This window comes from Xenorhabdus hominickii, from assembly GCF_002632725.1.
Lineage (GTDB): Bacteria > Pseudomonadota > Gammaproteobacteria > Enterobacterales > Enterobacteriaceae > Xenorhabdus > Xenorhabdus hominickii.
On the sequence record NZ_NJAI01000001.1, the window covers coordinates 867077 to 924747 of the forward strand.

At 43.0% G+C, this 57671-nt stretch carries 41 protein-coding genes, 2 pseudogenes and 1 other annotated feature (1 of these 44 cut by a window edge); of the genes and pseudogenes, 14 read left to right on the forward strand and 29 right to left on the reverse strand.

Annotated features, from left to right (window positions below; genetic code table 11):
• Positions 1–87: a sequence feature (5S ribosomal RNA rRNA prediction is too short), on the forward strand.
• Between the two features lie 89 nt (positions 88–176).
• The 3 genes from actP to acs all read right to left on the reverse strand — a co-directional run bounded on the left by actP (position 177) and on the right by acs (position 4335).
• A complete protein-coding gene (actP, locus tag Xhom_RS03950; RefSeq protein ID WP_069317481.1) occupies positions 177–1838 on the reverse strand; it encodes a cation/acetate symporter ActP in 1662 nt (553 codons plus the stop codon).
• The gene (locus Xhom_RS03955) at positions 1835–2146 is read right to left on the reverse strand and encodes a DUF485 domain-containing protein (RefSeq protein ID WP_069317482.1); all 312 of its coding nucleotides are present in this window, start codon (positions 2144–2146) and stop codon (positions 1835–1837) included. Before Xhom_RS03955 ends, actP begins: the two co-directional genes overlap by 4 nt.
• A gap of 233 nt (positions 2147–2379) precedes the next feature.
• Positions 2380–4335 carry an acetate--CoA ligase gene (gene acs / locus Xhom_RS03960; RefSeq protein WP_069317483.1) on the reverse strand — a complete coding sequence of 652 codons (1956 nt, stop codon included), beginning with the start codon at positions 4333–4335 and terminating at the stop codon, positions 2380–2382.
• A gap of 371 nt (positions 4336–4706) precedes the next feature.
• On the opposite strand from acs, the gene sodA reads away from it, so the two are divergent.
• The 3 genes from sodA to Xhom_RS03980 all read left to right on the forward strand — a co-directional run bounded on the left by sodA (position 4707) and on the right by Xhom_RS03980 (position 7709).
• Complete coding sequence (sodA, locus tag Xhom_RS03965) at positions 4707–5333, forward strand: superoxide dismutase [Mn] (RefSeq protein WP_069317484.1); 627 nt, start codon at positions 4707–4709, stop codon at positions 5331–5333.
• A gap of 264 nt (positions 5334–5597) precedes the next feature.
• The gene (yiiM, locus tag Xhom_RS03975; protein ID WP_069317486.1) at positions 5598–6269 is read left to right on the forward strand and encodes a 6-hydroxyaminopurine reductase; all 672 of its coding nucleotides are present in this window, start codon (positions 5598–5600) and stop codon (positions 6267–6269) included.
• A 231-nt stretch (positions 6270–6500) separates the two neighbouring features.
• Positions 6501–7709 (forward strand): TcdA/TcdB catalytic glycosyltransferase domain-containing protein, encoded by a 1209-nt coding sequence (locus tag Xhom_RS03980; RefSeq protein WP_069317487.1) that lies wholly within the window; start codon positions 6501–6503, stop codon positions 7707–7709.
• A gap of 95 nt (positions 7710–7804) precedes the next feature.
• Here Xhom_RS03980 and trpS read toward each other — a convergent pair whose 3' ends face one another.
• The 11 genes from trpS to pilM all read right to left on the reverse strand — a co-directional run bounded on the left by trpS (position 7805) and on the right by pilM (position 17568).
• Positions 7805–8842 (reverse strand): tryptophan--tRNA ligase, encoded by a 1038-nt coding sequence (gene trpS / locus Xhom_RS03985; RefSeq protein ID WP_069317488.1) that lies wholly within the window; start codon positions 8840–8842, stop codon positions 7805–7807.
• 4 nt (positions 8843–8846) lie between these two features.
• A complete protein-coding gene (locus Xhom_RS03990) occupies positions 8847–9569 on the reverse strand; it encodes a phosphoglycolate phosphatase (RefSeq protein ID WP_069317489.1) in 723 nt (240 codons plus the stop codon).
• The gene (gene rpe, locus Xhom_RS03995; protein WP_069317490.1) at positions 9566–10243 is read right to left on the reverse strand and encodes a ribulose-phosphate 3-epimerase; all 678 of its coding nucleotides are present in this window, start codon (positions 10241–10243) and stop codon (positions 9566–9568) included. Before rpe ends, Xhom_RS03990 begins: the two co-directional genes overlap by 4 nt.
• A gap of 58 nt (positions 10244–10301) precedes the next feature.
• The gene (gene dam / locus Xhom_RS04000) at positions 10302–11120 is read right to left on the reverse strand and encodes an adenine-specific DNA-methyltransferase (protein ID WP_069317491.1); all 819 of its coding nucleotides are present in this window, start codon (positions 11118–11120) and stop codon (positions 10302–10304) included.
• Between the two features lie 85 nt (positions 11121–11205).
• Positions 11206–12132 carry an SPOR domain-containing protein gene (locus tag Xhom_RS04005; RefSeq protein ID WP_069317492.1) on the reverse strand — a complete coding sequence of 309 codons (927 nt, stop codon included), beginning with the start codon at positions 12130–12132 and terminating at the stop codon, positions 11206–11208.
• 267 nt (positions 12133–12399) lie between these two features.
• Positions 12400–13497 (reverse strand): 3-dehydroquinate synthase, encoded by a 1098-nt coding sequence (gene aroB, locus Xhom_RS04010; protein WP_069317493.1) that lies wholly within the window; start codon positions 13495–13497, stop codon positions 12400–12402.
• A 45-nt stretch (positions 13498–13542) separates the two neighbouring features.
• Positions 13543–14064 (reverse strand): shikimate kinase AroK, encoded by a 522-nt coding sequence (aroK, locus tag Xhom_RS04015; RefSeq protein WP_069317494.1) that lies wholly within the window; start codon positions 14062–14064, stop codon positions 13543–13545.
• 400 nt (positions 14065–14464) lie between these two features.
• Positions 14465–15565: a secretin N-terminal domain-containing protein gene (locus Xhom_RS04020; protein WP_084023195.1), complete on the reverse strand. Its 1101-nt coding sequence runs from the start codon at positions 15563–15565 to the stop codon at positions 14465–14467.
• Complete coding sequence (locus Xhom_RS04025) at positions 15562–16182, reverse strand: hypothetical protein (protein WP_069317495.1); 621 nt, start codon at positions 16180–16182, stop codon at positions 15562–15564. The genes Xhom_RS04020 and Xhom_RS04025 overlap by 4 nt, the downstream gene beginning before the upstream one ends.
• Complete coding sequence (locus Xhom_RS04030; RefSeq protein WP_084023197.1) at positions 16172–16720, reverse strand: PilN domain-containing protein; 549 nt, start codon at positions 16718–16720, stop codon at positions 16172–16174. The genes Xhom_RS04025 and Xhom_RS04030 overlap by 11 nt, the downstream gene beginning before the upstream one ends.
• Positions 16720–17568, reverse strand: coding sequence for a pilus assembly protein PilM (gene pilM / locus Xhom_RS04035; RefSeq protein WP_069317497.1), 849 nt, complete (start codon positions 17566–17568; stop codon positions 16720–16722). The genes Xhom_RS04030 and pilM overlap by 1 nt, the downstream gene beginning before the upstream one ends.
• Before the next feature lie 163 nt (positions 17569–17731).
• Between pilM and mrcA the strand changes: the two genes are divergently transcribed.
• Positions 17732–20260 carry a peptidoglycan glycosyltransferase/peptidoglycan DD-transpeptidase MrcA gene (gene mrcA / locus Xhom_RS04040; RefSeq protein WP_069317498.1) on the forward strand — a complete coding sequence of 843 codons (2529 nt, stop codon included), beginning with the start codon at positions 17732–17734 and terminating at the stop codon, positions 20258–20260.
• Between the two features lie 120 nt (positions 20261–20380).
• Here mrcA and Xhom_RS04045 read toward each other — a convergent pair whose 3' ends face one another.
• The gene (locus Xhom_RS04045) at positions 20381–27574 is read right to left on the reverse strand and encodes a Tc toxin subunit A-related protein (protein ID WP_069317499.1); all 7194 of its coding nucleotides are present in this window, start codon (positions 27572–27574) and stop codon (positions 20381–20383) included.
• Between the two features lie 470 nt (positions 27575–28044).
• Positions 28045–28605, reverse strand: a complete 561-nt coding sequence (gene nudE / locus Xhom_RS04050) for an ADP compounds hydrolase NudE (protein WP_069317500.1) — start codon at positions 28603–28605, stop codon at positions 28045–28047.
• A 356-nt stretch (positions 28606–28961) separates the two neighbouring features.
• Between nudE and Xhom_RS04055 the strand changes: the two genes are divergently transcribed.
• From Xhom_RS04055 to pckA, 4 genes are all read left to right on the forward strand, one after another.
• On the forward strand, positions 28962–31043 hold the full coding sequence (locus tag Xhom_RS04055; protein ID WP_069317501.1) for an IgaA/UmoB family intracellular growth attenuator: 2082 nt from the start codon (positions 28962–28964) through the stop codon (positions 31041–31043).
• 106 nt (positions 31044–31149) lie between these two features.
• Complete coding sequence (gene hslR, locus Xhom_RS04060) at positions 31150–31563, forward strand: ribosome-associated heat shock protein Hsp15 (protein ID WP_069317502.1); 414 nt, start codon at positions 31150–31152, stop codon at positions 31561–31563.
• A gap of 25 nt (positions 31564–31588) precedes the next feature.
• Complete coding sequence (hslO, locus tag Xhom_RS04065) at positions 31589–32461, forward strand: Hsp33 family molecular chaperone HslO (protein ID WP_069317503.1); 873 nt, start codon at positions 31589–31591, stop codon at positions 32459–32461.
• Between the two features lie 238 nt (positions 32462–32699).
• On the forward strand, positions 32700–34319 hold the full coding sequence (pckA, locus tag Xhom_RS04070) for a phosphoenolpyruvate carboxykinase (ATP) (protein WP_069317504.1): 1620 nt from the start codon (positions 32700–32702) through the stop codon (positions 34317–34319).
• Positions 34320–34670: 351 nt separating this feature from the next.
• Here pckA and Xhom_RS04075 read toward each other — a convergent pair whose 3' ends face one another.
• The 5 genes from Xhom_RS04075 to Xhom_RS04095 all read right to left on the reverse strand — a co-directional run bounded on the left by Xhom_RS04075 (position 34671) and on the right by Xhom_RS04095 (position 42302).
• Positions 34671–35642: a GNAT family N-acetyltransferase gene (locus Xhom_RS04075; RefSeq protein WP_069317505.1), complete on the reverse strand. Its 972-nt coding sequence runs from the start codon at positions 35640–35642 to the stop codon at positions 34671–34673.
• Positions 35643–35654: 12 nt separating this feature from the next.
• The gene (locus tag Xhom_RS04080; protein WP_069317506.1) at positions 35655–36899 is read right to left on the reverse strand and encodes a phenylacetate--CoA ligase family protein; all 1245 of its coding nucleotides are present in this window, start codon (positions 36897–36899) and stop codon (positions 35655–35657) included.
• Positions 36900–36914: 15 nt separating this feature from the next.
• Positions 36915–39329 (reverse strand): acyl-CoA reductase, encoded by a 2415-nt coding sequence (locus Xhom_RS04085; RefSeq protein ID WP_232326155.1) that lies wholly within the window; start codon positions 39327–39329, stop codon positions 36915–36917.
• A 10-nt stretch (positions 39330–39339) separates the two neighbouring features.
• The gene (locus tag Xhom_RS04090; protein ID WP_069317508.1) at positions 39340–40470 is read right to left on the reverse strand and encodes a LuxE/PaaK family acyltransferase; all 1131 of its coding nucleotides are present in this window, start codon (positions 40468–40470) and stop codon (positions 39340–39342) included.
• Positions 40471–41108: 638 nt separating this feature from the next.
• The gene (locus Xhom_RS04095) at positions 41109–42302 is read right to left on the reverse strand and encodes an MFS transporter (protein ID WP_069317509.1); all 1194 of its coding nucleotides are present in this window, start codon (positions 42300–42302) and stop codon (positions 41109–41111) included.
• Positions 42303–42597: 295 nt separating this feature from the next.
• On the opposite strand from Xhom_RS04095, the gene Xhom_RS04100 reads away from it, so the two are divergent.
• Positions 42598–43533, forward strand: coding sequence for a LysR family transcriptional regulator (locus Xhom_RS04100; protein ID WP_069317510.1), 936 nt, complete (start codon positions 42598–42600; stop codon positions 43531–43533).
• 396 nt (positions 43534–43929) lie between these two features.
• Here the strand turns inward: Xhom_RS04100 and Xhom_RS04105 are convergent, their stop codons facing one another.
• On the reverse strand, positions 43930–45147 hold the full coding sequence (locus Xhom_RS04105) for a BaiN/RdsA family NAD(P)/FAD-dependent oxidoreductase (RefSeq protein WP_069317511.1): 1218 nt from the start codon (positions 45145–45147) through the stop codon (positions 43930–43932).
• Between the two features lie 299 nt (positions 45148–45446).
• Here Xhom_RS04105 and pitA point away from each other — a divergent pair, with 299 nt between their 5' ends.
• Complete coding sequence (pitA, locus tag Xhom_RS04110; protein WP_069317512.1) at positions 45447–46937, forward strand: inorganic phosphate transporter PitA; 1491 nt, start codon at positions 45447–45449, stop codon at positions 46935–46937.
• 101 nt (positions 46938–47038) lie between these two features.
• Here pitA and uspB read toward each other — a convergent pair whose 3' ends face one another.
• The gene (gene uspB, locus Xhom_RS04115; protein WP_069317513.1) at positions 47039–47368 is read right to left on the reverse strand and encodes a universal stress protein UspB; all 330 of its coding nucleotides are present in this window, start codon (positions 47366–47368) and stop codon (positions 47039–47041) included.
• 423 nt (positions 47369–47791) lie between these two features.
• On the opposite strand from uspB, the gene uspA reads away from it, so the two are divergent.
• From uspA to Xhom_RS04130, 3 genes and pseudogenes are all read left to right on the forward strand, one after another.
• Positions 47792–48223, forward strand: a complete 432-nt coding sequence (gene uspA, locus Xhom_RS04120) for a universal stress protein UspA (protein WP_069317514.1) — start codon at positions 47792–47794, stop codon at positions 48221–48223.
• Between the two features lie 257 nt (positions 48224–48480).
• A complete protein-coding gene (gene gdhA / locus Xhom_RS04125; RefSeq protein WP_069317515.1) occupies positions 48481–49824 on the forward strand; it encodes an NADP-specific glutamate dehydrogenase in 1344 nt (447 codons plus the stop codon).
• A 112-nt stretch (positions 49825–49936) separates the two neighbouring features.
• Positions 49937–50236 (forward strand): annotated as a pseudogene (locus Xhom_RS04130) (helix-turn-helix domain-containing protein).
• Between the two features lie 81 nt (positions 50237–50317).
• Here Xhom_RS04130 and rsmJ read toward each other — a convergent pair.
• Together rsmJ and prlC are read right to left on the reverse strand one after the other, a co-directional pair.
• Complete coding sequence (gene rsmJ / locus Xhom_RS04135) at positions 50318–51061, reverse strand: 16S rRNA (guanine(1516)-N(2))-methyltransferase RsmJ (protein WP_069317516.1); 744 nt, start codon at positions 51059–51061, stop codon at positions 50318–50320.
• 6 nt (positions 51062–51067) lie between these two features.
• Entirely contained in the window at positions 51068–53110 is a 2043-nt protein-coding gene (prlC, locus tag Xhom_RS04140; protein ID WP_069317517.1) for an oligopeptidase A, read from the reverse strand.
• 346 nt (positions 53111–53456) lie between these two features.
• Here prlC and Xhom_RS04145 point away from each other — a divergent pair.
• A pseudogene (locus Xhom_RS04145) lies at positions 53457–53905 on the forward strand (GNAT family N-acetyltransferase).
• 81 nt (positions 53906–53986) lie between these two features.
• Here the strand turns inward: Xhom_RS04145 and Xhom_RS04150 are convergent.
• From Xhom_RS04150 to treC, 4 genes are all read right to left on the reverse strand, one after another.
• Complete coding sequence (locus tag Xhom_RS04150) at positions 53987–54313, reverse strand: lysozyme inhibitor LprI family protein (RefSeq protein WP_069317518.1); 327 nt, start codon at positions 54311–54313, stop codon at positions 53987–53989.
• Positions 54314–54793, reverse strand: a complete 480-nt coding sequence (locus tag Xhom_RS04155) for a hypothetical protein (protein WP_069317519.1) — start codon at positions 54791–54793, stop codon at positions 54314–54316.
• A 90-nt stretch (positions 54794–54883) separates the two neighbouring features.
• Complete coding sequence (locus Xhom_RS04160; protein WP_069317520.1) at positions 54884–56248, reverse strand: PI-PLC domain-containing protein; 1365 nt, start codon at positions 56246–56248, stop codon at positions 54884–54886.
• 225 nt (positions 56249–56473) lie between these two features.
• On the reverse strand, positions 56474–57671 hold the 3' portion of the coding sequence (gene treC, locus Xhom_RS04165) for an alpha,alpha-phosphotrehalase (protein ID WP_069317521.1). The gene runs 464 nt beyond the window's last position; 1198 of the gene's 1662 nt are visible here — the last part of the coding sequence; its start codon lies beyond the right edge, outside the window; its stop codon occupies positions 56474–56476.

Sequence of the window (57671 nt, forward strand, 5' to 3'; positions counted from 1 at the left end):
GTGGTCCCACCTGACCCCATGCCGAACTCAGCAGTGAAACGCCGTAGCGCCGATGGTAGTGTGGGGTCTCCCCATGTGAGAGTAGGGAACTGCCAGACAACACTTTTGCCCCAAAGCCATCCGGTTCCGGATGGCTTTTTGGCGTTTGGGGTTTTTAATGTTTACAACTTAAACAATTAATGTGCTTTTCCCTGTTCTATTCCAACCCCTGTCTGTGAACGAATAAATTGATTGCGGAACATTGCCCTTTCTTGTTGACCTTGTTGTGATTTATCGGTTATAGAGAATAACCAAGCTCCTATGAAGGCGATAAACATGGAAAACAGTGCAGGATACTCATAAGGATAGATTGGCTTTTCATGGCCAAGAATACTGACCCAAATCGTTGGACCTAAGATCATTAATACAACCGCTGTCAGCAATCCTGACCATCCACCAATCAGAGTGCCTCGTGTAGTCAGTTTTCTCCAGTACATCGACAGTAAAATAATCGGGAAATTACAGCTTGCTGCGATGGAGAAAGCTAAGCCGACCATAAAGGCAATATTTTGTTTTTCGAACAAAATGCCCAATCCAATAGCAACAACTCCCAGAATCACGACGGTAATTTTGGAGATTTTTAGCTCATCACGTTCATTAGCCTGACCCTGTTTAATCACATTGGCATAGAGATCATGGGAAACTGCTGAGGCTCCTGCTAATGTTAGTCCGGCAACAACCGCTAAAATGGTGGCAAACGCGACGGCAGAGATAAAGCCGAGGAAAAAATCACCGCCCACAGCACTTGCTAGATGGACTGCGGCCATATTCGTACCACCAATTAATGTCCCAGTAGTATCTTTGAACACAGGATTGCCACTGACTAATAAAATTGCACCGAACCCGATAATGAACGTTAGTATATAAAAGTAGCCTATAAAACCAGTGGCATAGAAAACACTTTTGCGGGCTTCTTTGGCATCATTGACAGTAAAGAATCGCATAATGATATGTGGCAATCCGGCAGTACCGAACATTAACGCCAATCCTAAAGAAAGCGCAGATATGGGGTCAGATACCAAACCACCAGGTTTCATGATCGCAGGGCCATTAGCATGAACGGCAATGGCTTCTTTAAACAAAGTATCAAAATTGAAATTTACAGATTTCATGACCATCAAAGCCATAAATGTCGCCCCAGCCAGTAACAGAACTGCTTTGATAATCTGAACCCAGGTTGTTGCTAGCATCCCGCCAAACAGTACATACAGCACCATTAAAATACCAACCAGAATAACTGCGATGTGGTAATTCAATCCGAATAGCAATTCGATAAGCTTTCCTGCTCCAACCATTTGGGCTATCAGATATAACGCAACAACAACCAGTGAGCCTATTGCGGACAAAGTACGAATGGGGCTCTGTTTCAATCGATAAGACGCAACATCAGCAAATGTGTAACGGCCGAGGTTTCTCAATCGTTCAGCGATCAGGAACAGAATAATTGGCCAGCCGACGAGGAAACCAATGGAATAGATCAGTCCGTCGTAGCCAGAGGTATAAACTAACGCTGAAATCCCCAAAAAAGAGGCGGCTGACATATAGTCACCGGCAATTGCCATACCATTTTGAAAACCAGTAATACGTCCGCCAGCGGTATAATAATCTGAGCGTGAAATAGTCCTTTTGGAAGCCCAATAAGTAATGCATAGCGTTAACCCGACGAATAATAAAAACATGACAATTGCTTGAATATTCAAAGGCTGCTTTTCTACATTACCGGAAATGGCATCTGCTTGAGCTAAGGTGGGAAAGAGAAAGGAAAATAAAGGTATTGCTGACAATACGATTTTTTTCATTTTCTCACCTCACTGATAATCGTTGCTTCCAGATGATCAAACTCACCATTTGCTCTGAATACGTAGATCCCCGTCAGGATGAAGGAAATTAAAATGATACCGACACCTACAGGAATACCTCGAGTTATACTTGTACCTTCATAGAGCTGCGTTCCAAGCCACTCAGGAGCAAAGGCAATCAGGAAAATGAAACCCACATAAAGTACTAACATCATGATGGATAACAACCTGGCAAAGCGCCCTCGCTTCTCAACCAATTCTTTGAAGCGAGGGTTATTTTCAATCTCTTGATAAATGTCGGCATTCATCAGAGTATCTCCTTGTTGATTTTAAACGACACACCTTGAGCCACATTATGGGGTGTCACTGATAAGGAATAGTCGTATATGGAGAGCTCATGGCCATTAGTCACCTCATGTATAGTTTGGTGATATGCCATTCAAGCCGCCTTTCGGCGGCGGTTACTATTTACTTTTCAAGGCTATACTCACTTTTTAAGTTGCTACTTTTGTTAGTTGGAACTTGAAATTTATTGGGCATATTACGACATACTTAAGGATTGCTTTTCTTCCAGCAATTTTTCGACCACCCCTGGATCGGCCAATGTGGAGGTATCACCTAAATTACTCGTATCTCCGGAAGCGATTTTACGCAAAATACGCCGCATAATTTTTCCGGAACGCGTTTTAGGCAGAGAGTCGGTCCAGTGCAGGATATCTGGTGTTGCGATTGGGCCTATTTCTTTGCGTACCCAATTTCTGACCTCGGTATAAAGATCTGGAGAGGGTTCTTCACCGTGATTGAGCGTGACATAAGCATAAATAGCTTGTCCTTTGATCTTGTGAGGAATGCCAACAACGGCAGCTTCTGCGATTTTGGGATGAGCAACCAGCGCAGATTCAATTTCTGCGGTTCCCAACCGATGACCTGAAATATTCAGGACATCATCGACGCGGCCAGTGATCCAGTAATAGCCATCCTCATCACGTCGAGCACCATCACCACTGAAATACATCCCTTTAAAAGTGGAGAAATAGGTTTGTTCAAAACGTTCATGGTCGCCATACAACGTTCGAGCTTGTGCTGGCCAGGAAGCAGTAATGACAAGATTGCCTTCACTCTCGCCTTCTAAGATTTCTCCTGAATTATCGATTAATGCCGGGCTGATACCGAAAAATGGTAAAGTCGCGGAACCTGCTTTAAGGTCGATCGCACCGGGTAGTGGCGTAATCATGAAGCCACCTGTTTCGGTTTGCCACCATGTATCCACAATAGGGCATTTACTGTTACCTATCTTTTTGTAATACCACTCCCATGCTTCTGGATTAATTGGCTCACCAACCGTCCCCATGATGCGCAATGAAGTGCGTTTAGTTCCTTTTATGGCGTTATCGCCTTCGGCCATTAATGCTCTGATGGCAGTTGGTGCCGTATAGAGAATATTAACCTGATGTTTATCAATAATCTGACTTAGGCGGTTGACATCAGGGTAGTTGGGAACTCCTTCAAACATTAAGGTCGTCGCACCGCAGGATAGTGGCCCATATAGCAAATAACTATGCCCGGTTACCCAGCCTACATCGGCCGTACACCAATAAACCTCCCCCACGTGATAATCAAATGTGTATTTGAAAGTCAAAGAGGCATAGACCAGATAACCACCCGTCGTATGCAGAACCCCTTTCGGTTTCCCTGTTGAGCCGGAGGTATACAGAATGAATAGAGGATCTTCGGCATTGACCTCTTCAGCAGGGCAATCTGGACTGACACTCTTGATTAATTCGTGCCACCACAAATCACGGCCATCATGCCAATGTTTAGTGTTCTCAGTACGTTTAAAGACAACTACATTAGTGACACTTGCCACCGCTGGGTTGCTTAGTGCCTCATCGACATTTTTTTTCAATGGAATTGTTCGGCCAGCGCGTAAACCCTCATTTGCGGTGACAATAAGCTTGGCATTCGAGTCGATAACTCTGCCAGCGATAGCATCAGGCGAGAAGCCACCAAAAATCACTGAATGGATTGCTCCGATACGGGCACAAGCTAGCATTGCAACGGCAGCTTCTGGCACCATTGGCATATAGATAGCAACGACATCCCCTTTTTTGATGCCCAATTTTCTCAACACATTGGAGAATTGGCAGACATCATGATGTAATTCGCGATACGTAACATGTCGTGATTCTGCGGGATTATCTCCTTCCCAGATAATAGCGGTTTGATCACCACGTTCTTGTAAATGGCGATCAAGGCAGTTAGCGCTTAAATTTAAGGTACCATCTTCAAACCAGCGGATGCTGATATGTCCAGGATCAAAAGACGTATTTTTGACCTTAGTATAGGGCCTTATCCAATCCACTATCTTACCTTTCTCACCCCAGAAGCCTTCGGGATCTTGTAGTGACCATTGATAGTCGTGTAGGTATTGTTGCTTGTTTATCAGGGCCGTTTCTGCGACGTCAGCAGGAATAGGGTGCTTGATTATTTGAGTCATATTTTTATCTCCTTGCAATTGTTAATATTATGTCAAAACAAAGTTAACTGAAGTGTAAGAAGAATTTTTGTTTCTTTTTTGCGCGGAAGATCACGCAATAAAGAGAATAAATTTTATGGAATGATCATTTAATACATCACATTTATATAAAACTAAATAATGATAATTTATTTATTGTTAGGTTAATCTTTTAAATTATTTTTGTTTTATAGATGGTTACTCCAGAATAAGCATGAAATGTGGACACATAATGGAAACCATAGTGACAATATGGAATTGATAATCATTTTCATTGTTGTTTTGATCACTATAATAATCCATGCTGTTCACAAGGTGTGAGTTTTATATATTCTAAACAACTGGAGATAAACATGAGCTATTCACTGCCTTCTCTGTCTTACTCTTATGATGAACTAGAGCCTCATTTTGATAAACAAACGATGGAAATTCATCATACTAAACATCACCAGACTTATGTGACTAACACAAATAACGCTCTGGAAGCTTTCCCTGAATTAATCAAACTGGATATTGATGATCTCATCCAACAGCTCGATAAAATTCCGGCTGATAAGCGTGCTTTCGTTCGTAACAATGCGGGTGGACACTCAAACCACAGCTTATTTTGGAAAGGCTTAAAAAAAGACACAGTTTTGGGTGGTATTTTGAAAACCGCTATTGAGCGTGACTTTGGGAGTATTGATAGTTTTAAGGAGAAATTCGAGCAGGCGGCTGCGACTCGTTTTGGTTCTGGTTGGGCATGGTTGGTGCTGAAAGAAGATGGCAAACTTGCTGTTGTTTCGACCGCCAATCAGGACAGCCCATTAATGGGTGAAGAAATCACAGGGGCTTCTGGCTATCCTATCTTAGGTTTAGATGTATGGGAACATGCTTACTACCTGAAATATCAAAATCGTCGCCCTGACTATATTAAGGCATTCTGGCATGTTGTGAATTGGGATGAGGCAACAAAGCGCTACGTAGAAAAAACGAAATAATTATTTATACCCACTGGATTTCAAGATGCAGCACTTATGTCTTGGGACCAGCTCTCCAGAAGCATAGCTAACTCTATGTTTATAACAACGTGACTGGGGTGAATGAGCGTAGTCAACAAAGTGTCGCCACTTGAAAGACGACGGGGATATTTCCTTATTGTGCCGGCCATGTCTGTGGCCGGCATTTTTATTGTTCGATAATCTTGGTTATTATGCCAAAGTAGTACTTCAGCCGTCATCAATAGTTCATTGAGAGGAAATAAAATGTATTACTCACAAGTTTATAGAGGCAAAATCGCCTCATCAGAGGAGTTAGGCGCCAGTGCAATTAACAAGTTAGTTGTGAATGGGCGCCTAAAGCTTACCTCTCTTGGCCTTGAAGGAGATGAACAGGCGGAAACTCGTTTTCATGGTGGTCCTGATCGTGCGCTTTGCCACTACCCAAGGGAACACTATCTAGTTTGGAAAAGGCAATTTACTGAATTAATGGAACTATTTGTATCTCCACTGTTTGGTGAGAACATATCAACGGAAGGTATGACGGAAGAAAACGTATATATTGGAGATATTTTCCAATGGGGAGAAACCTTGATTCAGGTGACACAGCCACGCTCACCTTGTTACAAGCTTAACCGCATTACAGGAATTGATAACTTTTCTGTCATGATGCAAGAGAGTGGATATTGTGGTTGGTTATATAGGGTTATTTCTTCAGGTTTTGTCAGTGCTGGCGAGCCGATAAAGTTATTAAGCCGTAATAGTGATATTTCTGTTAAAGAAGCCATATCCATCGCTTTTCATAACCCATTTGATGAGGAAGAATACCGTCGTTTAATGGGAGCTGCGGGGTTATCTGCCAGTTGGAACCAGACGATGCAAAAGCGGAGATTACATGGGAAAATTGAGAACTTTAATCGTCGTTTATTTGGGAAATAAAATATCTTTTATAAAGAAATACATTATTAAATCATAGCAAACGATAACAGAATTTATGTTATAGTCATTTTTATCGCCTAGTTAAGGAAATAATATTTTAATTTTCAGCGTCGTTTCCTGAAAACATGAATCCATTTTGTTGAAATAGAAAAGTAAACTTATTTTAATCTTGCTGAGATAATATGTTAATTTAATTAAATTGTTAAATATTATATGATAATGAGAGGTTTTATGAATATACCGAATAAAATTCACTATTTCTGGGTCGGTAATAATGTACCAAAAAAACTCATGATGAATATTATTGTAATGAAAATGGAAAATCCTGGGTTTGAAATTAATTTATGGGTAATAAATAAATCATTAATAACTAAAGCATTTAATGAAATGATAGAAAAAATTTCATTTTCAGGAAAAGAAGTAAATGTGGGAGATCTGTTTGGATGTGAATTTGATAAATTAAGAAGAAATGTTGCTAAAGATTATGATAATAGTATAGGTAAAATTAGCCTTAATTCTTTTTTTATCAGAGAAATAGCAGAGGTTTCTGATGTTCTTAGGTCATCTAGTGAGCGTTTTCTTACTTTAGAATCTATGTTTTATCGCAATATAAATGGACATTTTCAAAATTATGCGTTGGCTAGTGATATTGCCCGCCTTGTTATTTTGTATGCTGAAGGAGGTATTTATTTAGATGCTGATGTGCAATTAGAAAAAACGGATCTTACTGTTATTTATAGAGAGGCTAAATTTAGATATATTGATGCTCCATTAGGAATTTCTTTCGGTAATGTGAGAGGAGATGAATGGAAAGATAATAACTTTGGTGGTAATGCTATTATTGCAGCTCCTGCTAAGTCGAAAGAGATCTTAACTATTCTAAGAATTGCTAATAATAAATTTGATTTAACAAAAATACCTATCTACAAAAGTGCAGATGAAACCAGATCATCATCTTCAAGACGAACGAATCATTCCACTAATCTACTTCACCCGACCAAGCAAATTAAGTTGTTAAATCTGGCTAACCCAAGTGAATCTGTTACTCTGAATCGAAATAATGAGATTAATTATGATCCAAGTAAAAAATATCCGAATGGAAGAAAAGATACATGGGTTGCATCAAGAGTAATTCCAGAATTTCGTTTTGAAGCTGCTTGTAGTAATACTGGGCCTGATATATATAAAGAACATTTAAATAATATTGATAAAAATAGAATACCTGGCGATCGGAGACCTTCTGTTAATTTTAGGTTTGAAAAAAATGGAAGTCGTTATTTTAAAAAGGTTGATGCTTGTGGAAATTGGAGAGAACCTAAAGTATTCAGAGAAAAAGATCGTGATATTTTTCATGTTGATACAGAATTTACTTTATCAACGAACATGAGTTTGACTAATCATGAGATGATTAAACTATTAAAAAAATTAAAATGGTCATGAAAAGAATAAAAAAATTAACACTAAAATGTGCCAAAGGGGACTTATTGGTTCCCTTTGGCATTCATAACAATATTTATATTTTTGTTGTGTTCAAATCATTGTGGATGAGCAATAAACCCGACCGCTTCATAAACTTTGTCTAAAGTTGCTTGGGCTCGAGCTTGTGCTTTGGCTGCCCCTTCTGCCATGATTTGGTTAAGTAATGCTTCATCATTACGGAAATGATGGAAACGTTCCTGCAAACCTGTCAGCATTTCACATACTGCATCAGCAACAGCACCTTTCAAATGACCGTACATTTTGCCTTCAAACTCAGTTTCCAATTCAGAGATAGTTTTTCCGGTCACACCAGCAAGAATATCCAGCAAGTTGGAAACTCCTGGCTTGTTTTCCAGATCATAACATACGCGAGGTGGCTCTTCTGAATCTGTCACTGCGCGTTTGATTTTCTTGGCAACGGATTTTGGATCTTCCAGCAGGGCGATGAGGTTATTACGGTTATCATCTGACTTCGACATTTTCTTGGTAGGATCTTGTAATGCCATCACTTTAGCACCACCTTTTGGAATAAATGGCTCTGGTATAGTGAAAATATCACCGTAAAGGGCATTAAAGCGCAGTGCCAAATCACGGGTCAGTTCAAGGTGTTGCTTTTGATCAACACCTACAGGGATCTGATTGGCTTGATAAAGCAGAATGTCTGCTGCCATCAGAACAGGGTAATCAAACAGGCCTGCGTTGATGTTTTCTGCATGGCGGGCAGATTTATCCTTGAACTGAGTCATGCGACCGAGTTCACCGAAATAGGCGTAACAGTTAAGCACCCAGCTCAATTGAGAATGCTGTGGAACATGGGACTGAACGAAGATAGTGCTTTTCTTTGGATCAACTCCACAGGCGAGGTAGAGTGCCAGCGTATCCAGTGTGCGTTTTTTCAGTTCGTTGGGATCTTGGCGCACAGTAATGGCATGCTGGTTAACAATGCAGTAGATGCAATCATATTCATCCTGCATTTTAACCCACTGACGTAATGCCCCCATATAATTACCGATGGTCAATTCACCGGAGGGTTGCGCGCCGCTGAAAACAATGGGTTTTTGGGAGTTTGGTTTCATTACAGTGGGTTCATTCATCTTATTACGCTTCCTGTCTTTTCAAAGAGGACGATAGTTTCAAAGTGGATAGTCCAATAGTCGGGAGTAAATCCGGAAAATTATCTAATATATAATTTGGTTGGCTTAATGTTATTGATTTCCCATAGTTATATCCATAGGTTAAGCCAACACAAGGGCAACCAGCCGCCTGTGCCGCCAAAATATCATTACGGGAATCGCCGACAAAAAGCAATTCTTCTTTATGTAAACCAAACATGCCCATTGTTAGGTATAGTGGACAGGGATGCGGTTTTTTCTCTTTAACATCATCCCCTCCCAATACTAATGAAAAGTATTCACTGATACCCAATGATTCCAGCAATGGAGCAATAAAAGGTGTTGGTTTATTAGTGACAATCGCCATGGGCAAATTGTGTTTTGCCAATGCTGCCAGTGTTTCTTTTACGTGGGGAAATAGTTTGCTGCCTGTGGTTACGCTAGTTTCATAAAACGCATCAAACAGTTTGCGCATTTCACGCTGCAATTCAGGAGAGGGTTCTGCACCAGCCCATTTCAATGCACGTTCAACCATGATATCAGCACCGTTACCCACCCAAACAGCAACATGCTCTTTGCCCGCTGCTGGGAAGCCTTTGGCTATCAGGGCCTGATCCAAGGCATCAGCCAGACCGCCAGCACTATCTACCAATGTGCCATCTAAATCAAACGCAATGGCACGGATCTCTTTCGCTGCATGACTTATCATTTTGCTACCTTTGCTAATTCACGGCGCATTTCATCAACAACCGCTTTATAATCTGGCTGGCTGAAAATGGCAGAGCCAGCAACAAACATATCAGCGCCCGCCTGAGCTGCTTCGGCAATATTATTGGGTTTGATGCCGCCATCAACTTCAAGAAAGATATCGTATCCGCTGTCATCAATGATCTTGCGAACCTGACGCAGTTTATTCAACGTTTCAGGTATGAAAGATTGACCGCCGAAACCAGGGTTAACGGACATCAGCAGGATCACATCCAGTTTATCTAGAACATGATCAAGATAGCTGAGAGGTGTAGCTGGGTTAAAAACCAAGCCCGCTTTACAACCATGTTCCTTGATAAGTTGCAGGGTGCGGTCGATATGCTCACTCGCTTCGGGATGGAAAGTGATATAGGTTGCACCAGCTTTGGCAAAATCGGGGATAATACGATCAACAGGTTTTACCATCAGATGGACATCAATGGGGGCCATGATGCCATAATCACGCAGTGCCTGACAGACCATTGGCCCAATGGTCAGATTGGGCACATAATGGTTATCCATAACATCAAAGTGTACAACATCAGCACCTGCTGCCAGTACCTTTGCGGTATCTTCACCTAAGCGGGCAAAATCTGCTGATAGAATGGATGGGGCAATCAGAAAATTTTTCTTCATTATTATCTTCTCCAATTCATTGTCTTATCCCCATTATTTCAGGGGCAGGAAACCTCAATCACTTCTGGCAGTATAACGCCAAAAGTTCATCAACTTTACTGCGTGCAAGAATATTTCGGCTTATTGTCCGGCGGACTTTAACGATGTGAAGAGACGCCTGATGATACCATTCCCGTGTCATCGGTGTGTCATGGTTGGATATGAGTACCGGAATACCTTCTTGAGACGCGAGATAATAAGCGATCCGAGCCAGATTTTCCTGATCGTTGAGGTTAAAACTATTTGTATGGTAGGCCGTAAAATTAGCTGTTGCCGAAAGCGGGGCATACGGGGGATCACAATAAACCACCGAGCCTTTTGGTGCATTATTGAGTGTGATTTCGTAATGTTGGCAGATGAACGTGGCTTTCCGGGCTTTTTCTGCAAACCAATAAAGCTCATTTTCAGGAAAATAAGGTTTTTTATAGCGTCCGAAAGGAACGTTAAACTCACCCCGTGAATTATATCGGCAAAGGCCATTATAGCAGTGACGGTTGAGGTAAAGAAACAACATACTGCGACGAAAGGGATTTTTGCTTTTGTTGAACTCTTCTCTCAGACGATAGAAGTTTTCAGCGGTGTTGAATTCCGCTGAGAATAATGGACGGGCATGATTAATAAATTCATCCGCACGAGATTTTACGGTGTCATACAGATCGATCAGATCATTATTGATATCTGATAAAATGTAAGAATCATAATCGGTATTCAGAAATACCGAGCCTGCGCCAACAAATGGCTCAATCAAGCAATCGCCCTCTGGCAGATGACGTTTAATGTCATCCACCAAGGGGTATTTTCCACCGGCCCATTTTAAGAAAGCGCGTTTTTTTTTCATGCCGTCAAATTAGCTATTCAATAATTTCAGAGTCGCAGATTGTACTCTGTTTAGGACAGCATATCAGCGCCTAATCAAAATAGTTTTATTTTTTCAGATCTTGCTGAACCTGTTGTAGTTTTCTGACCCATGGTTTTTTGGCCTGAACGTCCGCGGGAAGTGAGGAAATGGCGTTTTTGGCATCAGAAATTGAATTGTAGTTACCGTGGATCAAAATAAACCATGTTTTACCATCGCGTTTCGTTTGATAAACTTTGTAATTTACAAGGTTATTATTTTTTGCGAAAGCAGTTAAGGTATCAGATCGGCTAGCGCTACTCAATTGGAGTGTGAATCGGTTTGAAGGTGCTTTAAGCAAGTCTACTTTTGTATCAGCTACATTCTTTTTATGTACCTGACTTTCTTCTCTTACTTTATGTTCTATTTTTGGTGGTGAAATTTTCTCAGGTTTTTTCTGTTCAACTGGCGGGGTGACCGTTGGTTGTGCTGGTTTTACAGGGGGGGGGACCAGTTTTTTTTGCACTGAATTATCAATGCTACTCTGTTGTTGATTCAAAGCATCAGAAATATCACCGGGTAATTCTATACGCTGATTGTAGCCCCCCATTTCTGTTGCCGGAGGAACATCATTGCTTGGTGCATCTTTAATTGGCTGTGGGCTGATTTCATGTGTTTCAGGTATAGATTGGTTTGGAGATATGGGCTGCTCTCCCTGCTCAAAACCTTGGTTGTTGGGAGAACTCGAAGATGAGCCTGAAAGGTTAATTCCCTTTTCGATCGAGCTTGAAGCTTGCTGTTTTTCATGCGCAGTGGGTGATTTTAAGGCAGAGCTGATGGCAATAATCAGCAGTAAAAGCACCAGAATCCCAATACCGATCATCATTTGCTGGCGGGAAATTGCCAGTTTGGGGGAATTAGATTGGTTGCGGGATCGCGAAGGGCGGCGATCGGATGTGTCGGGTTTAAATTCGTTTTCTGTTTTTTGTTTGTTTTCTGATTTTAATTCGTCCATATGCCCTCCCAGCAGAGATAATACTGCCAATTATTATTTAACAGGTTTGGCAGTCTGACCTAACTAAAAACGATAATGCTCTATCTGTTAATGTAGATATTTTATAGCATAACAGCCAGATAATGCTTCATTATTCAGCTTTTATTCTCAGCGTAAATTTTGCCATATTCTGAGATCTCATTCAGCGTCTAACTTACTACTTTGCTGGCGATTTTCATCCATCGCAGAGCGGTAGATTAAAATCTGCCATTGGGCATTATCGTGTATTTAGCTGGTGGATGGCAGACATTGACGAATGGCGTCTAAAATAACGTCCTTCCCAATATCAGAACGGAGTTTTGCTTCTCCAATAGCCGTAGGCAATACCAGATGCAATTTTCCCGCAGCAACTTTTTTATCGCGCATCATATGGGGTAAATAGGCAGCCGGAGGCATTTGTTTTGGGCCATTAACAGGTAATTTTGCCCGTTCTAGTAAGCGGATAATGCGCTGGGTATCCTGACTTGAAAATGTGCCGACAAGTTCAGATGCCCGTGCTGCCATTACCATACCGGCAGCGACAGCCTGACCATGCAGCCAGACGCCATAACCCATTTCAGCCTCAATCGCATGTCCAAAGGTGTGACCGAGGTTTAACAGTGCCCGCACCCCACTACGTTCTTGCTCATCGGCGGCCACAACTAATGCTTTGAGTTCACAGCAGCGACGAATGCAATAAGCCATTGCTTGGCTGTCGAGGGCCAGCAATTTATCTATATTGTCTTCAAGCCAGCTAAAGAACTCGCCATCCAGAGTGATGCCGTATTTGATAACTTCAGCCAGACCTGCGTGCAACTCTTGAGCAGGTAATGTTTTCAGACAATTGAGATCGACAATAACAGAAGCGGGCTGGTAAAAGGCACCTATCATGTTTTTGCCGAGAGGATGGTTGACTCCCGTTTTTCCGCCAACAGAAGAGTCAACCTGAGAAAGTAGCGTGGTGGGCACTTGGATAAAACGGGAGCCGCGTTGATAACTGGCAGCGGCAAATCCCGTCATATCACCGATTACACCACCACCAAGAGCGATAAGTGTTGTGTCACGACCATGATTTTTTTCCAATAATGCGGAAAAAATGTCATTGAGCACAAAAAGTGATTTGTACTGTTCACCGTCAGGTAAGATGACCTCATTTACCTGAAGATCCATCTCCTGCAATGTTGCTTTCACCTGTTCAAGATACAGGGGTGCCAACGTTTCGTTGGTCACTATCATGACCTGTTGACCAGCTTGCAGGGGCTTGAATGCCTCACTAGTAGAAAATAGCCCTTCGGCTATGGTAATTGGGTAGCTTCTTTCACCTAACGCAACAGTCACTTGTTCCATATCAGCTTTCGCCTTATCGTTTGCCGCAGTGCGGGCTCGCTATAATCAGTTTTTTTCCAATAATTCAATGATTTGGTTAGCGACGACTTTGGCGCTTTGCTCATCCGTACGAATAGTCACGTCAGCAATTTCCTCGTAAAGAGGATTACGCTCATCAGCCAAATTTTCTAAAACTTCGCGTACAGGTGCATCAACTTGAAGTAAAGGGCGTTTTTTATCGCGCTGGGTACGAGCTAACTGTTTTTCGATGGTTGTTTCTAAATAGACGACCACACCACGGGCAGACAGACGATTGCGGGTTTCTTTTGATTTAACTGAACCCCCTCCGGTCGCCAATACGATGCCTTGTTTTTCAGTCAGTTCGTTAATTATTTTTTCTTCGCGGTCGCGGAAGCCGTCTTCGCCTTCCACATCAAATACCCAGCCCACGTCAGCTCCGGTACGTCGCTCAATTTCTTGATCAGAGTCGTAAAACTCCATATTGAGTTGCTGAGCTAACTGACGACCAATAGTGCTTTTGCCGGCACCCATAGGCCCAACCAGAAAGATATTGCGTTTCTCTGCCATGTTTTTGGTATTACTAAGACTATTTGTTAATGATAACCCGCCCCGCCAATCAGATTAGCCGCGGGACCTAAACTGAAACCTCATGAGTGAGAATGTGAGATCAGATAGGAAAATTATCTCAGCACATCAACCTATATTGCAACTATATAAATCTGACACGAGCTTCTATCAACTGGCTCATGCTTTTATTGGCTGATTGAGAGCCTATTGGGTATAGACTCCTACTTGTGATGTTAGACCTGCTCACTCAATTAGATAATCCTTGTATGCTAAATTACTCTCAGCGTCAAATCCATAAACAGGTCATATTAAGGAAATTAGTAGTAAATCGAGTAAAAAAAGCATATTTTCTTTCAACAACACACTGATATTAATGTGGTATTTTTTATTTGGTTAAATATCAGTCAATTGGGGGTGTAATAAAAATTACTAGCTCCCTGCGGCTGTGTTGTTCTCCTTTTTGGTTAAATAATGAACCCAATACCGGCAAATCTGATAGGTAAGGGACTTTTTGCAGACTCGCGCCTTTTTTCTGTTGAAAAATACCGCCTAGGATCAGGGTTTCCCCATCTCTGACTGTAACTTGTGTCATGATTTCCTGTTTATCAATGGCTAGATTTTCATTTCCTCCCTGACTAATGGGAAAACCGGGCGCGTTCTGGCTGATTTTCAGTGCAAGACGGATTTTTCCCTGCCGCAAAATGTGTGGTGTCACTTCCATGCCTAATACCGCTTCTTTAAACTGGATTGTCGTTTTGTCTTTGTCTTGAACGACATAAGGAATATCAGAACCCTGTTTGATACTTGCGGGTTGCTGGTGTGAGGCTGTTAGCCGTGGGCTGGCAATGATATCGAGCTGGTTTTCCTGCTCCAGCGCACTAAGCTCCATTTCCAGCAGGTTTGCATGGATGCGGGCGGCATTCAGTATCAGTTTATGGTGTTGATGGCCCGCAGGTTGATGTAGATTCAAACGGTTTAATCCCAGTGCCCGATTTTGTGGGTCTGCGGACATCCCCCAATGAATTCCCAATTCATGCAGGGCTTCCCTGCTGCTGGTAACAATATGGGCAGTAAGCTGTACTTGCTGCTGAGGTGTATCGACTTCTTTCAGCCAGTTTTTGATACGGGTAATGGCATCAAACTTATCTTCCAATATTAAACTATTGGTTAAGGGATCGTGTTCAACTTTCCCCCATTTGGTCAGCAGGGCAGGAAGGTTTTTCTGCAACTGTTCTGCTACTTTTCCGGCATCAGCATATTTCAAGGTAATCGCCTGATATTCGATCTCCTGTTCTTGTTCATCTCTCTCTGTCGCGGAAAAGTCAGCGTCGTCCTCTGTTGGAGTTATGGGCGGTTGAAATGGATTTCTCACTGGCTTGTCAAAAACTGGCTTGTTAAAAACGGGTTCGTCAGGAACTAGGTCGTCAAAAATTGGCTCACCCGAAAAAGCAAAGGTTGGTGTTAACAGACCAATTAGCAGAATAAAAGAATGGCTATTCATGATTTCTCCTCATGGCCAGAATTTGACGGCACCATCTCTGGCAAAGGCATATCTGACAAAACGATACGGACAGTCAGCCAATCATCAACGGGGGTAATCGTGAGATGTTTAATCAGTAACGGCGGTTGCAATTGCTGAATTTCACTCAGGAAATGGAGAAATTGGTCATAGTTTAGTGACAGCATGATATGCCAGAAAACATGATCATTTTCTTTTTGGCTTTTCCACTCCATGAGTTGGCTACCAGAGTGAGTTAGTGGCAAATGTAGCCGTTTGAGTACGGTGGCATTTGGGGAGAACGTATTTTGTGGTGAAACATTTTGTGTGGGATCGGACTGCGTAGAAAGATAGCTATCTGGGCCTAGCTCTGCTGTTATCCGCTGGATCTGCTGTTGGATATCAGTTAGGGATGGCAGCTCAGTCAGCCGTTGTTGGGATAACGTTGTATTGTGTTTTTGTTCCCCGATGCTGTCTTGGAGGGTATAAATTTCATGCTGCTTCTCCTGCCAAACAAAAAAATAGAACCCCAGCAGTAGTGGAATAATGACCATTAATTGCTGTGAGAGCAGTAATTGCCACATAGGCCGATGAAACCATTCAAGGTAATTATTGTTCACTGGAACCTCCCATCAACCAGTTTGCATCAATGGTAAAGGCCTTGAGATGATCTTCAGTCGTGGTCATTTTTTTCAGTTGTACATCAATAAGAGAATTACCGTTTGTCAGATTATTCAACAAATCGGAAATATCTTCGTAATTTTGGCTGCGTGCGTTAAAAACCAACTGTCCGCTGTCGTCGCTAAATGCCGTGAGCCAACTTTTTTCCGGTAACAAGCGGGGAAGTTGACGAAATAACTGCAAATACCGTTGATTCTGTTCCATGACTACCTGTTTTTTCCGTAATTGTTCCGTCAATTGATGGTGGTGTTGCACTGCTTGAGATGTGTCCCTGATAGATTGTTGTAATTGAGTAAATTGGTGGTCAAATTCCGTTAATTGTCTGCGATATTGTCCAATTTGGGTTATTTGTTGCATAGAAATGAACACCAATGTGGCTGCCCACAATATGGTTTGCAAACCGAGTAGTAATGTCCATTTGTGGAATTTGTGTCTCAGTTTTTTCTGGCGCCAAGGTAAAAAATTAACTTGATACATTATTGGTCATCCGGCCTGATTGCCAGCCCTGCGGCAATAATGAACGCGTTCATTTTTTCTGGTAAGGGGGGTTGATAGTGGTGGAATACTGACAAAATCTGCCAGCAATTGGTCAATTTTGTCGGCTCTGTTATCGTTTTTACTGATGTTGTTTGTTCTTCATCACTGTAATAAATGGCATCACTTTCTGTTTCTGGTGTCATGGGTAATTGGCCGATGACTTGTGGCAGACAGAGATGCGGTTGTGAAGCTATCAGGCCATAACCAAAAGGACGGCTGGCGGGAGCGACCCATAACCAGTCCGCCGTGCGCCTGTGAATTAACCAACTGTTATCAGGGACGCCCGCAAGTTTGGCAACATAACGTAATGCACAGGGGGAAATATCAATAGCGTCAGGAGATAAATCCATATCCGCAAACAAATTCAGCCAGAGGTTGAGATCTTTTTGTCGGGTGGCGCTGATGCAAACCTGCTGATTATGGATGCGATAGTCCAATGCAAGGTCACTGACAGGGAATTGTTTTTCGGCATTTGCGTGAACAAACCAGCCAAGTTCAGGCTCCTGCAATGCTGTATTGTTGGGTAAGGTCACCTGTCGTTGTAAGGTTTGTTGAACAGGTAGTGCGAATTTTAAGCTAATATTTTTAGGTAACAATGGCCGCCATTGCATTAAAATATGAAGTAATTTTTCAGGTTCTTGTAGCCGTCCTCCTGAAATAATGTCGTCTGGTAAGCGATATTGCCAGCAATGTCGAAGTTGCCAACCGTCACGGCGTTTAATGGCTGCGAGAGCACGAATGTAATGATCTTGGATATCCAGTCCGATATACCATTTAGGTGGATACATGTAGCGATCTCCCTATCTGCGATTTAATGAAAAGTGATTATTCATGAAATTGTGTTACTGAAAGGTCATATTCATAGTGCTGTATAGCCTTTACACACAGTCCTTTATACTATGTACTGATCGTTTATAAACTGCCCTATTAACATGGCGTGAGAAATTTCAGGTGAAGTTCATAAAGTATTTTTTGATCCTTATTGTTGTTTGCATTTTATTGGGAACCGCCTCGATTTTTGGTTTGTACAAATATATCGAGCCGCAGTTACCCGATGTCGCGACTTTAAAGGATGTCCGATTACAAACTCCGATGCAGGTGTTCAGTGCTGATGGCGAATTAATAGCCCAATATGGTGAAAAACGTCGTTTGCCACTAACCCTCTCCGAAATGCCTCCCTTGATGGTGAAAGCCTTTATTGCCACGGAGGATAGCCGTTTTTATGAACACCACGGTGTTGATCCCATCGGTGTTATCCGTGCGGTTTCGGTAGTGATGACTTCGGGTCATGCGTCCCAAGGGGCGAGTACTATTACTCAGCAGCTGGCGAGAAACTTTTTCCTCTCTCGGGAGAAGACGTTGATCCGTAAGGCCAAAGAAGCGTTTTTGGCGATTAAGATCGAACAATTGCTAACGAAAAATGAAATCCTCGAGTTATACCTCAACAAAATCTATCTCGGTAACCGAGCCTATGGTGTCGGGGCAGCGTCTTATGTTTATTTTGGCAAGAGCGCCAATGAGTTGACGTTGAGTGAAATGGCAATGATTGCCGGATTGCCTAAAGCCCCTTCGACTTTTAACCCACTTTACTCCTACGAACGTGCCGTGAGTCGCCGTAATATTGTCTTGGGACGTATGCTGGATGAGGGGTACATTACCCAGCAGCAGTATAACGAAGCCCGAAATGAGAAGTTGGTGGCCCGTTATCATGCTCCGCAAATTGTGTTTTCTGCCCCTTATCTGACGGAAATGGCGAGGCAGGAGATGATTAACCGTTATGGCGAAAACGCTTATACGGATGGGTATAAGGTCTATACCACTATCACGCGCAAGACTCAGTTAGCTGCGGCTGATGCTGTTCGTTCCAATGTGATTGATTATGATGTCCGTCATGGCTATCGCGGTGCTCAAGAAGTGCTATGGTCGGCTGGTCAGCCTGCATGGAGCCAGACTCAGATCATCGATAAGCTGAAAACCTTGCCTAAATATGGCCCGTTGTTGCCTGCTGTTGTCACTAAATCTAATGCAAATCAGGCAGAAGTCATCTTGACGGATGGCAGTAAAATTGAGCTGACGATGGCTGGTGTTCGCTGGGCGCGCCAGTTTAAGACTGATAACCTGCAAGGGCCTGCTCCGCGTAGTGTCAATGAAGTGATTCGGGTTGGTGAACAGGTCTGGGTCAGGAAAGTCAATGATATCTGGTGGTTGGCACAATTACCGGAGGTCAACGCAGCGCTGGTTTCCATCAATCCGATGAATGGTGCAATAGAAGCATTGGTTGGTGGGTTTAATTTTGAATTGAGTAAATTTAACCGGATTACCCAGTCACTGCGCCAGGTTGGCTCTAACATCAAGCCATTCTTGTATGCTGCTGCGATGGACAAAGGGTTGACGTTGGCATCCCTGCTCAACGATGCCCCTATCAGCCGTTGGGATGCGGGCGCAGGAACAGATTGGCGTCCGAAGAACTCACCGCCGACTTATGATGGTCCGGTTCGCTTACGACAAGGGTTGGGGCAATCCAAGAACGTGGTCATGGTACGAGCCATGCGAGCGATGGGTGTTGATTATGCTGCTGATTACCTGAAACGTTTTGGTTTGCCGGGTGAAAACGTGGTACGTACAGAATCTTTGGCGCTGGGTTCGCCTTCTTTTACACCGATGCAATTAGTACGTGGTTATGCGGTGATGGCGAATGGTGGTTATTTAGTTGATCCTTACTTCATTGACAAAATTGAGAATGATGAAGGAAAAGTACTGTTCGAAGCGAAGCCTAAAATTGCTTGTCCACAGTGTGAAAACATTCCGGTGATCTATGGTGATACCACGCGCTCCATTGAATTGTCGGAAGACTCCATTGAAAATGTGGCGCACTCTAATGTTCCTCAGGATCCGACTTTGCCTCAATCTGAGCTGGAAAGTGTATCGTTGAATATGAGCAGCGATGAGCAGCAATATGCTCCTCATGTTATCAGTACGCCACTGGCATTTCTGATTCATGATGCCCTGAATACCAATATTTTTGGCGAATCAGGCTGGATGGGAACTGGCTGGCGTGCAGCCCGGGATTTGAAACGCCGCGATATTGGCGGCAAAACAGGAACAACTAACAGCTCGAAAGATGCTTGGTTTTCCGGTTATGGTCCAGATATGGTGGCAACAGTCTGGATTGGTTTCGATGATCACAGTAGAAGTCTGGGGCGTACACCTGTCCTTAAAGGAGAAGGTGGGGCGAAAACGGCCCAGCCCATTTGGGACGATTTCATGAAAGTGGCACTGGAAGGCGTACCGGAAAAAATAATGGAACCACCAGCAGGTATTGTTTCTGCTACGATTGATCGTGCGACGGGCAAACTTTCCAATGGTGGTGCATATACTCGCAAGGAATATTTCATTGAAGGCACTCAGCCAACGGAATATGCCGTACCAGAAGCGGGAACGACAGTTATTGAGAATGGTGAAAGCCAAGAGCTGTTCTGATTTCTTTTCCTTTTAGGATAGGAAATAACCGCAGATAAAAAGCCCCGTCAGGAAACTGACGGGGCTTTTGTTATCGCTAAATTATCAATGTATGACTAACGAAATTTCATCATTGAATTATTATTTGTTCATTTTATCTTTAACAGCTTTGGCAAACGGCTTGCCACCATCTACAGCAGTATAGTGGATATGGATATTGATATCTTTTAACCGCCATACAGGGATCAGTCCAGGGTAATAAAAGATGTCATTGATCACATGTTGATCGGGGAATTCCAGCGTCCAAGTTGAAATGGCTCCTGTTCCTTCGAAAGGCAGGTAACGGTCATCATCAAACATCAGGGTATATAGCCAGTTATCTTTGGCCACACTGCCATCGTCTTCACTTAAAGAAGAGAGGGCAATTTGTTGTTGGGCCCGCAAATTGTTAGCGACATTTTTACTGCTGCCTGCTTTCCTTGTTGGATCATAGAGCCAATTTACACCGTCCATATCTGCGCTGATTAAAGTAGAGCTGCCCGTTTGCGTTAGGATGGCACTAATCTCTGATGACAGGACAGAGCCGAGATTCAGTGTATCCAGCGATATTGAAACGGAAATACGTTTAATCTGGCGCAGGTAGTGTCCGGGGTAATTATTGTCAAACAGCTTGGAATCCAACGTGAAGCTGATCGATTGTTTTTTATCGATTTGTTTTTTCAATTCTCCATTTGTCATCAGTGAACTGAGTGAGATGGTTTTCTTGATATTCAAACGGCGTTCATTACGTTGCAGCCAGGCATTCTCCATTTGCAGTAGATCCAACTGCAAGGATTCCCCCGCTAACAGGCCGCGATAAGAATCATTCCATGCTGTGGTTTTGATAAAACTTCTACGCTGGTAGTCCCCCACTTCATAACGCCAGCTTGATTCTGCCATCAGACACAGAGAAAGTACGGCGTCATAGGCAGGAGTGTACAACGCTGCAAGCCGCCCCATTAACCATAGATAGGTGGGGACAATCAAGAATCCTGTTGTCATGAACTCATACAACTCACGGGCTGCGGCTTGTTGAGCCTGAGCTTCCCGCAGCGCTGTACCGGCACTTTTGATCAGCAATTCCTGCTCCTGCAATTGACGCTCAATAATATTGATTTCGCTTTGTGCCTGCTTGTATTCAATTTCCCACTCTTGGCGACGGCGCTGGTACTCTGCTCCTGCTTCGAGCTTTTCGGAAACAATACCTAATTCCTCTGAGACGATCTGAGAAGTAATAGCTGCACTTCTGACGGTTTCTCCGTACTTGGCTCCGCCAAATGCCAAACCGTAAATATTGGGTAAGGTATCTGCAACCGCAGCGGCAAGAAAGAAAGGCACTGCGGCCATCTTCGCTACACTTGAGGTGCTCTTAAGGGTAAGTGAGGTGATCTCCAAAGGGGAAAGATTTTCTTCGTATAGGCTGTGGTAATGTTCATACCGCTCTTGTGCCATTTTTTTACTCTCTTCCAGTGTCGCCTTACCTAGCTGGGCAATCTGGAGAGCTTCCTGTTGCAGTTCAATGGCGAAAGCGGACAACCGAAGAACCAGCGATTGTTCCAATACTTGCTGTTCGGCATTGACTTCACTTTCTATGGCACTGAATAGCCGATGGCCCATTTGAATAAGCTGTTTCACCGCATCATTGGCGCGTTTTAACATATTGGGGAAACGATAAGGCGGGACTTGTTGCTGTAAATGGCTCCATCTGTTGAGAGAACTGCCTCCATTGCGTTGTATCAGGCTATCATCATCTCCGGCACCGGCATACAGTGGCAATGGGAGTACTTTGCCATCCAGCGTCAGGCCGTGACGGAGATTATACAGGCGGTTATTCAGCGTTTCTTGGTATTTGATGAGTTGTATATTGAAGGGTGACACAAAAGGACGACCATCAACGACTCGTACTTCGGGTTTAAAGTCCGCCTTAATCTTTTCAAGCGTGGTGGGGTGCCAGTGTGTAACATCCAAACTTTCCGGTAATGTACCGAGCAGTTGTAGTGCCTGTTGGTAGCATAAATTAGCTTCATTCAGGCTGTCTCTGGTCAATTGGCGATAAAGATTATCTCCCTCTTGTATCCAGAGTTTAAGCTGGTAATGGAACAGGGCCTTCTGGTAATAAACGGGAAAACTGTAAGCAAGGGTATCAGGATCATAGCCCTTTATTGATGGCGGCAGGTTACTGCCATTTTCCACGATGGGGCGGGAGTTCCACATCCGCATTGAACCATAGGGGTCAAACAGATAGTTGAGTAACCAGCGTCGGGCGTCGTAAAAACGTTGTTCCTCACTAAGCCGATAGGTGACCAGAAAAGGCAGGTGGAAGAATAATTCCCAAAAATACTGTCCATTGGCGCCGTTAAAATCAACTTTTGTGGGTGATGTTGCGTCATCCAGAGCGGGTTCGGGCAATGATTGGGTTTCCCAGTCCAGAACCCGTTCAATAGATTGTGTTGCGCGGGCAACTAATTGCTTGCCAAATAGGGTGTTTAGCCTGATCGCCGTAGATTTGAAACCCAGACTCTTAATATCCAGATATTGTGCCTGTTCATTATTCCTGCTCAAGGTAATGACGGGGATTTTATCGTTTTCTCTTACGATGATCTGGTATCTATTTGAGACAGTTCTTGAGTACTCTATTTCCCCAGTTTTCCGTGAAATAAAGGTTTCCAGTGTTGCGGATAAAGTGAAGGAATATTCATTGCTTTTGGGATCAAGAGGGAGGGTGATTTCTTCCGTGGTAGCATTACCATTGAGTTCGACATATTTGGTGGTGGGATTTATTATGCCTGACGGGGTATCAAGTTTCAGTGTCAATTCTGATACTGTGTATTCCCATCTTGGTTCGGTATCAAATTCCAGGCTATCTCTGGATGCTTTATTACTTCCAGTTGAGATAGTCAGCTTGTCTCCAGTTGGATTCCATTGCCTACTCTGCTGAGTGGTCAGATCATTGAGCCACATAAGGTCAGCGAATTTAGTGACTTTATTGTCTTTCCATTCATCAGGAGACACAGTAAAAAGTGCCGTCTCATCATAATGCACAGTGAATGTGGTTTCTGGTGCTGTGTCTCCCTGCCACTTAAGGTTAAATGTTTTCAGACTGGTCTCACTGGCAGGAATATGTATATTGATTGAATCAAGCTCATAACCAAAATAGTAAAAATAGTCTTCATCAACCTCGATGGTTCCATTGAATTCTTTGGAAGGAAGTTTTGAAAGAATGTCTGTGAGGTCACGGAAATGAAATCTTGTGCCATAGCCTATGGGATTCCTTTTAATCAAGGTATTTATTCCCTCCAGAACCAGCTTGGTTTTATCCTCATGTAATTTAGCCTTTAAATTCAGGATAAGGTTGGGATTGTTCTCATTAGGCTTTAATTCGATAAATTTCTCTGTGCCAGCATAATGGTGCTGTAATGTGTCGGGGTTTTTGAAAATCTTGTGCCATGTTGAAACAAGCACTTTTTCTTCTTTGGAAGCCAGCGTTTTTTTATCCACCAGCAATAAATCACGCAACTCAAGGAAATAGTCTTGGTTTTCCTTCCAAACACTGGGATCTGTTTTAGTCGAGTCATATAACAAGACACCCATCCATGGATCACCCTCGCGTTGCACATCCACCATGGCGATCAGTCCCGGTTTGTATTTTTCATTTTTCAGATAGGGGTTGTCTTTATCGGCAATGCGTTTGCCATCTTTGTCTACGGGGTATTCACCGTTGGCATCAGTACCATCCTGCCGGAACAGGACATTCGGGGTACTCCATTCACTGTTGCTTTGTTTATAGGCGAATTTTAGATTGATAGCGCGATAATCTGACGGTTTTTGATCTGCACCCATCAACGTGCTGGATTCTCGTTCAACCCAGATAGCATACTGGCGACCAGAAATCACAATCGGACGCAGTGCCAGTAATGTACCAGACAGAGACAGGGTGATTTTTTCCCATTCACTCCATGCCAATGGGCTGATCAGATCGTTGCCATCACGCATCTTGATATCGAGAGTACGCCAGTAATATTCCACTGGTTCGGCATTGTTTTTGCCGATGAAGTGATAGCGATCGTTTTTCGGATCAGTGCCATCAATATAGCCGCTGACCAGTTGCAGGTTGCTGATTCGCTCAAATTCGGTTAAATAACGCAGGATGGCTGTCTGGATCACGTTGTTGTTTAATCTGGATTGCCCTAAATCGTTTTCTAAATCGGCAAAAGCGCGGGTTTTGCGTAATCTGTAGGTTGGGTCAATAAAGTTTTCGGGGAAATTCTTCTGTTTTCGCCACGCCTGCCAGTGACCATATTGGCTAAGGTTGCGGTTCCAATGCTCAATTCGCTCATCACTGATCGTTTGTACGCCATAGCCCATTTCCAGACGGGAAAACAGGCGGAATAGATAACGTTGCAAACTGGCGATAGCGAAAGCCACTCTGCTGGTACTGACTTCTGAGGCAATCTGCAAGTCAGTCAGGAAATAGTTTGATAGATCCTCAAGGGTAGTAATATCTGACAATGTATCATCAGATGGCAGCCATTGGCCCATCAGGTATTCGATAAGGGCATCCCGCCAGCGTTCTTTGAGTGAACCCTCCAGCGTATTTTGCTCTTCCGGTGTACCGGCTGCAAACAACGCACTGCTGACTTGCTCCCAGTGGTCATAGTTGGATTGCGTTGTCAGTTTGGCAACGTCCAGCAAGGGTTGGGTAGAAATCTCACTTTTTTCTGCCAATGTCTTAAGGCGCATTATTGTGCTTACCCCGACGACATTTTGTGCCACGTTTTTGTCAAAATAATGGGTGACTCGCAGAATTTCTTGCTCCGACCAACCAATCAATCCTGCCAGATTGACGGCAGCCTGCTCTGCGTTCCACGGGGTTGTGGCGGGAGGGTTTTGCCCAATTTGATTAGCTTGGCGCAGATAATAAAGTACATCATCTTCAGTTTTATTTTCGGGTAACAAATTCAGCCAGTCACCATAACGGCTCAGGCGGTGGAGGAAGGTTAAATCAAGGGAGCGTAGTTTCCCGTCTTGCTGATTCAGCTTAAACCAGACTGGGTGGTCAATCAGTGCCTGTATACTTTTCTCTGTCAGTTTGAATATATTACAAATCGCGGCATAACGGCTCAGGTCGTACCATGTAACAACCGCTTTCTCTTTCTGTTGCTGATCATCAGAACCGCGAGCCAGAGCAATAGTATTGCGCAGAAAATCAGCTTGGCTGTTGTCAGTCCACTGTAATAGTGGCAGGGCAAGGGAGTTATCAATATCAAAGGTATAATTGATGGCATTAACAATCAGATCTTGTTGGGCAATAAACGCATTAATCAGGAGCGTTGTTAAGGTTTGTGTCCAGGTATCACTTTGTTGTTTCCACGCTGTATCTTGAGCGAGTTCCTTGAGAATTTTATTCACTTCTTTGTATAGCGTGGTTTCTGCACCATTATTGATAGAGATCAGGATGATACCGAGTTTTTCATCGACCAATTTGTCAAGGGTTTTCATCCAGTTGACCGACGTTGTTTTCGCCTGAAATCCTTGCATTGCTGAGGCAATTTTATCTTCGCTCAGTAGGGCATCATTGGCACTGGGGATAACGGATCTGACTTTTTTGAGCCAATCGATATTTTCAATATCAGCCGTGATACCGCCGTTTAGTTGGTAAGGTGTCAGTAACAGATTAAGGGCCAAAGGGGACAGATTGTGGCGTTTAATCCACTGTGTGGCATTCATGACTGCGATAAGCACATCAAGAATATCAATGGCTTTCGCATCTTTAGCTAATACAGGGAGTCCTGCCAATTGTTGCAGGTAGTTTGTATTATCGCGGTTCAATAATAAGAGCAGCCCCAGCCCTTCTTTCACTGACAGACGTAGCAGACGAGGCAATGCAACCAGACGATACAGGGCAGAAACAACATCCAGTGAGCGCTTGGGTTTTGACAGCTCTTGTGCCTTCACCACGCAACAGAGCAATATTTGGCAGGTTGCGTCATCAATGTTCAGCCCTTGGCACAGGAGATTGACGGTTAACGCATCCGCTCCTTCGGTGGCCTTAGGATCAAATTCTTGATTATCCAGAACCAGCACGGAGGAAGAAGCTGCTTGCTGTGATAATCCTGAGGCATTGAACAATCGATCAAAGAAAGATTGTTTATCCTCAAGGGCATAAGGGGTGATATGACCAATAAAAGCAGCAAACTGTTCTGCACTGGCATTGTATTCTTGCTGTAAGTGGAGGAATACGCCCAATGTGCGCAGTGTTGCTTCCGTGATAACAAAATCAGTCTGTTTTTCAGCTTTACTGGCTGTTGTCAGTATTAGATCGAGTTGTTCATAGGATATCTTCAATGCTTTTTGCAGATGCAGGAAACGTTGGATCCGGTCGAAGTTGTCATTGCTGACCTCTTTGATCTGTATGACATCTTTTGCGGTATCTTTATCTGTGGTTTTTTCCAGATAGAGGGCAGGCCCTTTAGCGGCATTGATGTAGGAAGCGGCATAGTTGGCACCAGAAGGAAAAGACTTATCCGCATTAGCGGGTTTGGCGACGTTATTGGAGTAGGTCACGGTACTGTGGGTCACGGTATTCTCTGAGATACCATTAACGGCAAGTAACATCTCGGCTTCTTGGGAATTCAGGCCTGTTTGTTGGGCGAATACCGTAAGACGTGACAAGGACACTGCGGCTTTACCCGCATCTTCTTTCATACCGTAGTAGATCTTGAAGAAGTCTTTCTGGCTGCTTTGTGATTTTTCTAAAAGCAGAGCTTGGAGTTTGGGAGCCAGCGTACTGCTAATCATCATGGCAGTTTGCAGTGAATCAACACTCAGATTGCCATCGATAAAATTGGGATAGTTGCTATCGGCTTGCTGGATGAGATCCAACAATGAGAGTTCTTTTTCGGTTAAGACTGTTGTTGTTTGCTTCAATGGAAAATGGAAGGGCAGAGAAAATGGATAGTGAATATCGGCCAATGAATTCCTGAGAGGTTGGTTATTATTAATATGTGACTTGGCTTTTTCAGCTAAGGCCTCAATCACGAGCGGCAATAACTGACTGGTTTTATTCAGGTTTGCACTATCAAGTAGTAGCTTTTCGATATCAGGTCGCCGTTGGCTGAGAAGCTGAGCACTCTCTTTATCTGCATTATTCTCAAACATCCTAATTTGTTGATACAGATCGACCAGATAAGAGAGTGGGCCATCGTTGGCTTCGGGGAGCCCCGGAAAACAATAGAGATCTTGATTATCATTAAAGAGCGTTTTATAGCTTATCCGCGATTCTATCTTGTTTGTCATAAATGATTACCTTTTAAATAGAAAATCTGATTAAAAAGAATGACATTCCTATTTACAGTCCATAACGGTGAGTTATGTTTTATTGATTGACAAATATGGTTACAATATGACCTGTTAGCGAACTCTATCTAGCCTAAAATATATTTAGTCTCTGATCGTTTTTAAAAAAATTATTTTATTTCAATGTGTTTTACGGAAATATGATTCTGAAAAATTGCGGGGATATTTTTATGAAAGACTATTGTTATGATGAGAATTAATATTTAAAGATATAGTAAATGTGTTTATATATTATTTTTTATAAACTAAATGGCTTTTGTGAATACCTTTTAGTTCATTGTATTAATAAAAATTAAACCTTATTTTATTCAGGTGATTATTTTTATTTCCGATTTTTAGTTTAAAACGGGTATTCAGATAATGTTTTTCCATACCCGCTTTTAGAAAATTGAGCTGCCTAATATTTTCTATTATTTTCTGCTATTTTTTGTGTGCAGGTATCGTTGAGCAAAAAATAGGGCACTAACATTTCTGGCTTCGTTGAAATCGGGATGTTCCAGCAGTGACATCATGTCAGAGATAGGCCAGCGTACTTGCACCAGCGGTTCCGGTTCATCTCCTTCCAAATGCTCAGGGTAAAGATCCTGTGCAATCAATATATTCATTTTGCTGGAAAAGTAGGATGGCGCCATCGTCAACTTGGTTAACAGTTCCAGTTTTCTTGCCCCAAAACCAATTTCTTCCTTCAATTCACGGTTGGCAGCTTCAAGGATGCTCTCCCCTGCATCAATGGCACCTTTTGGGAAACCTAACTCGTATTGTTCAATCGCAACGGCATATTCGCGAATAAGGAGTAACTCATCTCCGATAACGGGAATAATGAGGACTGCTTCACGATTGGTGGGTTTCATGCGTTCGTAAACCCGTTTTATACCATTGCTGAATTCAAGATCAACAGATTGAATATTAAATAAACTTGAGTGTGCAATGTCATTTACATTCAGTATCTTAGGCTTTTTCAGATCAATCATGCTTGCCCCTGATGGCTGTCATACACTGGCTAATTGGAAATTAATGCGCTCAGTCACTTAAATTATATTAGTTAATTAAAACGTTATGATGGAATTTGATACGCATCGAAATATTGGTTTAATATGGCTGATTATGTTAGTAAATGATAGCGATTATCGCTTAATTGTATTTAAGCTGATATCTTGCCTTACAAAAAAGACTTTATTTTATGGAAAGCTATGAGAAAATTTGTATAAATTTATTGTGAATAAAATAAAAAAATAGAAGGCAAGAATAGGAATAGCCTGATTCTGAGTGTTTCATGAGATTGTTATTCTGCCAGTCTCTGTACTGCTGTTATGGGAGTGGAGAAAAAATGAGCTCATCGGTCATTATATTGGCTATTTTTATCATTAGCCTGATTATAATGGCTTCCTTTCTGATTTTCAGATGGAGGCGGCTTGATAACGCCCGTTATCTTCCGTCAATGACCAAAATCGCCCGTCGTAAGCTGAATTCTGATGAATATCAAACTATTGAATTCTATCTGAAGGATGTGTATCCCCTAATGAAGCGGAGCGGTAGATATTGGTCAGGTTATCCAGTATTACCTATCAAGAATGGTAATGTTTATATCATCAATAACACGATCACACGTTTTTCTGCTGCCATCGACGAATCGAGCAATTGGCACTATTACGTTGATGAAACGGAAATGCATTTGCCTGCATTGTTTGAGCCATTTATCAAGCAGCAGAATACGATAGAAATTGTCCAAACCACATTGATGCCGCTGGTTATTGCACTAAACGGTCACTCTCTGAAAGATTATCCGCAAGGTCTGTCCGCCAAGCGAATCATGGCGAAAACTGGGCAGGCTTCTATTCAAAAAAATGGCAATTCGAGCGCCAATTTACTGAATCTCCGTAAGGAGACGCTAGAAGAGCACCGCCTTCGACATTCAACCGGTCTTCAGGAAGGCATTCTCATGTGCATTGGCCTGTCACTATGGCTTATCGCACTTTTCCTGCCCATTCCAATATTGTCGTGGTTAATTCCAGCTTCGTTCCTGTTCATACTGGGTAGTTTCTGGTCGCATTTCCGGCTACCCCCTGACCGGAAGTTAGAAAATATTCATTGTTTCAGTGGGATACCAAAACGTTGGGGGGTGTTCAGTGAGTTTGAACCGGAGCAAAGAAAAAATATTTCTCTGGGGGGCATTGACCTTATTTATCCGACACACTGGGAGCCTTACGTCACTCACGATCTTGACCAGAATACTGATATAGACATGTACACCAACTGCCATGTTGTTCGGCAGGGGCGTTATCTCTCTTTGCATGAAGAAGAAAAACACTATCCTTACCAGCGTTATAGAAAGAACCTGATATTAGTGGTTTTCTCGGTGATTGCTATGTTGTTGCTTTATTTTTATCAGCCAGTCAGCTTATCTATGAGGCTGGGTTTTGCTTGGTTACATGGTAGCAATACCAAGGTTATTACGAGTGTCAATGAGCTGCGAAATATGTCGCTAAAGGAAGGCGATGTGTTGAAGGTCAAAGGCATCGGGATGTGTTATGTGCCGCCCAATGCTATACCGGAAGAAAATATCACGATATTTTCCGCATTTAATTGCATTGGTATCTATTGGAACAGTGAAACACCATTACCTATGATGGAGTCTGATATTGTAGAGCATGCTGCAGCGTTGATCACTACCGTCAATGAGCAATTACATCCGATTGACAGTAGCCGGAAAATTAATCCTAGTCTGAATGAAGCCATTGTTAAATCAGGTATGACCCTGCTCAACAATTTTTCACAAATCATTTTGAAAACACATAAATTGTGTCGGGACGACGCTGGTTGTGACCGCCTGAAAAGTGCATTGGTTAACCTGAGTAATGCTAAGGGTTGGAATGAGTTATTGAAAGATGCTGAAAGTGGAAAATTGGATGGAACCAAAGTGTTATTGCGTTCAGTCAGTGCAGATGCGTTGGAAAAATTAGTTGATGTCACGACGACATCATTTATTCAGCGGGAAGTGATTAAAGTGACCACTGTCATCAATAGCCCATCGCCGGGAGGTGTTTTACTCCTCAGTGATGAGGATCGGGCCTTAGTCGAATACCCGTTACGGACAATCAATATATATGACAACACTGCGTTGGATCAATGGCGTGAATTACAGCGTACCCCTGACATGCTGATGCGGACTCCATTTGAAACGAGGGGGATCGTGACGGCATTGTCTGAAGATGCTAACGGAACTCTCCGCATAATGTTGCATAGTGAACCGGTTTCGACGACGCTCATTCGTTATTTGGTAAGTTGCCTTCTGCTGGCAATATTGTTGGTGACATTCATCCTAAACATCATAATCTTGATAAAGAAAAGGTATAAAAACCAACGGCGTCTCCAACATATTACTCAATACTATGATAGTTGTTTCGGTTAGGATAATGGCTTCAGTTCGCCTCCACAGCCGATGGATTGGCGATGATCCGATGGGCTGTGTTACCCTCAATCTAGAGATGTTTGATTAAACATGGAGAGAAACAAGCATGCCGAATTCAGACAACGATCAAGCTGTTCGCCTTGATAAATGGTTGTGGGCTGCCCGTTTTTATAAGACTCGTTCCATTGCACGTGAAATGATTGCTGGAGGAAAAGTTCATTATAATGGGCAGCGAAGTAAGCCGAGTAAACTGGTTGAGTTGAATGCAGAGATCAAACTGCGTCAGGGAAATGATGAGAAAACGGTGACTGTCTTGGCATTGGGTAGTCACAGGCGTAGTGCTACTGAAGCACAGCAACTTTATCAAGAAACGGCGGGAAGCATTACTAATCGGGAAAAAATGTCATTGGCCCGTAAAATGAATGCGCTTACGATGCCGCATCCTGATCGCCGCCCAGATAAAAAAGAGCGGCGTACACTGATTAAATTCAAGAATACAAAATTAAATGAGTCGGAATAACCGTCTCAGTCAATGAGAGAGATTTATGACCAAGCATGACCAATTACACCGCTTTTTGTTTGAAAGCCACTTTGTCAGAGGGGAACTCGTTTCCGTCAGTGAAACTTACCAGCGGATGCTGGAAAATCATCATTTCCCTCAACCTGTACAGCAATTATTGGGTGAGTTGTTGGTCGCAACCAGCCTGCTGACGGCTACCCTGAAATTCAACGGAGATATTACGGTACAGATTCAGGGTGATGGGCCGGTCAAACTGGCGGTGATTAATGGTAATAACCAGCAGCAGATGCGTGGTACTGCCCGCATTGATGGTGATGTGAATGCCGCGGGTAGCCTACGGGACATGATAGGCAATGGTTATATGGTCATCACTGTGACACCAACAGAAGGTGAGCGTTATCAGGGAGTTGTGGCATTAGAGGGAGAAACGCTGGTGGAATGTCTGGATGCGTACTTCAAGCAATCCGAACAGTTGTCGACTCGTTTGTTTATCCGCACCGGAATGCAGGATGGAAAAATGACCGCAGGTGGCATGTTATTGCAGATCCTGCCGGGTGCACAGGAAGGTAGTGATAATATGCTTGACCATCTGGCACAGCTCACTGCAACCATTAAGGGAGAAGAGTTGTTTACGCTGGGCGCAGAAGAGATTTTGCATCGACTTTATCATGAAGAAGACATTACGCTATATGAACCTCAGCAGGTTGAATTCCGCTGCACCTGTTCTCAACAACGTTGTGCTGATACGCTGGTAACATTACCGGATGCTGACCTTCAGGAAGTTTTGCACAACGATGGAAAAATCGATATGGAATGTGAATTCTGCGGTATGCATTATATTTTCGATGAGAAAGATATCAATGAAATCAAGTCAATAAAAAAAGAACAATTGCACTGATACGATCAATTTATGTGTGAATAAATTTCAGGTTGCAGCAAATAAAGCTGTAACCTGAAAGATGCAGTAGATATGTTTTTTATTATTAATCCCCCCTTTTATTTCGTGCCCTGTGTCTCATATAGGCTCAAAAAAAATAATGTGATTTCAATTTTTTGATAACAATCGCGGTTAATTAGTCATAATTATTTATTATTCTCCGCAGAGATAAAGTAGTCTAACTGACCAGGAGCAACAAATGAGCGTTACAGGTATTACTGAGCAGGAACTTGCGGTTTATGGCATTTTTGATGTTAGTGAAATTGTTTATAACCCAAGTTATGAATTATTATTCTCTGAGGAAACAAAGCCCTCTCTACAAGGATATGAGCGTGGCACATTAACTAATCTTGGTGCTATTGCAGTAGATACCGGTATTTTCACTGGACGCTCCCCGAAAGATAAATATATTGTCCGTGATGACGTCTCTCGCAACACCGTATGGTGGGCTGATCAGGGTAAAGGCAAAAATGATAATAAACCGCTCAGTCAAGAAACTTGGTCTCATCTCAAGGGGTTAGTAACTCAACAGCTTTCAGGCAAACGTTTGTTTGTGGTGGATGCGTTCTGCGGCGCTAATGCGGATACGCGTTTGAAAGTACGTTTTATCACGGAAGTAGCATGGCAGGCTCATTTCGTGAAAAACATGTTTATCCGCCCATCGGACGAAGAGCTGATTAACTTCACACCTGATTTTATTGTGATGAACGGTGCCAAATGCACGAACCCACAATGGAAAGAGCAGGGTCTGAATTCTGAGAATTTTGTTGCTTTTAACCTGACAGAACGTATGCAATTGATCGGCGGTACTTGGTACGGCGGTGAAATGAAAAAAGGGATGTTCTCAATGATGAACTACCTGCTGCCACTGAAAGGCATTGCATCCATGCACTGCTCCGCCAACGTGGGTGAGAAAGGCGATGTTGCCATTTTCTTTGGTCTTTCCGGTACAGGCAAAACGACTCTTTCTACCGATCCAAAACGTCAGTTGATTGGTGATGATGAACATGGCTGGGATGATGACGGCGTGTTTAACTTTGAAGGTGGCTGTTACGCGAAAACCATTAATTTGTCCAAAGAAGCCGAGCCGGATATCTATCATGCTATTCGCCGTGATGCTCTGCTGGAAAACGTCACTGTGCTGGCGGAGGGTTCTGTTGACTTCAATGATGGTTCCAAAACAGAAAATACCCGAGTTTCTTATCCTATTTACCACATTGAAAACATCGTTAAGCCTGTATCAAAAGCAGGACATGCGACTAAAGTGATCTTCCTGACGGCGGATGCGTTCGGCGTATTGCCTCCGGTTTCCCGTTTAACGCCAGAGCAGACTCAATATCACTTCCTGTCTGGTTTTACTGCGAAACTGGCAGGAACTGAACGTGGTGTGACGGAACCAACCCCAACTTTCTCTGCTTGTTTCGGTGCGGCATTCTTGTCACTGCATCCGACCCAGTATGCCGAAGTGCTGGTTAAACGTATGCAGGAATCAGGTGCGAAGGCTTATCTGGTCAATACTGGCTGGAATGGCACAGGCAAACGTATTTCTATCAAAGATACCCGTGCGATTATCGATGCGATCCTAAGTGGCGACATTGAAGATGCGGACACCATTGAACTACCGATTTTTGATTTGGCGATCCCGACCGCACTGCAGGGTGTTGATACCGGGATTTTAGATCCTCGTAACACCTACGCGGATAAATCTGAGTGGGATGTTAAGGCGAAAGATCTGGCGCAGCGTTTTGTCGATAACTTCGATAAATACACAGATACCGCAGCGGGAGCTGCATTGGTGAAGGCTGGCCCTAAACTGTAATGGTTCGCTAATTAAACTCATGAATAGACCCTGTCCAGTCGGATAGGGTCATTTACTTCGTCCAGTCTTCAATATCCAATCCAACAACCATAATTCACCCTCAATAAAATGGTCAATATAAGTCTGTGCTAATGCCAGGTATAGGCTTGCTTAAGATTATAAGTGAATGGAATATCAGGAAAAAAAAGCCAACATTATTAGTTGGCTTATAAAGTAAACACTGGAAGCAATGTGAGCAATGTCGTACTTTCACATGGACCCTGAAGGTGGTGCACTGAAAGTGTTAATAATGATAATCGTTCTCAATATCATTTGTAAAGTGTTTTTTTAATCAATTTCACTAAAGTGCGATCACTGTATATTGCTACTGTTTCCCAATTCCATTTGGTAGAGATTTTGTGTCCCTGAGTCGTAAAACTGATATTGTGTCAATTGGTAGCCTCGCAGCCAGAGCAAAAACCATCCATCATATGAGTCGGGACATAGCCCGGCGAATCGAAATCCCCCTTTTTTGAGCTGCGAGTATAATCCCAGCGCTTCTTCACAAGCGGGCAGTTTTAAATAGATTAATTGTCCGGCAGGAAAATCGATGACTTCTGACAAAAAGCCAGCCGGGATCTCGTTGAGTATGATCTCCAAACGTCGTCCATATTTTTTGATAGTAAACGGTTGGGGGGGCGATAATTGATGGCAAATTGCTTGATGACACGTTGTCTTATGACATATGGGTTGTTCACTTCGTGATGCTTCACCAACATATTGACTGATCTGGGCGACCCAATTCCGCCAAGGTTGCGGCCAGTTCAGTTTAGGCAATGGCAATGATTTAAGCGGCAAGATGCCTTGAACGATACTTTCAGGCTCAGGAAGCCCAAATGGAGATTCGACATAGTCCAGCATCAGAGCTGTAGAGTGAAAGCCTAAATTTCGAGCGATAAACTGGCTTTTAGGATGCGAACATACCTGTTTTATCGTCAATAAATTATAGCTTTGCTCTTTTGCATAGTGGCATAAATAACTGCCCAGAGACTTAGCCACACCCTTACCCTGAAAGTCGGGATATACTGCAATGAGCGCAAGTTCAGCATGATTTTGCTGCTCGGTATCTTTAACCAGTGAAGCGTGACCAATCAGTTGTCCTTGATGGAACGCTAAGGCTGAATACCATCGGCCCGTGATTTGATAATCATCGATAAGTCTTGGCAAATAGATGTCAGGATAGACATAAGTATCACCGTAAACCTCACGGAACAGTTGGCTGATTTTTTTATCATCGCCTGACTGGTAGTTTCGAATCTGAATATCGGGAGGGAAGATAGTCATCGGTTTCAACCTTTAGTTATAACTACGCAGATCCACAACCCGCTGTAATTTTCCTGAGCGTGGATGCGTATACATACCATCGATATTGGTTTGAACAATCTCCAACATATTTTGATGTATGCAAGCCTCTTCCAAATTTGGAAAGGCAGTCAGTACCCTATGGCGTATTTTATCGATATCGACAGTTTGGAGGCTTGCCACCAACAGCCTGATTTTATCTTGTCCTGCAATCTGGCTGAGTTCCAATTGCCAGGCCAGAAGCTCCGTTTGTTGCGATAATTGTGTAGCTAAGTCATCAGGAAATAATGACAGAGTGCCAAACCGAATACGGTAGCCTTGATTAGCACGCCCTTGCAGGGCAAATTTACGGTACTCCTGCTCGGGTTCACACCAGCAAGCCAAGTCGCCAGTAGGATAGCGGATCACCGGCATGAGTTTTCGTTGTAGGTTAGTGACAACCAACAAACCGCATTGACCCGGAGTTGTGATCGGCTGGTGAGTAATCTCATCGACGATCTCAATAATCGTGTCGTACTCAAAGACTCGGTGCTCTCCCTGCTTACATTCAGGGTCAGCAAAACCGATCAAGCCTGCATCAACGCTGGCACATCCTATTGACCCCAAACGAGCGTGAGGAAAAACCTGTCGTATGATGGCTGTTTGGGCATCAAACAGACTCTCTCCACCATAAAGAATGGTTTCTACCATCGGTAATGTTTGATCCGTATCTTTCAGGTAGTGGGCGAAGCGGATTAACTGCACTGGCACTCCTGCCAGTACATTGATGTTGTGAAGCTGGATATTGTGGACTAGTAATTCGTTTTCAACTTTACAGGTAAACGGAAATTCCAATAGAGGAAGTGACGCATTCGACAATGCGCCGTGGATGAATATAAAGCTAGTATAAAGATCACCAGCAAAGAACAGGTTAGCCACCCGATCTCCCGGTTTCAACTGACGGGCAAGTCCTTGACCAAAGGAATGAATAAATGCTTTCCACTCCAGTTGGCTGAAAACCGACAGACGGCCATCGCTGGTTGAACCACCGGTTTTAAACACATGACCACTTTCCAACGGTGCAGTCAGAACTGGCCATGTTGGCAAATTTTGTGAATTAGCCCAGTAATCACTAGGATCGACCAGCGGCAAATCTTTCAGAGTCCAGTTATCGGGAATGGATTTGTAGAGCGCTCGGTAGTAGGCAGAATGCTCGCGTGAATGATGGAGCAAATCAATCAATGTTGTTCTGGCTATCATCTTAATTTCACTCAATTAATATTTACGCAAATCCATGAATAATGGTGTTTTTCCACTGTGTGTATTTTGATGGAACGCTGTTGCTGATGAATAAATAATATCTAAATTCAATAGCTTTCCTTCAACGACTTCAGCGAGTTTGTCATCCTGCAATAAACACTGGCGGACTGCTGCTGTATCGGCGTTATCAACCAGAAGCTGAACGCTATCGATACCATCATCGTCATGGTTGATTACCCATTGCACAGGTAATCCCAGTTGTTTAGATAAATCTGCCAGATTGACAAAAATGCTTCCCACGCGTAACAGGGAGCCATTGCGCCCCATAAGCTGGAAGCGTCGTGAAGAGAGTCCACAAGAACAAGGTTGATTGATCCAGCAGCCGAGATCGCCCAAGTCGTAGCGCTGGACAGGTTGGGCTTCTCGATGCCGGGAGGTAAACACCAAGCGGCCGGTTTCACCTTCTGCTACTGGTTGGTCATTTTCTACATTGAGGATTTCCAGCCACTGGGTATCATCCATTAAATGGAAAATACCGTCTTCGCTGGCTGTACACGCATGACCCATTGGGCCAGCATCCACTGAACCATAGATTGTTGAACGTATCAGGGTAACGCCAAAACCAGTCAGGAAAGCCCTCTGGTTTTTGTTCAGGTGCTCGCCACCCAAAAACAGTTTACGTATTCCACCATACTGACGTAATTTGGCCTCTTCATTCAGAAATAGCCTATGTACTGTGCTTGGCATTCCTACCAGCGTATTCACTCGTTGTTTTACGATAAAATCAGCAATTTCACTGAAATCATTGTCGGCGGGACCGCCCATTGGATATTGAGCCACACTTAACTTATCCAATATGGTGAAAAAGCTCATCATTCCGCCGTACAATTTTCCGCCATACAACAAATTCATGACGTGATCGGTTGTAGGCTCAAGCCCCGAAGCGAATACGCCATCGGCTGCCGCCTGCATTTGCCTGTGGTAATCATGGTAACTGTAAGCAGCCAGTTTCGGTTCACCTGTGCTGCCACCGCTACGGAAAAACAGGCGTGCTTTATCATTTGGCACCAATGCCTGAAAATCAGCTTTATTCATCACCGGAATATTTTCCAGCCCCTGTGGACGAGAAGGTGGAAGATCAAGGTGGGCGCAGCCAGTCAGTAGGTCGGAAGCTAGGCTGACAGAGACGCGTTTAGTCAGGCGTGATAATGCGTAAACACCATCGTGTGGCTCACCGCTATAGCCGTCATGCATCTGACCTGCGGGCGTGATGCGGCTGACTCCTGCTGCAAACAGGGCATGGCTCATTTCCGCAATATTTTCCTGATGCGTCATCAACGCACAGCTTTGTAGATGGTTACGCCAAGGCTGCAAAATAGTACATAGCCGTTGACGCGGAGCCGGACGAATCTGCAATGTGCGGAATAGGGGGGATGCGGCTAATTCCTCTTCGTGTCGCCATATTACCCGCCATCCGGCAGACTGCCAGATTTCCCCATTTAGCTGTGTAAACGCGAAATCGAGTTCTTGAAAAGCGGTTTGAGTCGTAATTTCAGCGTATTCCTGAATATCCGGCTTAAGTGCTGAGTGCAATCCGGCACGGCGTTGCAGAGCGGCTGCCATGAGTTGCCCGATATGCTGCAAAACGTCTGGATCGTCGCTATCGACCAGCAAACATTGTGGGCTGGAACAGGCTTGCTGATCATAACGACAAACATCATCCGCCAATGCATCCAACTGAGCATCATTAACGGCTTCTGGACTCAGCCAAGCAATGCTGATGCGATGCCCCCAATCTACCCAGCGACAACCTGCTGGTAATTGCGCACGAATGGACGCCAGAGCAGAGTCGCTGCCCCAGGCAGAAACCGCGTCGGCCTGACTCAGCAACTCTGTGAGTTGTGTTACGGGTAAAGGTAATACAGCCACCCGATTTGCCAGATCACCGGAGAGATCGTGCGCTAAAAATGCGTCTAGAAGCTGTGCACTAAATCCATTATCGCTGCTGCTGGGGCGTAACCAGTTGATGTTACCGACCAGCAAACTTTCTATCACAGCCATAAAGGGTAATAGCTCTGCATTAGAGGGCGTTATATGGACGACCAATCCCAGCGGCTTCCAAGTTTCATAGCGATTTTGGTTATAATCGAATCGACGCAGTGAAAAGGCATTTTGCCCGAGTTCCCGCTCCAGCTTGGCTTGTAGGGTTTCTCGCTGGCAGAAGGAGATAAGAGTTTCCCGGGTTTGGGCATCAAACAAGGGATGATCATCTAAATGGGACAAATAATCAGTAAAGCGTTGTGCGCAATCAAGTACCTGTTCGGAAGTATGCGGATGTGCCAGTAATTCCGGCAACTGCGCACGTAATTTTGCGATTTCTTGTCCTGCTAACTGCTCTGAAGAAAGTGACTTATTATTTATTGTATTCATGGAAGATATCTCAGGAACCCTTAATTAATTCTGAAGCGGCAATAGCACAACTACGACCTTTACTGGTGCCTGCACGGCCAAGCAACTCAAACCAATCTGTGTTCAGCTCACACCCGCAGCTATCACCAGAATGCAGCACGGCAAGGTCGCTTGTAACGATGCTGTGGGCAGGACAGGACGTGATATAAGGTGATGTAAAATGGAGAAAACCCGGCTTTCCATAAGGTTGTTGTGATAAATCGGCAGTATGTCGTATGTAAGCTCGGGAATAGGCTGGTACATGAAAATGGTGGTGCGAACATTCCACGTAAGGTACGGGATGCTCAACCGAACCGTAGCCATCGCGGCAGCGTATATCTGGAATCCCCAGTTGCTCAGTCACCCGTTGATACAGTTTTTGTTTAGGGATCGATTTATCAGCGTGTGTCTTCCAGCCGCCGCCAAGGAAGACCAATGATTCCGGATGCAATTTCAATGCAGGCAGCCCCATCTGTTCCATTCTTTGCAGGGTAAACCACAAAAATGCGGGGAAACCGAAAATACGCACCGGCAGCCCTTCTTGAGCAAATTGCTGGAGTGCCGCAATCGTACCGAAGGGATCAAACTCATTACCTTGCCCGTTATGACGCAACGCGTAATAAGAACGATTTACAGGTGCATATTTACACAGGAACTGGTCGGTATAGGCGGTACCCAGAGTTATGGTACCCGCAGGTTCGTAGCTAAGCAGTAGGTAATTACAGGGTTGATTGGAGGTATTCCAGCCATAATAATTAAAAATACAGTCCACCATATGCTGAGCCGCTGTAATGCTTTCAGTATCATAGCGCATGCGACTCTTTTGACCGGTGGTTCCGGATGAGGTCAGTTCCAGCGCATCTTGTGCACTATCACTGAGTATCAGATTACGCTTGAAATAGTTGGCAAACAGCAGAGGTAGCTTTGACCAGTCATTCAACTTCATGAGCGTTTGTTTATCCAGACCATGATCTGCCAACCACGGTTCATAACCGGGAGTATGTTCGCAGTGATATAGAGTTAATTCCCGCATGGCAGCATCAAATAATGCATCATATTCGGCACAAGCACGATAAGGGTGCTCAATAGCACACAGTGCTTTAACGTGATTTAAATTTTGCATATTAGGACTCATTGTTAAGTAACAATCGCAAAGGATTGCTAATTGTAGGAAATTATAATCGATATCTTTATTTAATATTTGGCGTGATAATTTCTAATGGTCATTATTTATAATAACAAATAAAGATATCTTAAAAATTAATAGGCATTGCGGAAGAGTGATATTGCGGTTTCTGACAGAAATTAAGATTGTTATTTGACTTGTTTTTGATTTGGTAGATTATATTGCCAATTTTATAGTAAATGTCAGACCTATGTTTGCGTGGCGCATTATTCCAAACCACATGGTAACAATCAAACCTTTTTTTCACTATTTCTCATCTATTTAGGTATTTTATATTAACTATTTTTAATGTGCTTTTCTCATTATTTATTAGTGTCTGGTTATTGATTGTCGTTTTTTTATGTTTTACATCATTCCAAATGGCTAGAAAGATGAAGAGATGAATTCAATAAATATTGAAAGTTTACCGGCTACTAAAATAACTAATATAAACTATATCATTAAAAATAATTCTAGTATTTTATGAATTCGCTAAAAAATAACGTGAACTTTAAATGCCGCTTTGTTGACTGTGTTAATTCATTCCATTCACATAGATGACTATGTGAATGGGAACTCTCTTCCTTGCTGCTTTGCTATTTAAAAATGACCGGTTTATTGGAAGGGATAATAAAGACAAGAAGTATGGACAATGCGATAGCTACACCTGCTGTAACAAACAGTACATGAAGTGATAATGTTGAAACCATCCAGGCTCCTACTGAAGCGCCAATACCTATCGCTCCGTTAAAAAAAGAAACATAAACTGCCGATGCAGGAAATGCTTCGTCACCAGCCAGACGAAGTACCCAAGTTTGAAAACCGACGAAGATCCCAGAGATCGAAACTCCCCACACAACTAAGGCCATGAGGATAGCCGTGCGTGATAATGATCCTGAGTTGTGACCTAACAGTAAAAGAACAATACCGATAAGCAGAGCAGACAGTGTGACAGTAATTTTGAGATGCTTATCAATGATGAACCCCGTCAGAAAGTTACCAGCCAGACCAGCAAAACCGTAAATAAACAGAACGGTGGGAATGAAACTTTTTGAAAGTGTTGCTTGCGAATGAAGCCAAGGCTCAATAAAAGTAAAAGCAGCAAAATGTGCAGTAATGGCAAGTAATGTAGCTGAATAGATTTTCCAAAGTTCGGTTGATCCCAGCACCCTTTTCAGGGCGTTAATACCCACCGTACTTTTGACTGTAATCCGAGGGACGATAAGCATGATCCCCATAAAGGCCACCACACTCAACAATGCCATTAACCAGAACGCCTGACGCCAACCAAAATATAGACCTATATAGTTAGACAAAGGAACTCCAAATACGCTGGCTGCGGAGACTCCACCGAAGACAATTGATGTTGCTGTGCCCAGATACTTTGTCGGAACCAGCGCTACGGCTGTAATGCCTATCATTGCCCAAAAAGCACCATGTGCCAGAGCTCCGACTACGTGGGCAATCAGCAGTACTTCAAATGAAGCAACAGTTGCAGACAAGACATTTGATACGCATAGGATGATGGTTAATGTTAACAACAGGATTTTTTTGGGCAGATGACCCAGAAAGACTGACGCAAAAAGCGCACTCAATGCTCCCACCCATGCGTAAAGTGATACTGTCATCCCGATACTGGACTCGGAAGTGTTAAGACCCTCAGCTATCGGTGTTAGTAGGCCAACGGGTGCCAGTTCAGTCGTCACAATAGTAAAAGTTGATATTGCCAGAATAAATAAAGCTAGCCATGTCCTGAAAGACATTTCAGGAATTTTAATTTCAGAAGTCATAATTTACGGCCTTTGAGTGAGTGTTAAATGATGGAAGAGAAATTTCATTTTTGAGAGGAACGAGTGGAATAAATACATATTTTGTGGACATTTTAAACACTCAGTAATGATGAATTTCGTCCGCAAAATTACTATTATGAATTTTTATGAGAATTGTTAATTTTGTAATTCATTTTTTATATCAACGGGTTTTTAATGTTTAAATTTCTTTGGATGATTTAAATTAAGGTAGTTTGAGAATATGAAAAGGTAATATGTTTGATATTCAATCTGCCACTCAATTAATGGAGGGTCTGTGGATAGCATTAACAATCAATTACCCAGCATAAAACAGTTGCAATGTTTTTTAGCTGTTGCTCAGGAGCTTAATTTCAGAAGAGCTGCGGAGAGATTATGTATGACACAACCTCCTCTGACTCGTCATATAAAATGCCTTGAAGAAATTATCGGATGTGATCTATTTGCCCGTAATACTCATGAGGTTCATCTGACGGATACTGGTTTGCTGCTGGTTGAGAAGGCGACATATCTTATAAGCGAACTCGCGTTGTTCATGCGTGAAATTAAATCTGAAAAAGCTCATCTGCGTATTGGACTTACCCGAACACTGAATTTCGATAACATCTCAGAATTCGGTAATAAGATAAAAACACTCATGGTTGAAGACGAAATTGATACCCAGCACTTAACTTCCAACCAGCTTTTACAATTTCTCTCCAAGGGGCAGATGGATATTGTTATTACAGGAGAGCGGAGTTTGCATAGCGAACATGATTTCGAATTTCACTGGATCTATCGCGAACCGCTTTTGCTTGCAATGCCATCCGTTCATCCCTGTAGTTTGCAGGAGAAAGTTTCTTTTACTGATGTTTCAGAACTCCCTCTTTTTTGGTTTTCAAGGAACTCCAACCCTGTGTTTTACGACAAATGTGAAAACTATTTTCAGCAATTGCCTTTCTTGTTGAAAAGACGCAAGGAACCTGATGATTCACTGATGATGCTTTCCAGTATTGCGAGAGGGAAAGGAATGGCATTAATGCCTCGTTCTATGTGCACCTTCAATCAGGAAGGGCTTTGTTATCGGGAGTTAACTGATGATGTAGCTCAATGCCTGAATATTGATGTCTACGCCGCTACTCGTAAGAACGAAACCAGAGAAGTGGTTATGAATGGAATAAATAGCTTGCTGGGTGGAACGTCTGTTCCACAATTTAATGAGCAACAAATATGATGCCGGTTTTCCCATCGGCAATCTTGCTTATCATGGACACCAATACAATTTCGCTACTCTGCTGGTTTAATTTATTCAAGGTTCCAGACAGAGATGGTATTGGTATCAACTAACTCCATCTGTGGTGTCATTTAGGGATTAGTTACGATTTGCTATAACACATCCGCTGCATAAACCTCCATATTGGCCTCAGACTTAAAGCCGATATTTTGATAAAGGTTGGATCCCCTTTTACTTGCTGCAAGGACAATACATGGAGGCTGCTCGTATTGAGCACATGCGTAAACTGACTAAGTGCTTTGACTTGCCTGTCTCTGTTTTTTTGAAGATAAAACCCCTAATTGTCAGGTGTATAACTTTCGGGGTTAACTTCAATCAGCGGGCTTTTTATTGTTATTATGCTGTGACTGAATGTGATTCCAAAACAATCGCCAATGCCTGCGCACACGCCCATGCCGAGCTCCATGCCCACTGGAAGTTATAACCGCCAAGCCAGCCAGTGACATCGACTACTTCACCAATAAAATACAGTCCCTTCACCTTATGCACTTCCATTGTTTTTGATGACAGCTCATTAGTATCCACGCCGCCAAGAGTGACTTCCGCGGTGCGATAGCCTTCCGTACCATTGGGTTGTACCTGCCAGCATTGCAGGGCCGTGATTAACTCTGTTTTCTGTGCAGGGTTAAGTTGCTTCAGGGATACGTCGGGTAATTGCCCCAGAGACTGCAAACATTCAACCAAACGTTTAGGCAGCAATTTTGCCAGTGTGTTTTTTAGACTCTGATTAGGATGAGATCCCTGTTCTTGATCCAAAAAGCTCTCCAAATCTGTATCAGGAAGTAAGTTAATACTCACATACTCACCGGACTGCCAATAACTGGATATCTGCAAAACAGCAGGGCCGGAAAGGCCACGATGGGTGAACAGGATATTTTCTCTGAAGACGGTGCCATCTTTTGCTGTCACTACGGAAGGCACTGCGACACCGGAGAGTGTTTGTAGTTGTTCCAGCAGGGGCTTATGCAGAGTAAAGGGAACTAATGCCGCACGTGTAGGCAGAATATTGAGACCAAATTGTTCTGCAATACGATAGCCTAAAGGAGATGCTCCTAAGCCGGGCATAGATAGTCCACCGGATGCTACTACAAGTGAGTGTGTACTTACTTCTTTTCCCAACGTTGTGATGATAAATCTCTGTCCTTGTTTTTCGACATGGGTGACTTCACTGCGCAGACGAATAGTGACTTGTCCCATTTCGCACTCTTTCAGGAGCAAATCTATAATTTGTTGGGCTGAGTCGTCACAGAAGAGCTGACCCAATGTTTTCTCGTGATAAGGGATACCATAGCGTTGCACAAGGTCAATAAAATCCCATTGGGTGTAGCGAGCAAGTGCTGACTTACAAAAATGAGGATTAGCAGAAAGGTAAGCGGCGGGTTCGGTATACATATTGGTAAAATTACAGCGTCCGCCTCCGGACATCAAAATCTTGCGGCCTGCTTTTTTGCCATTATCCAGTACCAAAACATTTAATCCGGCTTGCCCTGCCTGAGCTGCACAAAATAAGCCAGCAGCGCCAGCACCAATAATAACTACATCAAATTTTTCCATTCGTCTGTCTCTTTTGGCCGAGTTATTTTGTAGGAAATTACCGCCTAATGGGGGTACTGTTCACGAACTACAGAGAAAAATACGTATTTGGTTTAACTTTTTGCGGCAAAAAGTTATTTTTTATCAAAAAAATATCAAAAGTTAAAAATTAAATAACTAATTGATATAATTGATTAATATTAATATTTTTATGTCGGTTTATTGTCATTAAATCAAAAAAAGGTCATATTTCTCTTTTCCCGCTAACGTTTGTCACTGATAATGCGCGCGTTCATGTCCTACTAACTGGCTTAACGTTTATGCTACATCTGTTTACTGGCCTGGAATTTTATACCGGCCTTATGTTAGTACTTGCTCTGTTGTTTGTGCTTTTCTATGAAGCCATCAATGGGTTTCATGATACCGCAAACGCAGTAGCAACTGTTATTTATACCCGGGCGATGCGTTCGCAGTTTGCCGTTGTCATGGCAGGGGTTTTTAACTTTTTTGGTGTTCTCCTTGGTGGGCTGAGTGTCGCTTACGCGATCGTGCATTTATTGCCTACGGATCTTCTCCTAAATGTCAGCTCTGCTCACGGCTTAGCTATGGTTTTCTCCATGCTGTTGGCTGCGATTATCTGGAACTTAGGCACGTGGTATTTCGGCATTCCAGCATCCAGCTCTCACACGTTGATCGGCTCTATTATCGGCATCGGCCTAACCAATGCGATAGTGACCAGTTCTTCGGTGGTGGATGCGTTGAATATTCCGAAGATGATACAGATTTTCATGTCATTGATCCTGTCTCCTCTTGTTGGTTTGGTGATTGCCGGAGCGATGGTGTTTTTACTGCGTCGCTATTGGAGCGGTACGAAAAAACGTCGTCGTATCCATATGACGCCAAGTGAGCGTGAAAAACAGGATGGCAAGCGCAAACCGCCATTTTGGACACGCACAGCCCTGATTCTCTCTGCTGTTGGCGTGAGTTTTTCCCATGGCGCAAACGACGGCCAGAAAGGTATCGGTTTGATCATGCTGGTTTTGATTGGTGTCGCACCTGCGGGCTTTGTCGTCAATATGAACTCAACTAGCTATGATATCGCCCGTACTCATGATGCAGTTGTTCATTTGCAGCAGTATTATGAGCAGCATAGTTCAGCACTGGTTCATGTCATTGAACTGACTCCGGCCGCCTCTTCCGTGGAAGATAATTTGGATATGGAGTTCCATTGCGATAATTCACGCGCGTTGAAGGTTCTGAACAAAGCTGAAAGCATGTTGGGGAATATCCAGAATTTCAGTGAGTTGACGCCAGATCAGCGAAACAATATGCGTCGTACTCTGATGTGTATCGCTGATACAGCTAGCGCAGTGGCTAAACTGCCAGAAACCAGTCTTGAAGATGCCCGGTTCCTGAATAAACTCCGCAAAGATTTGCTGATGACGGTGGAATATGCACCGCTGTGGATCATCGTTGCTGTGGCTCTTGCCCTGTCTATTGGCACCATGGTGGGTTGGAAGCGTGTTGCTGTCACTATCGGTGAGAAAATTGGCAAGAAAGGCATGACTTATGCCCAAGGCGTTTCTGCTCAGGTTACGGCTGCGGTTTCCATTGGCGTTGCCAGCTATACGGGTATGCCAGTGTCCACAACACAGGTACTCTCTTCTGCGGTAGCGGGTACGATGCTGGTTGATGGTGGTGGTGTTCAAAGTAAGACCATCAAAAACATCATGTTGGCGTGGGTGTTGACGCTGCCTATTTCAATTGGATTGTCAGGCATGCTGTACTGGATTGCTCTGAAACTGATCTAATGACGTCTTAGAAAAAAGGGTTGGTTACTGCATTTCTGCAAAACCAACCCTTTTTTATTTCCACCTGTTTTTTCTGTTCACGTTAATGATTCAATGTAACTTCAAATTACGATTGCTATCAGGCATAGCGCAACGGCTCCACATAATATTTCCGTCAAGATAAATTGCTTCCTTAACCTTTCGCACAAAAAAATAACATCGGGATCGTGGTGGTTGATATACCCTTGCGAGTTGATGTAGCGCACGAGCCGAATCTGTTTATTAAACTGTCCACCTGTTGTAAAAAAACCATTACCATCAACTGATTGATACAGCATTGGGTCAGATTGGCGCAAGATTGACAGGAGTGCCCGGAGCGAAGAGAAGTAGCGCATAATGTTAACAATGCAGGTAAGGCAAACAGCCCAAAAGAGTGCCACAGTATTGAACATACTTCCTCCTACTTAGCACGGCAGCAAAAGCTGTCAGAAAGAAGAACCCAAGCGAAAAAACACTAAGGTGAGTAATCACTATATTAAATTTTAGGCATAAATACAGTGCCCTGTGTATTTATGCTTGGATGAAAATTAGGGTTCTGTTTATTGATGGTTAAGAGAAAATCTAGTGAATATCCCCTTCATTTTGCAAATCACAGGTTATTGTCTGTAACTTGAAACCTATGGGCTATAAGCTTTTAGATATGTTGCTATTTTTGGTCTCTAGATCTATGTTTTCAGGTGGTTAAGAAAATAAAACAACAAGTTGTGATCGAAACAACACTAAAAAGACACTTTGAGCAGGTATAGTATAAATATTGAATCATGGCATTCAGTGCTGCCAATCCATTTAATCAACGTTATGGAAGGAGTTCACTTATGGCTTACCAACATATTCTTGTTGCGGTTGATTTATCTCCTGAAAGCCAGATTCTTGTGGAGAAAGCTGTTTCAATGGCGAGACCGTATAATGCCAAAGTTTCCCTGATCCATGTTGATGTTAACTACTCCGATCTTTATACCGGCCTGATTGACGTTAATCTGGGTGATATGCAGGAGCGTATCGCAGATGAAACCCGTAATTCACTGAAAGAACTCTCTGCTAGTGCGGGTTACCCTGTTCAGGAAACGTTGAGTGGTAGTGGTGATTTAGGGCAAGTCCTTGTTGATGCTATCAAACAATATGACATGGATTTGGTTGTGTGTGGTCACCATCAGGATTTTTGGAGCAAGTTGATGTCCTCAGCTCGTCAGCTTATTAACACCGTTCATGTTGATATGTTGATTGTGCCTTTGCGCGACGAAGAATAATCTTCGGTTGAAGTTTTATTCTATGAAATCGCCGGCTTATGCAGGCGATTTTTTTGTGCGCAAAAAAGATGATGAAACTTTTTTGGAAATTGTCAAAGATATTTTTAAGGGAATTTATAAAAATAGTTGTTGAAATTTAAGCGTAAAACAGTGCTATATTCAGAAAGCAAACTGTAATTACCTCACATTTTCGACAAAAAAATAATATGGAAAATGACTGGGGGCATCACTTCTGAATGACAAAAAGGAAGCCCTGAATGAATGTTTCATCATCTTTACCCTCATTTCTTGATTCGATTCAATATCACAATCAACATCAACCAGAATACCTACAAGCGGTTCGGGAAGTGTTGACCTCACTCTGGCCTTTTCTTGAACAGAACCCACAATATCGTGAACAGGGGTTATTGGAGCGTCTGGTAGAACCAGAAAGAGTCATCCAATTTCGCGTCTGCTGGGTTGACGATCAAGGTAAAGTACAGGTTAACCGGGCTTGGCGGGTTCAATTTAATTCTGCTATTGGGCCATTCAAAGGCGGAATGCGTTTTCATCCTTCCGTTAACCTTTCCATCCTGAAATTTCTGGGTTTTGAACAGACCCTGAAGAATGCGCTGACAACGCTGCCAATGGGCGGAGGAAAAGGGGGTTCTGATTTCGATCCCAAAGGAAAAAGCCACGGTGAAGTTATGCGTTTCTGTCAGGCATTGATGACAGAATTGTACCGCCATTTGGGGCCGGATACCGACGTGCCTGCCGGAGATATTGGTGTAGGCGGACGTGAAGTTGGTTTTATGGCGGGCATGATGAAAAAATTGTCCAACAATACAGCGTGTGTTTTCACCGGCAAAGGACTCTCTTTTGGCGGGAGTTTGATTCGTCCTGAAGCCACCGGATATGGTCTGGTCTATTTCACCAATGAGATGCTGAAACGCCACGGTATGGTGCTGGAAGGAATGCGGGTATCTGTCTCTGGTGCGGGAAATGTTGCTCAATATGCCATCGAAAAATGTATGGAATTGGGTGCAAAAGTCGTTACAGCATCGGATTCAGGCGGCACGGTTTTAGATGAAGAAGGCTTTACACCGGAAAAACTGGCACATCTTGAAGAGATAAAAAACCAGCGTTATGGCCGTGTAGAAGAATATGCTAAAGAGCGGGGATTGACCTTCCTCAAAGGTCAAAATCCGTGGTCAATTCCTGTTGATATCGCGCTACCGTGTGCGACCCAGAACGAGCTGGATCTGGAAGCAGCGAAGACGCTGATTAAAAATGGCGTGAAGGCGGTTGCCGAAGGCGCAAATATGCCAGCGACGATTGCTGCGACTGACGCTTTTCTTGAAGCGGGAGTTCTGTTTGCACCGGGAAAAGCCGCCAATGCGGGCGGTGTGGCTACCTCAGGTTTAGAGATGGCACAGAACGCAGCGCGTTTGTGCTGGAAAGCTGAGAAAGTCGATATTCGCTTACATCACATCATGCTCGATATCCATCACGCTTGCGTCGAATATGGTGGTGAAGGCAAACAGATCAACTACGTGCAAGGCGCGAATATAGCTGGCTTTGTTAAAGTAGCGGATGCAATGTTATCGCAGGGAATTGTGTAGTTCGGTATGAAACAGCAGAAAACTCCTTAACGCGAATATAAAGTGATGATTCCAATAGTTGATCGCGAGTTTACGGCACATTGAGAGAAACTAAAGAAGGGGTAGGGGAGTTATGGCAAGAACTTTTGAGCAAATACTGGCGAATGAGAAGCCGAAATTGTTGCTGAAGCAGAGTCTGTGGCAATAGAGATGTTACTCAATATTCACTTGGCAGAGCTTCGCGAACGGTTAAACATGACCCAGAGTGACGTCGCTACGGCTCTTGGTATCAGGCTGCCTACTGTTTCTGATATGGAGAAGCATGACCGTGATCTGAAACTGTCTTCCCTCAACGTTACGTTGAAGCTTCTGTGCCAAATTGCGTCTCGATATTGAGCTGCCCAACGGTACACATTACGGCTTTACAGTTTAATCACAAACGCCCTGTAACAGACGTTTCAGATTACTGACAAAGTGCTGGCTGTTTATCCGGCACTTTGTCTTAATCAAGCGATCAGCAAGGGTAGATATCAAAACGATGGTTTTTGGTTGTAATGGCTGCGGATGCTTTAACACCCGCCAATGGCTCTGCATAATCCGGCCTTTTCACCACAACCCGACGTTTTGCCAGCGCACAGGCAGGCTCCAATAAACTGTCCGCATCTTCATCTGCCCCAACCAATGATTGGAAAACGCGCATCTCTTTTTTGACCAGAGCACTTTTTTGTTTATGTGGATACATTGGGTCAAGATAAACCACATCAGGTGGCGGTGTAATATCCGTCAATGCCGTAATGCTTGAGGCATGGATCAACGTCATACGCTCTTTCAGCCATTCGCCGATATCTTCATCCTGATAGCCGCGTTGTAGGCCATCATCCAACAACGCTGCTACAACGGGATGGCGTTCCAGCATCCTGACATGACAACCGATGGAAGCCAGCACAAAGGCATCGCGCCCTAACCCTGCAGTAGCATCCACGACAGAAGGCACATAATCTTTCTTGATGCCCACTGCCTTGGCAACTGCTTCACCGCGACCGCCACCAAAGCGGCGACGGTGGGCCATCGTACCGGCAACAAAATCGACATAAATTCCACCCAATTTTGGTTCATCGCGCTTGCGCAGTTCCAACCGTTCGGGGGTTAATACCAAAGCCATGACTGAATCTTCATCGTGGATCAGATTCCAGCGTTCAGCCAATAGCGATAAGGCGCTGCGATCAGCGCCTTCTTCACAAATTAAACAAATTTTCACAGGTTATTATCCAGCAATACCATAACTCTTCAGCATTGCATCCAGTTGTGGTTCGCGACCACGGAAGCGAATAAACAGCGTCATTGGATTTTCTGAGCCGCCACGGCTCAAGATATTATCGAGGAATGACAGACCAGTTGTACGATTGAAAATGCCTTCTTCTGAGAAGCGGGAGTACGCATCTGCTGCCAGAACATCTGCCCAAAGATAGCTGTAATAACCCGCAGCATAACCCCCATTAAAGATATGGCTAAAGGAGTTAGGGAAGCGTCCCCAATCAGGTGATGGCACAACAGAAACTTGTTTTTTCACTGACTGCAAAATTTGCAGGATTTGCGCCCCTTTGGCTGGATCATACTCAACATGCAGACGGAAATCGAACAAGCCAAACTCAAGCTGACGCAGAATTCTCATGGCCGCCTGATAATTTTTGGCTGCCAGCATACTATCCAGCATCTCCTGTGGCAGAGGTTCCTTGGTCTGATAATGACCAGAAATAAATGCCAGTGCTTCCGGCTCCCAGCACCAGTTCTCCATAAACTGGCTTGGACATTCGACAGCATCCCACGGTACACCGCTGATGCCGGCAACGTCCAAAGCTTCAATCTGGGTCAACATATGATGCAGACCGTGCCCAAACTCATGGAACAGAGTAGTGACTTCATCGTGCGTGAACAGTGCAGGCTGATCACCCACTGGCTTGTTGAAGTTACACGTCAGGTAAGCGACAGGGTTTTGCAATTCGCCAGAAGCATGACGCATTCTGCCGACATAACTGTCCATCCACGCGCCACCACGTTTATTTTCGCGGGCGTAGAGATCTAAATAGAAACTGCCACGCAAGACCTGTTTCTCATCATATAGCTCAAAGAAACGGACATCAGAATGCCAGGTATCCACATCATGACGCTCTTTGGCGGTGATGCCATAAATACGGCGAACCACTTCAAACAGCCCTTCCAGTGCACGTTGTTCAGGGAAGTAAGGACGAAGTTCTTCATCATTGATGGAGAAATCATGCTGTTTTTGTTTCTCGCTGTAATACGCCAGATCCCATGCTTCCAGATCATCAGCACAATATTGTGATTCTGCGAATTCGGTGAGCTCATCCAGCTCGTCTTCACCTTGTTGATGGGCACGATTGGCCAGATCATTCAAGAAATCGAGGACTTGCTGAGGAGTTTTAGCCATTTTAGTGGCAAGGGAGTTTTCTGCATAGTTCTTGAAACTCAGCAATTGGGCGAGTTCATGACGCAACGCGAGTATTTCCGCCATAATATCATTGTTATCCCACTTCCCGGCATTCGGGCCTTGATCGGAAGCACGAGTCGTATAGGCGTAATACATTTCTTTGCGCAATTCACGATTATCGGCATAGGTCATGACAGGCAGATAACTTGGCATATTGAGCGTCAGCAACCATCCTTCCTGTCCTTTGGCTTCAGCGGCAGCCTTGGCAGCCGCTTTGGCACTATCAGGCAGACCTTCCAGCTCGCACTCATCGGTAATCAGCTTAGTCCATCCCATTGTGGCATCCAGCACATTATTGCCGAATTTCGCGCCAAGTTCAGATAAACGGGCGGTAATTTCACCGTAACGTTTCTGTTTTTCTTCTGGCAAGCCAATACCACTCAAATTAAAATCAAGCAAGGTATCTTCGATAACCTTACGTTGCGGCTGGGAAAGTGTATTAAAAGCTTCACTCGCCTTCAGTGACTTATACGCTTGATATAGCCCCTTGTGCTGCCCTAACCAAGTACTGAATTCAGAGAGCAGAGGCAGACTTTGCTCATAGGCTTCGCGAAGTTCCGGACTATTTTTGACGGCATTCAGGTGACTGATAGGCGACCTGACACGGTCAAGCTTATCTTTCTCTTCGGAAATTGGCTGGCACAGATTATCCCAAGTAAAAGCGGAGTTTTCGGTCAGAATCTTCTCAATTACTTGACGGTAGTTGGCTAACGTCTCTTTCACAGCAGGCACGACATGTTTTGGTTCAATTGCAGAGAATTTAGGCAATGCAGAAGATGTCAGTAACGGGTTAGTCATAATGAGCGCCTTATATGTGTATTTGGGTATATGCTGAAACCAGCCTGATACCGCAAGGGGTTGTTGACGATAGATGGGGATAAGATACCGTGAGTTCAATGCTAATGCCGCACTTTTATACTTAAAATCCGGCTCTTTTTATATCAGAGATCTGAGAAGTGACTAATATGTTTAGGTATATCTTAGAGCCTAATAGGGTAGGTGCTGAATTACATTTTTGCTGTCTACGTTCATTCAATTCAGTCATATAGTCAGCTATGCTTTCGGGGATCGATTACCTTGCCGTTTAATACAGTTAGAAACCTATTGGATATATGCCGAAGAATAAATGTTGGAAGGTGAAAATATGAAACAACATCTCCATTGGGAAAAAGAAACTTATCAAGTTTCAACAGATAAATCTCTATTAGATATACCGGCTATCCACCAATTTCTTACGCGTTCCCGTTGGGCTGAAGGCATTGATCTCGAAACAGTAAAATATTCTATTGAAAACAGCCTGACGTTTGGGTTGTACAAAGATAAAACCTAAATAGGATTTGCGAGACTCGTAACAGATTTTGCTACTTTCGGCTATCTATGTGATGTGTATGTATTAGAAGAGTATCAGAAACAGCAATTAGGTGGTTGGTTAATGGCGTGCTGTCAATCTCATCCTATTGTGCAGCGATTACGGAGGATCATGCTCGTCACGACAACGGCCCGTGGTTATATGAAAAATTTGGTTATTCTCCTGTTAATCATGAAAATAGTGTTTGGCAAATAGTTCGACCTGATATTTATAGAAAAGAGTGATTCTATTTTAGTATTTTTATGCGTTTTTCATAATAAAAACTCAAGGAAAGAGAGTTTTCCTTGAGTCCTGAATATTTTCTATCAAATCGGCTTATCTATCGAATTATAAAGCGTATCCAGTTCATTAATACGCTGATGATAACTCTTGATCAGGCATGACGTATCCGCCTTGCATTGTTGGCGCTGTTTCAGCCATGCCTTTTGACTATCATATATCTCGCCAGATACTCCCATCGCGAATAATCCTCGTAGGAAGTTGTATTTCACACTTAACTCCACATCCAGATCATTCAGCTTTAGGTTTGAACAAATAGTTTTTTCATCCGGAGCCTTGGCTCTTGCACAATCAAAACTGGCTGCGAAACTGAGTGGAGACAGAATAAGTAACAGAAAAAATAAATATTTCATTTACTTCTCCTTCTTAGGTGGAACTACAGGTCCCGGTCCTGTTTGTAATTTGGGTGGTACTATTTTTTCAAACTTGAATGATTGCGCTTTGCCATTTGCATCTAATTTGCAGGTGAATTTAATGTTGTTCCAGCCGTCATCCGTCCGATACATACCTATGCCGATTAATTCAGAAGAATTCTCCAGCCTTATGTCATTTGGCGAGTCAATACCAAGGAAAACTTTATCAGCATCTTTATATTGTTGTTTAATAACGGATAAAGCCAAAGGACGACAAATAAACTCTGCGACTTTTTTGGTTTCTGACCAACTGTCTACCATTGGCAGTGCAGATTTATCTGTAATTTGTTCATTAATTTGTTGTTGCAGGTATTTTTTTTGAGTTTTGGATAATGGAGTTGATGAGAGTTGTGCTTGTATAGAGGCGGAAAAAAGAAAGCAACTTACACCAAAATAGGTTAAGTATTTTGAATTAATCATAGCAGGTTTACTCCGAGCATGAAGTTAGCAAGAGTATGGCACAGGTTTTTGGCCTGTGCCATCACATGAATATAGCCTTTTCACCTATTGCTATGTTGAATGTATTTTATAATTAATGGCTAAAGCGAATGCAGTTATATTTGTATCTAAGACGTTATCAACATGGATGATATTGGGATATGAAGATGAGTCGATAACTCTATAGGGAAACGTTGATAAGTGTTGATTTGCGTACTCTGCCATTTCCTTAATACTCTTAACTAACGGAAGTGGACATCCCGCGGATTGAAGAGAATTTTGGGTTAACGTCCAAGATAATAAAAAATACTTATTTTTAGAATATTTATTCATCTTAGCAATTTGATCATCAGACATCTTCTTGAAATCATTTGTATTGGAATACTTATTATACATATTAAGATCACTAAAGTAGAAAAATCCTTTTTTATATCGTTCTCCTAAATTAATATTGTTATTGCTATCTTTTTCTTTTCCTACTATAAATAGAACAGCAGCATGGGAACCATTATCAGTAAATTTATTTAATGTTATCTGTGACAGAGAAAGAGGTTTGTTTGTTTCTGCTTCATCATGATGATAGAGATAGTTGACATCATCTAATATAGTAAATAATTTACCCCATTCTTCTTTTGTAAAGGGGCGATAAGAATTATTGCCAAGATCAGTATTAAGGGTATGAGCAAGTCTGATAATAATTAATTCATTATTTTTTTGTGTGAATGTATTTATGGCATCGATCATAGATTGGATTGATTCGCCGTTTGCACCTTGCCAGGTAAGTGCCAAATGAGCGTAATGACCTGTAAGGAAATGGCCATCACTGATTACGGGTCTGATATCAAAGTACCTTATCCCTAAATTCAATTGCCCTAATATATCATGGGTTTGAGTAAGTGTATTACATTCACTACTTAACCCAGTTTTAGACGTTATTTTACTCATGCCAGCATCATGAGAGCCAGTGATACAGATTGATTCTAATGGCAGATCCCCCAACAGCTTCCAATTGTCATTCATCCAACTTTCAGTTTTTAGGTTCGTTCCTGTATATCTTCTTTCTTCGCCTGAAAGTATAAATGTGACTATTGAATCTGGATACCAGCCTAGTATTAATGTCGAACCTGGTAAGTTCCCGTCTGTCCTTAAGCTTTTGAAGTAAATACTGATTACAAATAATCCCTTGTCATTATGATATTTTGCAATCACTTGTAAACTACTTTCATTTGAATCAAGTAATTTATATTCAGCCATGCCCGTATCAAGGTTATGATCATTAAGAATCCAATCACTTCTTTCTATTAATGCTTCTGTCGCACTTTTGGATTTTATTTTTTCTGGAAAATTCCAGTGATTCATTTGATAAGATTCACTCTTAACTCTTACCCAATCAATATTTGTATTATTGATTAGAGATAAATTTACACTATCGCCCATAATAACCTCTTTTGTTAAATAAAAATTATGTTCCTAAGATTTTTTCTGAGTTGGTTATATTTGAGTATAGTGTAAATAAAAAATATGATTGAAAAATTAACCACTATTTTTATCGACTGGATTTGGTTTGATAAATAAGGAATAACCTCGTCCGATTAGAGACGAGGTTATTATGTTATTAAATTTAAGTTATTTATCTTAATTAATAATGATTAAGTAAAATCACTATTCTGCTATTAAGTATATTGCTTCATAAGGTTTAATTTGCATATCATGACCTACTTCTGTAGGAAATTGATAATTGTTTATTAATGCCCGCCATTCTTTATCAGTGAGAGAAATTTCTGGAGACCAAAGCTGTGTTTCATTGCTTAGGTTTGCAATAACCAGCAAAGTTTGCTCCTGCCAACGACGCAGATAACACCACAGTGATGGATGCTCAGGTAACAAATCCAGATAATCACCATATGTTAGAACGGGTTGTTGCTTCCTCAATTTAACTAAATCTTGGTAGCAATAGAAGACCGAATCTTTATCCTGTAATGCGGCTTCGGCATTGATCTCTGGATAATTACTACAAGGTGCAATCCACGGTGTACCCGTAGTAAAACCCGCATTCGTTGAGTCATCCCATTGCATGGGGGTTCGACTATTATCACGAGACTTCTGCGCTAAAATAGCCAGTATCTCCTCTGGCTGCATACCTTGATCAATCCGTTCCTGATGCATATTCAGGCTTTCGATATCCCTATATTCTTCGATACTTGTAAAGTGAGGGTTCGTCATGCCCAACTCTTCACCCTGATAGATATATGGGGTGCCCTGCATACCATGTAGCACCATTGCCAGCATTTTAGCGGAGATTTTGTGGTACTGATGCTCATCTCCAAATCGTGACACAATGCGGGGTTGATCATGGTTACACCAGAAAAGCGCATTCCATGCTTTTTGATGCATACCTTGTTGCCACGTTGAGAAAATCTTTTTCAGGGCAATAAAATCAGGCTTGGCGATAGTCCATTTTTCGCCATTCGGATAATCAACTTTCAGATGATGAAAATTAAATGTCATGGACAGCGCGGCTCCATCCAGTGCGCTATAGCGGAGACAGTGCTCAAGCCCCGTGGATGACATTTCACCGACGGTCATTAATCCTTTAGGTTGGAAAACATCACGGCTCATTTCCTGCAGAAATTCATGTATCCGAGGGCCATCGGTGTAGAATCGGCGGCCATCACCGCGATCATCATTAGGATAATCCTGCTGCTTTGAGACGAGATTAACAACATCCAGCCGCAATCCATCAACACCACGATCAGCCCAGAACTCACAGATTTTTTTCAGCTCGGTGCGAACAGGTTCATGCTCCCAATTTAAATCGGCCTGTTCTGTCGCAAATAGATGGAGGTAATACTGCTGGCTC

Coding starts and splice junctions, on each gene's coding strand:
- hslR (WP_069317502.1), top strand. CDS start 31,150: ATGCCGAATTCAGACAACGATCAAGCTGTTCGCCTTGATAAATGGTTG.
- Xhom_RS04020 (WP_084023195.1), bottom strand. CDS start 15,565: ATGAATAGCCATTCTTTTATTCTGCTAATTGGTCTGTTAACACCAACC.
- dam (WP_069317491.1), bottom strand. CDS start 11,120: ATGAAAAAAAAACGCGCTTTCTTAAAATGGGCCGGTGGAAAATACCCC.
- trpS (WP_069317488.1), bottom strand. CDS start 8,842: ATGAATGAACCCACTGTAATGAAACCAAACTCCCAAAAACCCATTGTT.
- pitA (WP_069317512.1), top strand. CDS start 45,447: ATGCTACATCTGTTTACTGGCCTGGAATTTTATACCGGCCTTATGTTA.
- prlC (WP_069317517.1), bottom strand. CDS start 53,110: ATGACTAACCCGTTACTGACATCTTCTGCATTGCCTAAATTCTCTGCA.
- nudE (WP_069317500.1), bottom strand. CDS start 28,605: ATGATTGATCTGAAAAAGCCTAAGATACTGAATGTAAATGACATTGCA.
- Xhom_RS04160 (WP_069317520.1), bottom strand. CDS start 56,248: ATGGGCGATAGTGTAAATTTATCTCTAATCAATAATACAAATATTGAT.
- Xhom_RS04045 (WP_069317499.1), bottom strand. CDS start 27,574: ATGACAAACAAGATAGAATCGCGGATAAGCTATAAAACGCTCTTTAAT.
- actP (WP_069317481.1), bottom strand. CDS start 1,838: ATGAAAAAAATCGTATTGTCAGCAATACCTTTATTTTCCTTTCTCTTT.
- uspB (WP_069317513.1), bottom strand. CDS start 47,368: ATGTTCAATACTGTGGCACTCTTTTGGGCTGTTTGCCTTACCTGCATT.
- Xhom_RS04080 (WP_069317506.1), bottom strand. CDS start 36,899: ATGATAGCCAGAACAACATTGATTGATTTGCTCCATCATTCACGCGAG.
- pckA (WP_069317504.1), top strand. CDS start 32,700: ATGAGCGTTACAGGTATTACTGAGCAGGAACTTGCGGTTTATGGCATT.
- Xhom_RS04105 (WP_069317511.1), bottom strand. CDS start 45,147: ATGGAAAAATTTGATGTAGTTATTATTGGTGCTGGCGCTGCTGGCTTA.
- yiiM (WP_069317486.1), top strand. CDS start 5,598: ATGTATTACTCACAAGTTTATAGAGGCAAAATCGCCTCATCAGAGGAG.
- Xhom_RS04085 (WP_232326155.1), bottom strand. CDS start 39,329: ATGAATACAATAAATAATAAGTCACTTTCTTCAGAGCAGTTAGCAGGA.
- Xhom_RS04030 (WP_084023197.1), bottom strand. CDS start 16,720: ATGTATCAAGTTAATTTTTTACCTTGGCGCCAGAAAAAACTGAGACAC.
- Xhom_RS04005 (WP_069317492.1), bottom strand. CDS start 12,132: ATGGACGAATTAAAATCAGAAAACAAACAAAAAACAGAAAACGAATTT.
- Xhom_RS04075 (WP_069317505.1), bottom strand. CDS start 35,642: ATGACTATCTTCCCTCCCGATATTCAGATTCGAAACTACCAGTCAGGC.
- sodA (WP_069317484.1), top strand. CDS start 4,707: ATGAGCTATTCACTGCCTTCTCTGTCTTACTCTTATGATGAACTAGAG.
- Xhom_RS04095 (WP_069317509.1), bottom strand. CDS start 42,302: ATGACTTCTGAAATTAAAATTCCTGAAATGTCTTTCAGGACATGGCTA.
- Xhom_RS03990 (WP_069317489.1), bottom strand. CDS start 9,569: ATGATAAGTCATGCAGCGAAAGAGATCCGTGCCATTGCGTTTGATTTA.
- aroB (WP_069317493.1), bottom strand. CDS start 13,497: ATGGAACAAGTGACTGTTGCGTTAGGTGAAAGAAGCTACCCAATTACC.
- Xhom_RS04150 (WP_069317518.1), bottom strand. CDS start 54,313: ATGAAATATTTATTTTTTCTGTTACTTATTCTGTCTCCACTCAGTTTC.
- gdhA (WP_069317515.1), top strand. CDS start 48,481: ATGAATGTTTCATCATCTTTACCCTCATTTCTTGATTCGATTCAATAT.
- Xhom_RS04055 (WP_069317501.1), top strand. CDS start 28,962: ATGAGCTCATCGGTCATTATATTGGCTATTTTTATCATTAGCCTGATT.
- pilM (WP_069317497.1), bottom strand. CDS start 17,568: ATGTATCCACCTAAATGGTATATCGGACTGGATATCCAAGATCATTAC.
- Xhom_RS03955 (WP_069317482.1), bottom strand. CDS start 2,146: ATGAATGCCGACATTTATCAAGAGATTGAAAATAACCCTCGCTTCAAA.
- Xhom_RS04090 (WP_069317508.1), bottom strand. CDS start 40,470: ATGCAAAATTTAAATCACGTTAAAGCACTGTGTGCTATTGAGCACCCT.
- hslO (WP_069317503.1), top strand. CDS start 31,589: ATGACCAAGCATGACCAATTACACCGCTTTTTGTTTGAAAGCCACTTT.
- aroK (WP_069317494.1), bottom strand. CDS start 14,064: ATGGCAGAGAAACGCAATATCTTTCTGGTTGGGCCTATGGGTGCCGGC.
- uspA (WP_069317514.1), top strand. CDS start 47,792: ATGGCTTACCAACATATTCTTGTTGCGGTTGATTTATCTCCTGAAAGC.
- acs (WP_069317483.1), bottom strand. CDS start 4,335: ATGACTCAAATAATCAAGCACCCTATTCCTGCTGACGTCGCAGAAACG.
- Xhom_RS03980 (WP_069317487.1), top strand. CDS start 6,501: ATGAATATACCGAATAAAATTCACTATTTCTGGGTCGGTAATAATGTA.
- rpe (WP_069317490.1), bottom strand. CDS start 10,243: ATGAAGAAAAATTTTCTGATTGCCCCATCCATTCTATCAGCAGATTTT.
- Xhom_RS04155 (WP_069317519.1), bottom strand. CDS start 54,793: ATGATTAATTCAAAATACTTAACCTATTTTGGTGTAAGTTGCTTTCTT.